Source organism: Paenibacillus bouchesdurhonensis, assembly GCF_900155685.1.
Lineage (GTDB): Bacteria > Bacillota > Bacilli > Paenibacillales > Paenibacillaceae > Fontibacillus > Fontibacillus bouchesdurhonensis.
Genome location: NZ_LT732547.1, coordinates 461,371 through 519,041 on the forward strand (window position 1 = coordinate 461,371; position 57,671 = coordinate 519,041).

44 protein-coding genes (2 of these 44 only partly in view) are annotated in these 57,671 nt (G+C 46.2%); 40 read left to right on the top strand and 4 right to left on the bottom strand.

All coding sequences use genetic code 11. The features are described from left to right. From CZ379_RS01905 to CZ379_RS01960, 12 genes are all read left to right on the top strand, one after another. Window positions 1-200, top strand: partial view of an MFS transporter gene (locus CZ379_RS01905; RefSeq protein WP_110930055.1) — the 3' end only. It extends 1,078 nt beyond the left edge of the window; 200 of the gene's 1,278 nt are visible here — the last part of the coding sequence; the start codon falls outside the window, past its left edge; the stop codon is at window positions 198-200. A gap of 46 nt (window positions 201-246) precedes the next feature. Further along, window positions 247-1,506 (top strand): diaminobutyrate--2-oxoglutarate transaminase, encoded by a 1,260-nt coding sequence (ectB, locus tag CZ379_RS01910; protein WP_110930056.1) that lies wholly within the window; start codon window positions 247-249, stop codon window positions 1,504-1,506. Window positions 1,507-1,664: 158 nt separating this feature from the next. Beyond that, window positions 1,665-3,488 carry a sensor histidine kinase gene (locus tag CZ379_RS01915; RefSeq protein WP_110930057.1) on the top strand — a complete coding sequence of 608 codons (1,824 nt, stop codon included), beginning with the start codon at window positions 1,665-1,667 and terminating at the stop codon, window positions 3,486-3,488. Continuing rightward, window positions 3,481-5,001 (top strand): response regulator transcription factor, encoded by a 1,521-nt coding sequence (locus CZ379_RS01920; RefSeq protein ID WP_110930058.1) that lies wholly within the window; start codon window positions 3,481-3,483, stop codon window positions 4,999-5,001. Before CZ379_RS01915 ends, CZ379_RS01920 begins: the two co-directional genes overlap by 8 nt. 259 nt (window positions 5,002-5,260) lie before the next feature. Continuing rightward, window positions 5,261-6,751 (top strand): ABC transporter substrate-binding protein, encoded by a 1,491-nt coding sequence (locus CZ379_RS01925; protein WP_110930059.1) that lies wholly within the window; start codon window positions 5,261-5,263, stop codon window positions 6,749-6,751. 121 nt (window positions 6,752-6,872) lie between these two features. After that, window positions 6,873-7,763, top strand: coding sequence for an ABC transporter permease (locus CZ379_RS01930; protein ID WP_407668595.1), 891 nt, complete (start codon window positions 6,873-6,875; stop codon window positions 7,761-7,763). 18 nt (window positions 7,764-7,781) lie between these two features. After that, window positions 7,782-8,699 (top strand): carbohydrate ABC transporter permease, encoded by a 918-nt coding sequence (locus CZ379_RS01935; protein WP_110930061.1) that lies wholly within the window; start codon window positions 7,782-7,784, stop codon window positions 8,697-8,699. 37 nt (window positions 8,700-8,736) lie between these two features. Continuing rightward, the gene (locus CZ379_RS01940; protein ID WP_110930462.1) at window positions 8,737-11,037 is read left to right on the top strand and encodes a glycoside hydrolase family 3 N-terminal domain-containing protein; all 2,301 of its coding nucleotides are present in this window, start codon (window positions 8,737-8,739) and stop codon (window positions 11,035-11,037) included. 2 nt (window positions 11,038-11,039) lie between these two features. After that, complete coding sequence (locus tag CZ379_RS01945; RefSeq protein ID WP_110930062.1) at window positions 11,040-14,345, top strand: alpha-mannosidase; 3,306 nt, start codon at window positions 11,040-11,042, stop codon at window positions 14,343-14,345. A gap of 126 nt (window positions 14,346-14,471) precedes the next feature. Further along, window positions 14,472-15,791, top strand: a complete 1,320-nt coding sequence (locus CZ379_RS01950) for a glycoside hydrolase family 125 protein (protein ID WP_110930063.1) — start codon at window positions 14,472-14,474, stop codon at window positions 15,789-15,791. 123 nt (window positions 15,792-15,914) lie between these two features. Continuing rightward, window positions 15,915-16,901, top strand: coding sequence for a glycoside hydrolase family 130 protein (locus CZ379_RS01955; RefSeq protein ID WP_110930064.1), 987 nt, complete (start codon window positions 15,915-15,917; stop codon window positions 16,899-16,901). A 51-nt stretch (window positions 16,902-16,952) separates the two neighbouring features. After that, the gene (locus CZ379_RS01960; RefSeq protein WP_110930065.1) at window positions 16,953-19,778 is read left to right on the top strand and encodes an alpha-mannosidase; all 2,826 of its coding nucleotides are present in this window, start codon (window positions 16,953-16,955) and stop codon (window positions 19,776-19,778) included. A 976-nt stretch (window positions 19,779-20,754) separates the two neighbouring features. Here the strand turns inward: CZ379_RS01960 and CZ379_RS01965 are convergent. From CZ379_RS01965 to CZ379_RS01975, 3 genes are all read right to left on the bottom strand, one after another. Next, window positions 20,755-21,615 carry a sugar phosphate isomerase/epimerase family protein gene (locus CZ379_RS01965; protein WP_110930066.1) on the bottom strand — a complete coding sequence of 287 codons (861 nt, stop codon included), beginning with the start codon at window positions 21,613-21,615 and terminating at the stop codon, window positions 20,755-20,757. A gap of 125 nt (window positions 21,616-21,740) precedes the next feature. After that, window positions 21,741-22,619, bottom strand: a complete 879-nt coding sequence (locus tag CZ379_RS01970) for a sugar phosphate isomerase/epimerase family protein (protein WP_110930067.1) — start codon at window positions 22,617-22,619, stop codon at window positions 21,741-21,743. Window positions 22,620-22,889: 270 nt separating this feature from the next. Continuing rightward, a complete protein-coding gene (locus CZ379_RS01975; RefSeq protein WP_110930068.1) occupies window positions 22,890-23,948 on the bottom strand; it encodes a Gfo/Idh/MocA family protein in 1,059 nt (352 codons plus the stop codon). A 145-nt stretch (window positions 23,949-24,093) separates the two neighbouring features. Between CZ379_RS01975 and CZ379_RS01980 the strand changes: the two genes are divergently transcribed. The 13 genes from CZ379_RS01980 (at window position 24,094) to CZ379_RS02050 (ending at window position 42,302) form a co-directional block, all read left to right on the top strand. Continuing rightward, window positions 24,094-24,954: an AraC family transcriptional regulator gene (locus CZ379_RS01980; RefSeq protein ID WP_110930069.1), complete on the top strand. Its 861-nt coding sequence runs from the start codon at window positions 24,094-24,096 to the stop codon at window positions 24,952-24,954. A 129-nt stretch (window positions 24,955-25,083) separates the two neighbouring features. Continuing rightward, window positions 25,084-27,030 carry a beta-N-acetylhexosaminidase gene (locus CZ379_RS01985; protein WP_110930070.1) on the top strand — a complete coding sequence of 649 codons (1,947 nt, stop codon included), beginning with the start codon at window positions 25,084-25,086 and terminating at the stop codon, window positions 27,028-27,030. A 709-nt stretch (window positions 27,031-27,739) separates the two neighbouring features. Continuing rightward, a complete protein-coding gene (locus tag CZ379_RS01990) occupies window positions 27,740-28,051 on the top strand; it encodes a thioredoxin family protein (protein ID WP_110930463.1) in 312 nt (103 codons plus the stop codon). A gap of 131 nt (window positions 28,052-28,182) precedes the next feature. Further along, window positions 28,183-29,364 carry a hypothetical protein gene (locus CZ379_RS25850; RefSeq protein ID WP_199925407.1) on the top strand — a complete coding sequence of 394 codons (1,182 nt, stop codon included), beginning with the start codon at window positions 28,183-28,185 and terminating at the stop codon, window positions 29,362-29,364. A 158-nt stretch (window positions 29,365-29,522) separates the two neighbouring features. Next, entirely contained in the window at window positions 29,523-31,619 is a 2,097-nt protein-coding gene (locus tag CZ379_RS02010) for a BglG family transcription antiterminator (protein WP_110930074.1), read from the top strand. Then, entirely contained in the window at window positions 31,616-31,909 is a 294-nt protein-coding gene (locus tag CZ379_RS02015; RefSeq protein ID WP_199925408.1) for a PTS sugar transporter subunit IIB, read from the top strand. Before CZ379_RS02010 ends, CZ379_RS02015 begins: the two co-directional genes overlap by 4 nt. Before the next feature lie 97 nt (window positions 31,910-32,006). After that, on the top strand, window positions 32,007-33,272 hold the full coding sequence (locus CZ379_RS02020) for a PTS ascorbate transporter subunit IIC (protein ID WP_110930076.1): 1,266 nt from the start codon (window positions 32,007-32,009) through the stop codon (window positions 33,270-33,272). Window positions 33,273-33,589: 317 nt separating this feature from the next. Further along, a complete protein-coding gene (locus tag CZ379_RS02025; RefSeq protein ID WP_110930077.1) occupies window positions 33,590-34,663 on the top strand; it encodes an ABC transporter substrate-binding protein in 1,074 nt (357 codons plus the stop codon). Window positions 34,664-34,698: 35 nt separating this feature from the next. Further along, window positions 34,699-36,354, top strand: a complete 1,656-nt coding sequence (locus CZ379_RS02030; RefSeq protein ID WP_110930078.1) for an ABC transporter permease — start codon at window positions 34,699-34,701, stop codon at window positions 36,352-36,354. A gap of 332 nt (window positions 36,355-36,686) precedes the next feature. Further along, a complete protein-coding gene (locus CZ379_RS02035; protein WP_110930079.1) occupies window positions 36,687-37,748 on the top strand; it encodes an ABC transporter ATP-binding protein in 1,062 nt (353 codons plus the stop codon). Between the two features lie 54 nt (window positions 37,749-37,802). Beyond that, complete coding sequence (locus tag CZ379_RS02040) at window positions 37,803-38,831, top strand: ABC transporter substrate-binding protein (RefSeq protein ID WP_110930080.1); 1,029 nt, start codon at window positions 37,803-37,805, stop codon at window positions 38,829-38,831. A 1,522-nt stretch (window positions 38,832-40,353) separates the two neighbouring features. Next, window positions 40,354-41,319, top strand: a complete 966-nt coding sequence (locus CZ379_RS02045; protein ID WP_110930081.1) for a restriction endonuclease — start codon at window positions 40,354-40,356, stop codon at window positions 41,317-41,319. Window positions 41,320-41,654: 335 nt separating this feature from the next. Next, window positions 41,655-42,302 (top strand): hypothetical protein, encoded by a 648-nt coding sequence (locus tag CZ379_RS02050; RefSeq protein WP_110930082.1) that lies wholly within the window; start codon window positions 41,655-41,657, stop codon window positions 42,300-42,302. Between the two features lie 171 nt (window positions 42,303-42,473). Here the strand turns inward: CZ379_RS02050 and CZ379_RS02055 are convergent, their stop codons facing one another. Then, the gene (locus CZ379_RS02055) at window positions 42,474-42,746 is read right to left on the bottom strand and encodes a hypothetical protein (protein WP_110930083.1); all 273 of its coding nucleotides are present in this window, start codon (window positions 42,744-42,746) and stop codon (window positions 42,474-42,476) included. Window positions 42,747-42,895: 149 nt separating this feature from the next. On the opposite strand from CZ379_RS02055, the gene CZ379_RS02060 reads away from it, so the two are divergent. From CZ379_RS02060 to CZ379_RS02125, 15 genes are all read left to right on the top strand, one after another. Continuing rightward, complete coding sequence (locus CZ379_RS02060) at window positions 42,896-43,114, top strand: helix-turn-helix domain-containing protein (RefSeq protein WP_199925455.1); 219 nt, start codon at window positions 42,896-42,898, stop codon at window positions 43,112-43,114. Between the two features lie 203 nt (window positions 43,115-43,317). Further along, window positions 43,318-45,468, top strand: a complete 2,151-nt coding sequence (locus CZ379_RS02065; RefSeq protein WP_110930085.1) for an ATP-dependent nuclease — start codon at window positions 43,318-43,320, stop codon at window positions 45,466-45,468. A 5-nt stretch (window positions 45,469-45,473) separates the two neighbouring features. Further along, window positions 45,474-47,216, top strand: a complete 1,743-nt coding sequence (locus tag CZ379_RS02070) for a UvrD-helicase domain-containing protein (protein WP_110930086.1) — start codon at window positions 45,474-45,476, stop codon at window positions 47,214-47,216. Window positions 47,217-47,400: 184 nt separating this feature from the next. After that, a complete protein-coding gene (locus tag CZ379_RS02075) occupies window positions 47,401-49,341 on the top strand; it encodes a hypothetical protein (protein ID WP_234404778.1) in 1,941 nt (646 codons plus the stop codon). A gap of 34 nt (window positions 49,342-49,375) precedes the next feature. Next, on the top strand, window positions 49,376-49,582 hold the full coding sequence (locus CZ379_RS02080) for a helix-turn-helix domain-containing protein (RefSeq protein WP_055106880.1): 207 nt from the start codon (window positions 49,376-49,378) through the stop codon (window positions 49,580-49,582). A 672-nt stretch (window positions 49,583-50,254) separates the two neighbouring features. Next, window positions 50,255-50,350: a competence inhibitor ComI gene (comI, locus tag CZ379_RS26510; RefSeq protein ID WP_019639195.1), complete on the top strand. Its 96-nt coding sequence runs from the start codon at window positions 50,255-50,257 to the stop codon at window positions 50,348-50,350. A 392-nt stretch (window positions 50,351-50,742) separates the two neighbouring features. Further along, window positions 50,743-50,907 (top strand): hypothetical protein, encoded by a 165-nt coding sequence (locus CZ379_RS26515; RefSeq protein ID WP_234404779.1) that lies wholly within the window; start codon window positions 50,743-50,745, stop codon window positions 50,905-50,907. A 315-nt stretch (window positions 50,908-51,222) separates the two neighbouring features. Beyond that, window positions 51,223-51,816 (top strand): DUF6933 domain-containing protein, encoded by a 594-nt coding sequence (locus CZ379_RS02090; RefSeq protein ID WP_110930087.1) that lies wholly within the window; start codon window positions 51,223-51,225, stop codon window positions 51,814-51,816. Between the two features lie 357 nt (window positions 51,817-52,173). Further along, complete coding sequence (locus CZ379_RS02095; RefSeq protein WP_110930088.1) at window positions 52,174-52,872, top strand: LytR/AlgR family response regulator transcription factor; 699 nt, start codon at window positions 52,174-52,176, stop codon at window positions 52,870-52,872. A gap of 29 nt (window positions 52,873-52,901) precedes the next feature. After that, a complete protein-coding gene (locus CZ379_RS02100) occupies window positions 52,902-53,426 on the top strand; it encodes a response regulator (RefSeq protein ID WP_110930089.1) in 525 nt (174 codons plus the stop codon). Then, window positions 53,423-53,614: a LytTR family transcriptional regulator DNA-binding domain-containing protein gene (locus CZ379_RS27110; protein WP_407668589.1), complete on the top strand. Its 192-nt coding sequence runs from the start codon at window positions 53,423-53,425 to the stop codon at window positions 53,612-53,614. Before CZ379_RS02100 ends, CZ379_RS27110 begins: the two co-directional genes overlap by 4 nt. Before the next feature lie 45 nt (window positions 53,615-53,659). Further along, window positions 53,660-54,721, top strand: a complete 1,062-nt coding sequence (locus CZ379_RS02110) for a S8 family serine peptidase (RefSeq protein ID WP_110930091.1) — start codon at window positions 53,660-53,662, stop codon at window positions 54,719-54,721. 147 nt (window positions 54,722-54,868) lie between these two features. Continuing rightward, entirely contained in the window at window positions 54,869-55,012 is a 144-nt protein-coding gene (locus CZ379_RS02115) for a pseudouridine synthase (protein WP_110930092.1), read from the top strand. A gap of 136 nt (window positions 55,013-55,148) precedes the next feature. Further along, window positions 55,149-55,811, top strand: coding sequence for an ABC transporter ATP-binding protein (locus CZ379_RS02120; RefSeq protein WP_110930093.1), 663 nt, complete (start codon window positions 55,149-55,151; stop codon window positions 55,809-55,811). 35 nt (window positions 55,812-55,846) lie between these two features. Further along, window positions 55,847-57,671: the 5' portion of an ABC transporter permease gene (locus CZ379_RS02125; RefSeq protein WP_110930094.1), read on the top strand. It continues 572 nt past the right edge of the window; 1,825 of the gene's 2,397 nt are visible here — the first part of the coding sequence; its start codon is at window positions 55,847-55,849; the stop codon falls past the right edge of the window.

Consider the following 57,671-nt stretch of genomic DNA (forward strand, 5'->3'; position numbering starts at 1 on the left):
CAACCATTGCAGTGCCTGTTGGCATGTGGGTATACGGTGCTGCACTGGAGGGGATGGATTGGTCTTATATCACCGTAGTTTCTGGAGCAGGTCTATTCGCTGTTGGTTTTATAGCCTACCGCAACCGCGAGCTTAGAGAGTTCTTCACCCAGGATGCCGAGCCGGAGCCGGTGAGAGCAGTGAAAGTGCATGAAGCCTGACATGGATGATGAGAAAACGATAATCGATGAGGAGGATGAATGAAAGATGAAGACGTTCGAAATGCTGGAGTCCAATGTTAGGTCGTATTGCAGAAGTTTCCCGGTCATATTCGATAAAGCGAAGGGCGAACAGTTATATGCCGACACCGGAGAAGCCTATATCGATTTTTTTGCAGGCGCCGGGGCGCTCAACTACGGGCATAACAATGAATTTATGAAGTCAAAAATCATGGAATATGTGTCTCAAGATCGGATTATGCACGGGCTCGATATGTATACAAAGGCGAAGGAGGATTTTATCGCTTCTTTCTCGGAGCATATTCTGAAGCCTCAGTCCTTGGACTATAAGCTGCAATTTTGCGGCCCAACGGGTACGAATGCGGTGGAAGCGGCATTGAAGCTGGCCCGGAAGGTCAAGGGCAGAACGAGCGTCTTTGCCTTTATGGGCGGATTTCATGGGATGTCCCTGGGAAGTCTGTCGATCACGAGCAGCAATTCGATGCGCGAAAGCGCGGGAATGCCGCTGAACAACGTGACTTTCATTCCTTATGGGCAGTCGTTCGAGGGAATGGATACGATCCGTTACATGGAGCATATTCTGTCCGATACACACTCTGGGGTCGGCAAGCCGGCAGCGATCATATTGGAGACCGTGCAAGCGGAGGGCGGAATTAATGTAGCCGAGATCGAGTGGCTGCAAAGCCTGCGCCAGTTGTGCGACGAGCACGATATTCTGCTGATCATCGATGATATCCAGGTAGGCTGCGGCAGAACGGGGCCGTTCTTCTCATTCGAGCGTGCGGGGATCGTGCCGGACATCGTCATTTTATCCAAATCGATCAGCGGCTACGGCCTGCCGATGTCCTTGCTTTTGATCAAGCCGGAACTGGACATCTGGAGTCCAGGCGAGCATAATGGAACGTTCCGGGGGAATCAGCTTGCCTTCGTTACCGCCAAGGCGGCATTGGAATTCAGGATGGCGGAGAGACTGGGCGAGCAGGTGCGGGAAAAGGAAGCCTTTATCAAGCAGTATCTACAAAATGAGATCGCACCTTTAGATGCTGACCTGAAGTTCCGGGGCATCGGCATGATTTGGGGCATTGATGTTTCTCATCTGGGCGAGGAAATCGCTAGAGAAATCACGGCCAATTGCTTTAAGAACGGCCTTATTCTAGAGCGGGCCGGTCGAAATGATACGGTGATCAAGATCATGCCTCCGCTAACGATCAGTGTAGAGAACTTGAAGCGAGGCTGCGATATTATTACTGAGAGCTTCAGCAAGGTCTGCCATACTTTTAGTCATTAATCGTTTAGGCCCTGAAATATAAGGGATGGACATATTCATTCGGGAAGTTGCCGCTTGTTACGGGCAATTTCCCTTTTTTTGTATTATTATTATAGCTTTCCAAATAAGAAAATTGATAAGAGGTATGTTATAATAAGCGATATTCTGAGGAGGTTAGCATGGGGATCGGCAATATATACCGTAAATATTTCAAGAATAATCTGTTTATGAAAATAATTTTTTTCTTTTCCATCGTTACGATTGTGACAATAATAACGTTCTCTTACCTGATGTTTCTATCCATGTCGGAAGCCGCCATACAGCGGCAGATGAATGTTCAGAAGCGAGCCGTTGAAAGCGTTAGCATCTATATCAGCCGCAAGTACGAATCCGTCCAGAACATGATTCGCGATGTTTACCGGGACAGCGAGCTCGCCAACAATACCTCTTTTTTTATGGAGCATCCCTATGAGGAGTATGTTCGTTTCAGATTGGATAAGTTCTATAACGATAGCGGGGCAACGACTGATGCCGTGCAATTTTTCCGCAATAAAATGGAGGATGATCCCGACATTCGCAGCTTGATGCTATATAGTGCGGATCAACAGCATTTATATGCCTACAATCAGCATAAGCAGTTCAAAATCATTTCCACCAACGCCGCTCGTTCATTCATACCTGATGCCATGTATTTGGAAGAAGAAGCCCAGGTCTCTATCCCGAACGTTTGGGTGCGGAAAACGATTAGTTTGCCGGACGACCCCATGTACTCGCTTCGCGTGCCGATAAACAACAAGCAATCGCTGCGCAATATCGGACAACTGCTCGTATTTTTTGACGGGGAGCGGATTTGGGATAGTCTAGCCAACTATCGGGAGGATCTTAAAGGAACGATTGTTGTGCTGTCCGCGGATGGCAATGTGCTGTTCGATTCGTCAAATACGTTTTATGGCCAGAAGTACCCTTATGCCGAGCAGCTTAACTCGATTTATGATACGGGTGTCATCGGCGGGGGCATGACTGTAACGAAGCTGACCCAGAGCCAGGGAGGCTTCACCGTTCTCAGTGCCGTTCCTAAAGAGGAAATCGCCGCCACCTATGAGGGCATCCGGAACTCAATCATTATGATCGCCTTGGTTTGTATAGTGGTGGCTATCGTCGTTCCCTCCTTGTTCATCGGCAATTTTGCCAAACGAACCTATAACATTATCCGTTTTATGAGAAAGGTGAAGAAGGGCGACCTGAAGGCGCGCATCGAAGATTCTCGGGAGGATGAGCTTGGCCAAATTTCCAAGAGCTTCAATGATATGCTTGACGAATTGAACCTGTATATCGACCGGGTACTTAAGGCGGAAATCAAACAGAAGCATACCGAGCTTGCTGCGCTGGAGGCCAGGGTGAATCCCCACTTCTTATACAACACGCTTGAGGTTATCCGCATGCGGGCCATATCGCAAGGAGCTGGCGATGTGGCGGAGATGATCTACAGCTTGTCGGTTCTTTTCAAAAGCTATGTTCAGCAAAAGACCAACTACACGCTGAAGGATGAGCTGGAGGCCTGCCAATTGTATCTTGAGCTGTTTCGCATCCGCTATAGGGATAAATTCGCTTATACGATCCATTGCGACAAGTCCTTCGAGAGAATCCCGATTTTTAAGATGTCCTTGCAGCCGATCATTGAAAATTACATTTTGCACGGCATGAGACTTGATCGAAATGACAATCATATAGAAATATTCGTCGAGTCCAGCGGTGACGATTGCATCGTTCGGGTCAAGGATAACGGAAAGGGCATACAACCGGAACGGTTGGAGCAAATCATCTTGGGGCTATCCCGTCCGCAGGAGAACGCGGAGTCCTTCGGGCTGCGCAGCATACATGAAAGATTGGAGCTGCTCTTTGGAGAGAGCTACGGCTTGGAAATAGAAAGCGAGGAAGGACGGGGCACGACACTGACCGTACGTTTTCCCCGGCAGGGAGAGGGGGTAATCTATCATGTTTAAAGTATTTATCGTGGACGACGAACCGTTCATTATCGAAGGTCTTTACGATATTCTGGACTGGGCCAAGCTGGGGATGGAAATTGTAGGTCATGCCGAGAACGGCGCACTCGCGCTTGAAGCGATGAAGGGAACGCCGGCCGATATTTTGATCACGGATATTTCGATGCCGGTGATGAACGGGCTGGAGCTGATTCGCCAGGTTCGGGCCTTTCATCCCGAGCTCAAGGTTATCGTCCTTAGCGGCTATAATGAATTCGATTATTTGAAGGAAGGCATGGCTTTGGGCATAGAGAATTATCTGCTTAAGCCCATTAATTTGGAGGAATTCCAGGGAACGTTACAAACAGTTGTACAGAAATTGAACGCGACACGATCAGAGCTGGTTTTTAATGAGCACAGCATGCGGATTTTGAAGGATAATGTGATGTATCGCTGGCTCCGCAATCAAATTAGCCCGAAGGAATTCCGAGAGCGGGCAGATCTTCTGGGCACCCGATTGGATAAGCCCTTTGTGCAGGTCGCCGTTATCCGCGTCGAGCATTCGTTCGCGGAGGTGTTCGACTCCATTACGAATCAATTGATTCAGGCGTCCGATGTCGTTCCTTTTCGCGATATGGACGGCGATATTGTATTGGTCTTTAACATCGATGACGCAGCATCAGGCAAGGAGTATGCGGAATGGGTCAGCGATAATTTACGCCTGCTTCTATCTTCCCACAACAAGCTCTATGTCTCGCTTGGCAGCGTAGAGAGGATCGAGGAGGGCTCCCAAAGCTACGACAATGCCAAGCGGGCTCAGGAATATTTTATGGTCAGGCAGGCTGACCGGATTTTACGCTACGAGGATTTGGTCAGCCGGCAGCAGGAGACCCGTCTAAAGGACGGGCCGATCGACTGGGATGAATACGAGAAAGAGGTGATGGCGAAGGATACGGAGGCGCTGTATGTCCGAATTGAGAGGGATTTCACCTATCTGCAGCAATTGAAGGGCATTACGCCGGATATGCTCCAGGAGATGGCGATGGAATGGCTGATCCGCTTCAAAATGCTGCTTCAGAAAATCACCCATACCGAAGAGCCGGAGCTGTATAAGGGCGGCCTCAGCCAAATTCGGAGGACGTCGACGGTAGCCGGGCTGATCGAAATGATCAAGGAAGCAGCGGCGATGACAGTGGGCTTGCTGGATCGCGATGTGAAAAGTCCGGTCGTGCAGCAGGTGCTCAATTATATTCATGACTCGTACAATCAGGATTTGTCGCTTAAGGTGCTCGGCTCGATGTACAATATTCATCCGGTGTACCTGGGACAACTATTCCATAAAGAAGTCGACGAGACATTTACGGAATACATTAACCGGTACCGGATCGAGAAAGCGAAGGAGCTGCTCCGGACGACGAACCTGAAGGTGCAGGAAATCGCACGGAATGTCGGTTACTGGGAGACGGGGTATTTTTATAAACAATTCAAAAAATATGTTGGCATATCGCCGACCGAATTCAAAGGGCTTATCTAGCGCAAGAGTCGCTGGAAAGCTCTTTTCTTTATTTTCGACCATGATTTATTTAATTTAGCTTCTATTTGAAAATGCTTTCATAAATTACAGTAAAGATAGTCCTTACAAGAAAGACAAGGCGAAAAGCCAGCCTGCGAACGGCAATCCGGTCATCCTCTAACGGGAGCCGAAGCTTGAATAATTCGGAAATCCGGAGGAACGATAGCGTTGTCATGCTTTATCATTCGACAGGCTACAACAAAGGGGAGGTTCACAAGTAATGGCTAAACAAAGAAAAAGATTTTCCCTGGTGCTTGCGTCTCTGATGGCGCTTACAATGGTGCTCAGTGCATGCGGAGGCGGCAAGGCTAATGACAGTGGGGCGGCTGCTGGCTCGGGGGGCGGCTCGGATAAGCCGGTTGAGCTAATCTGGTACACCATCGGCACACCGCAGAAAGATGTCGACAGAGTTATGGAGGAAGTCAATAAATACACAACAGAAAAAATCAATGCAACGGTCAAAATGAAAATGATCGACTTCGGCGACTATACGCAAAAAATGCAAGTCATGGCCGCATCCGGCGAGCCGATGGATATTTTATTCACTAGCTCATGGGCCTTCGATTACGTACAAAATGCGCGCAAAGGCGCATTTATGGAAATCGACGAGCTGCTGGAGACGCATGGAAAAGGCATCAAGGAAGTACTGAACCCTGCTTTCCTAGAAGGCTCCAAGGTCGACGGGCATAACTATGGGGTTCCTGCCAACAAGGAGTTGCCGGCTCAGGAGGTTTATCGTTTCAATCAAGAATTGCTTGATAAATACAATTTAGACATTTCGAGCGTTCGCTCACTTGAAAGCCTTGAGCCTCTGCTGAAGGTCATTAAGGAGAATGAAACGGGCATAACGCCATATGCCATCGTGAGTGACCATGTGCCGCTGATGCCGTTCGACTATGTGATTGAAAAAATGCCGATGGCGGTTTACATGGGTACGGAGGACTATAAAGTCGTGAACATCCTGGAAACCGAAGAAGTGAAGGAAACATTGAAGACGATGCGCAAGTTTTATCAGGCCGGCTACATTTCTCCAGAGGCAGCAACCACGACTTCAGTAGACGATTTGTATAAATCCGGAAAATGGTTCGCGGATCGTGCTGCTACACAACCGCTGGCTAACAACCTCTGGTCTGCAAGCTACGGTTACCCTGTAACCTCAACGCCGGCTGGCGATGCTTATGTATATAACTGGTCTGTCATGGGTTCGATGCAGGCGATTTCCGCGAACTCGAAATACCCTGAGAAAGCCATGGAATTCTTGAACCTGCTCAACACAGACCCTGTGCTTCGCAATATGATCGATTCCGGGATCGAAGGCGTTCACTATGAGAAAGTCGGCGACAACGTCATGAAAAACCTGGAGGAATCCAAGAACTATGACATGCCTACCTTCTCCTTGGGGAATATCCTGATTACCTACTTGAATGAGAACGATCCTGCCGACAAATGGGAGCAATTCAAGGAGTTCAACGCTTCGGGTGAAAACGCGCCGCTGCTGGGCTTCAACTTCGATGCGACGAATGTAGCCAGTGAAATTGCCGCCGTTCAGAACGTCAAGGACGAGTTTTGGGCATCTCTCATGACAGGTACGGTAGATCCGGAAGAGTATTTGCCGAAAGCAAACGAGAAATTCAAAGCCGCAGGTCTGGACAAGATTATGGCGGAGGCTCAGAAACAGATTGACGAGTGGAGAGCTGCGAACAACAAATAGGAACGAATCGAAGATCGGGCGGGTGAATGGCCCTCCTGGTCTTCTTTTTCAATAACCAACAGGAGGGGTAAGCGTGAGAAAAATCGGCAGCTTTTTTAAAGACATCGCGAAAAACAAAGTTATGCTGCTCATGGTTTTGCCGGGTGCATTATGGTTTCTCTTCTTCTCCTATCTGCCGATGCTGGGTACCGTCATTGCCTTTAAGCAGTACCGTTTCCATAGAGACGGCTTCTGGGCGAGTATCGTGAACAGTAAATGGGTCGGATGGGACAATTTCAAGTTTCTGTTCAGCACGAACGACGCTTACGTCATTACGCGCAACACGCTGCTGTATAATCTAGCATTTATTTTTATCGGTTTAATAATGTCCGTATTATTGGCCATTGTACTTTCCGAAATCGTAAACAAACGCTTAGCGAAAATATATCAAACCGGCATGTTTCTCCCGTATTTCTTGTCTTGGGTCATCGTCGGCTATTTTGCGTTCAGCTTCCTGAGCTCCGAGCGCGGGCTGCTGAATCAAGTATTCAAAGGTCTAGGCATGGATCCAATCCAATGGTATGCCGATCCGAAATATTGGCCGTTCATCATTATTTTGGTCTATCTGTGGAAGGCGGTCGGCTACAACAGCGTAGTCTATTTGGCGGCAATTATGGGGATCGACAGGTCGCTATATGAAGCAGCGATGATCGACGGTGCGAACAAATGGCAGCAAATTCGCCGCATCACGGTGCCGATGCTTGCTCCGATCATTACGATTATGACGCTGCTTGCGATCGGAAAAATATTCTATGCAGACTTCGGTCTCTTCTACCAGGTGCCGAGAAACTCCGGAAGCCTGTATGCTGTGACGAACGTCATCGATACGTATGTATACCGCGGTCTGAAGACGACTGGCGAAATCGGCATGAGTACCGCAGCAGGCCTGTATCAGTCAATTGTAGGCTTTACGCTCGTCATGACGTCAAACTACATCGTGCGCAAGTTCGATAAGGACAACGCATTGTTCTAGAAGGGAGTGAGAAGCAAAATGGCTCAAAGTGCTTTAAAAACTAGGGATTTTCACCATTTATCCAAGCCTTGGAATATCATATTCAATCTGGTTGCCGGGATTTTCTCCTTTATGTGCGTATTTCCATTTCTATTCGTAGTCATCATTTCCTTCACGGATGAAGGAGTACTGGCGCGTGACGGCTACCGTCTACTGCCTGCCAAGTGGAGTCTTGAAGCCTACAAATACGTGTTTCAAACGGGGGATACGCTGCTCCGTTCGTATGGAGTAACGATATTCGTAACCGTCGTAGGGACGATGATCAGTCTATTGTTTATCGCATTTTATGCTTATGCCATCTCGCGCAAAAGCTTTAAATATCGCAACTTTTTCTCTTTCTTCGCCTTCTTTACCATGCTGTTCAACGGCGGGCTCGTTCCGACGTACATCGTTACAACGCAGCTGCTCGGCTTGAAAGATACGATTTGGGCGCTGATTCTGCCGCTGGCCGTGAATGCATTCTATATTATGATTTTGCGAACCTTCTATAGTACGAGTGTTCCGGATGCGATTTTGGAATCGGGTAAAATCGACGGTGCGGGCGAATTCCGTATTTTCCTGAAGCTTGTATTGCCGCTGTCTCTGCCCGGCTTGGCTACGATCGGGCTGTTCAGCACGCTAGGCTACTGGAATGACTGGTTCAATGCCCTGCTCTATATCGACAATCCTAATCTGGTTCCGCTGCAATCGATGCTGATGCGGATCGAGACGAGCATGCAATTCATTATGCAAAATTCTCAGAATAGCTCACTTAGCCTGGAGGCGCTGCGTTCGATGCCGCAGGATACATCCCGTATGGCGATGGTTGTGCTCGCGACGGGGCCGATTATTTTTGCTTATCCTTTCTTCCAGCGCTATTTTATTCAAGGTCTGACCATTGGCGCTGTTAAAGAATAAGATCATCGAGGTAGAGGAGAGAGTGGAGACGATGACCATGATCTATAAAGATATCAACAAACCAACGGAAGAACGTGTAGAGCATTTGCTCGGGCTTATGACTTTGGAAGAAAAGGCGGGACAGCTGATTCAAAATTTCGGCTGGCAAGCCTATGAGAATATAGATGGAAAAATCAGTCTTGCTGAATCCTTCAAGGAACAGGTGAAAAGCGGAGGTGTTGGCTCTCTTTACGGCACGCTTCGAGCCGACCCATGGACAGGGGTTACGCTGGAGACGGGGCTGTCTCCCCGGGAGGGGGCCGAGGCAGTAAATGAAATTCAGCGCTACGCCATCGAGAATTCCCGGCTCGGCATTCCGATTCTGATTGGGGAGGAATGCTCGCACGGCCATATGGCGATCGGCGCGACAGTGTTCCCCGTGCCGCTGTCCCTCGGCAGCACTTGGAATGTGGAGCTGTATCGCGAGATGTGCCGGGCTGTCGCATTGGAGACGAGAAGCCAAGGCGGCGCGGTCACTTACTCACCTGTGCTGGATGTCGTTCGCGATCCGCGCTGGGGCCGGACGGAGGAGTGCTTCGGGGAAGATCCGCATCTCATTAGCGAAATGGCGGTCGCTTCGGTAAAAGGACTGCAGGGAGATTCGCTAGATCGGGAAGATGCCGTTGCGGCTACCCTCAAGCATTTTGTCGGATATGGCAGCTCCGAAGGCGGCAGAAATGCCGGGCCTGTACACATGGGCATGCGAGAGCTGCTGGAAGTAGATATGCTTCCGTTCAAGAAGGCGGTCGAAGCAGGCGCGTTGTCGATTATGCCGGCTTACAACGAAATTGACGGGGTTCCTTGCACGACGAATCGGGAGCTTCTGGATGATGTGCTTCGCTCGGAGTGGGGCTTCGACGGCATGATCATTACCGATTGCGGGGCGATCGATATGCTCGCGGCGGGGCATGATGTAGCTGAAGATGGAATGGATGCCGCGATTCAGGCCATTACCGCAGGCATTGATATGGAAATGTCCGGCGAAATGTTCGGCAAGTACCTGGTTGAAGCGGTACGCCAAGGAAAGTTGGATGTAGAAGTGGTCGATACGGCCGTGCGTCGGGTGCTGACGCTGAAATTCAAGCTGGGCTTGTTCGAGCGTCCGTATGCCGACCCGGAGCGGGCGGCGGAGGTGATCGGCTGCGATCAGCATAAAGAGCTGGCTCGCCAAATCGCTGGCGAAGGCATCGTCCTGCTGAAGAACGAGGGAGGCATTCTGCCGCTGTCGAAAACGGCAGGCAAGGTCGCGGTCATCGGGCCGAATGCGGACGTAGGGTACAACCAGCTCGGGGATTATACGTCCCCTCAGCCGAAGGATAAGGTAGTCACCGTGCTGGACGGCATTCGCAGCAAGCTTGCCGACCAGCCGGAACGGGTGCTGTATGCGCCGGGATGCCGCATTAAGGGAGATTCCAGGGAAGGCTTCGAATATGCACTATCCTGCGCAGAGCAGGCCGATACGATCGTTATGGTCGTTGGAGGCTCCAGTGCCCGCGATTTCGGCGAGGGCACGATCGATCTGCGGACGGGGGCATCCAAGGTGACGGAAAATTCCTGGAGCGACATGGACTGCGGCGAAGGGATCGACCGCATTTCTCTGCAATTGTCGGGCGTACAGCTGGAGCTTGTTCAAGAGATTCACAAGCTGGGCAAGCCGGTCATCGTCGTCTACATTAATGGACGGCCGATTGCCGAGCCATGGATCGAGGATCATGCTCATGCCGTCGTGGAGGCTTGGTATCCGGGGCAAGAGGGCGGTCATGCGGTCGCGGACGTGTTGTTCGGCGATGTGAACCCTTCAGGGCGTCTGACGATATCGATTCCGAAGCATGTCGGCCAGCTTCCGGTCTACTATAACGGCAAGCGCTCGCGGGGCAAGCGTTATTTGGAGGAGGACTCCCAGCCGCGCTATCCGTTCGGTTACGGTCTGAGCTACACCGAGTTTGCTTATTCCGATCTGCGAATCGAGCCGGAGGTCATTTCGGCGGATGAGGAGGCTGTCGTCAGCCTAACCGTGACGAATGCCGGTCAGCTTGCAGGAGCAGAGGTCGTGCAGATGTACATTTCCGATGTAGCGAGCAAAATAACAAGACCGGCCAAGGAACTGAAGGGCTTTGAGAAGCTCCGGCTCGCGCCGGGGGAAAGCCGGGAAGTAAGCTTTAAGGTCGGCCGGGAACAGTTGGAGTACATCGGGCTCGATCATAAACCGGTCGTGGAGCCGGGGCAATTCAAAATCTATGTCGGCAAGCACGTGAACGACGGACAGAGCGTTGAGCTCAGGGTACGGGAGGAGGAATAGCGATGGAACGGATCAGGAGATTCATTCGTGAGTTGTCGGAATGTCAGTGGCTCGAGTACCGTGAACTGACGAATTGGGATATTTCTTATGCGACGTATCATTTGCCTGGTCAGTATGAGCATTTCGGAACGTATACCGAAGGACGGAATTTGCAGCGGTTCCCGAGTACGCAGGGGACGACCTATTTTTTCAGACAAAAGCTTGAAATTCCTGCGGCTTGGCTCAATGGGCTTAACGGAGGAAACAGCCAAAACAGCCAAAACGAGCATAATGAGCATAACGCCCAAATCGGTCTTATATTTGATGCCCGCGGCGAAGGGCTGCTTCGAATCAATGGAGCCTCCTATCAGGGACTTGATAGTAACCATACATTTGTTACATTGCGGCCGGAGCGGGATGGCAGCGTCCTTGAGCTTGAAATTGAGCTTTTCGATCCGATTCCCGAGCCGGTAGATCCACTGAATCAGCAGGCGGTTATCCAGCCGCCGATTACATCGATACGCAGTAGTCTGGTGCTGGTGAATCGTGCTGTGCAAAGCCTGATGTACACGGTTACGATCGTCCGCGACTCCGCGCTGCTGCTGCCGGAACAGGATTTCCGGCGTACTCGGCTGATCGAGGCGCTGTATCATGCGATGGATCAGTTTGTGTCCTTGGGCAAGAAGGAAGTCTGTAACGGTAAAGCCGTTGAACATATAGAGAAAGGCCTAAAGGAAAGAATCCGGGAAATTGGCGGAAATGCGGAAGGCACGCTGCATATGGTAGGGCAATCGCATATCGATATCGCCTGGCTGTGGCCGATACGAGAGACGGTTCGCAAGGCGAGCCGCACCTTCTCTACGGTCGATGCCCTGATGGATGAGTATCCGCAGTATCGTTATGCGCAAAGCCAGCCGCAATTGTTCGCTTATTTGAAGGATAACGACCCAGAGCTGTATGAACGCGTCAAAGAAAGAATCCGGGAAGGGCGCTGGGAGCTTGTTGGCGGTATGTGGGTCGAACCGGATTTGAATATTCCGAGCGGCGAATCGCTGATGCGGCAAATGCTGTACGGTCAGCGGTTTTACCAAGAGGAATTCGGCATGACGTCAAATATCGAATGGCTGCCGGATACGTTTGGATACTGCGCTTCGCTGCCGCAAATTTTGCAGCATGGCGGTATTCGCTACTTCATGACTACGAAGCTGGGCTGGAACGACACGAATGTGTTTCCGTATGATCTGTTTCACTGGGTCGGCATAGATGGAACGGCGATGCTCTCCTATTTGAATCATGGCGTAAACGAGAACACGCTGCCGAAGGATGTGCATGATCACTGGCAGTCCTACCGGGAAAAGGCCGAGCATAACGAGCAAATGCTGCTCTATGGCCATGGGGACGGCGGAGGCGGCGTCACCCGTGAAATGCTGGAGTATATTGACCGCGCAGAGCTAATGGTCGGGCAGCCTGCCAGCCGGTACAGTACGGCGAAGGAGTTCTTCGCCGGGATCACGGAGGCGGAGCCGAAGCTGCCGGAATGGCACGGCGATTTGTACCTGGAGCTGCACCGCGGAACATATACGACCCATGGCCGCAACAAGCTGAACAATCGAAAGGCGGAAATATTGTATCGCGAGGCTGAGCTGTGGAACGCGTTGGCGGTGCAGGATATGAAGCCGGAGCTGCAGCAAGAGGTCGATCAGCGTCTCCATGACGGCTGGAAGCTGATTCTGCTGAACCAGTTCCATGACATTATCCCTGGCTCGGCGATTACCGAGAGCTATGTTACTTCCATGAAGGAGTATGCCGAAGTATTCGACCATGGCCAGTTTGCGCTGAAGCATGGCGTTAACGCACTGGCGGAAATGATTACGACAATACCAGGCACAGATACAGGGAATGATGGAGCCCAAGGTATTAGCCAAGACGACGCGGGTAAGCCCTATATTATTTTTAACAGTCTGGGGTGGAGCCGCAGTGAAGTTGTCGCCATTGAAATCGAAGAGAGTAATGCGCAAAAGAATGCTTCCCCTGCTGGTGTTGCTGCTTATGATGCGGAAGGACAGCGCCTCACGCTTGACGTTTACACCAATGAACAGGGCAAGCGGACAGCATCGGTACTGGTAAAAAATATTCCGGCCTTCGGTTATACGACAATTTGGATCAAGAAGGACGGTGCAACGGCTGACGCGTCAGCAGATCATGGACATAATACGTCAGTTGATCATGTGCTGCACAGCAGTGAGAACTCTACTATGCCTGCTGACAAAGCCGAAGCCAAGCAGGAGCTTGGCGACATCTGGGAGACGGAATATTACCTTGTCCGCTTCAATCCAAGAGGCGAAATCATCAGCCTGTTCGACAAGCGGGCGAGTCGCGAGATTGTGAAGCAAGGGGAAGCCGCCAATAGGTTTCATTTCTTCCATGATCGTCCGACACTATGGGACGCATGGGATATCGATGACCGTTACGAACAGCAGCCGGCGGGAGAGGCTGAGCTGCTGGAGAAGCGCATTTTGCGGACGGGGGCGACCAAGGACGTGCTTCGCTTCCGGTGGAGCATCAGCCAGTCGATCATTACGCAGGATGTGATTTTCTATCACGATAGTCCGCGCATCGACTTCAAGACACATGTCGACTGGAATGAGGCGCATAAGCTCCTCAAGGTCGGCTTCCCGATCGATGTCGTGACGGACAAGGCGACCTATGAAATACCTTTCGGGGCCTTAGAACGTACGACTCACCGCAATACGAGCTGGGAGCAGGCGCAATATGAGGTGTGCGGTCATCGCTTTGTCGATGTGTCCGAGCGGGGGTATGGCGTAAGCCTGCTCAATGATAGCAAATACGGCTACGATGTTCAGGGCAGCACTATCCGGCTATCCTTGCTGCGCGCGCCGAAATGGCCCGATATAACGGCGGATCTTGGCGAGCATGAGTTTATATACTCGCTTTACCCTCACCAAGGGGACTGGCAGTCTGCGCATACGGTAAGGCAAGCGTCTGAGCTGAACCATGCTTCCGTCATTGCCGCCGCTGAGCGCAGACAAGGCCAGCTTCCTGCGGAGCATTCTTTCATCGCCTTCACGGGAGAGCACGTGATCATCGATACCGTCAAGCCGGCAGAGGATGGAAGCGGGACGATCCTGCGTTTCTATGAATCCTCCGGGGGCCGGGAGGACGTGGAGCTTCGCTGGGCACAGCCTGTGCAGGACGCTTGGCTGTCTAATGCACTGGAAGTGGAAGAGGAACGGCTAAATCATGACAACGGGGTCATTGCTCTGTCTTTTGCACCGTATGAAATTAAGACCATTAAGATTAAGCATTAATTCTTTAGCACCAGCAACAATATCAGAGCAAGCAGTCACAATTAAGCATTCATTGCTTCATTCAGTCAATAGTTCTAATCACACTCATGAGCCTATACTACTCGACATATTAAGGAGAGAAACGACATGGAACAATTCAGATTGCCGAAAATTCCAATGCCGAAGCTGGAGCTGCCAAGGGCTGTGGAGGAGGTATTGCAGGAGGCCGAGGAGAAGCTGGCGCACCGTCCTAAGCTGTTGAAGCTGTTCAAGAATACTTTTCCCAACACGCTGGAGACAACCACCAAGCTGATGGATGACGGTACAACCTTCGTCATTACCGGCGATATTCCGGCGCTATGGCTGCGCGACTCCGTGGAGCAGGTCATTCATTACGTTCCTCTAGCTAAGAATGACGCGGATTTGCAGCGTATTATCGGCGGGCTGATCAAGCGCCATATTCAATATATCCATATCGACCCGTATGCCAATGCGTTTAATGAGACTGCCAATGACTGGCACTGGAACACAACGGACGAGACAGAAATGTCGCCATGGGTATGGGAGCGGAAGTTCGAAATCGATTCATTATGCTTCGTGGTTCGCCTTGCATATATGTATTGGAAAGAGACGGAGCTTACCGATATTTTTGATGCGGGATTTAAAGCGGCTATGCGTAAAATCGTCGATGTTTTCAAAGTAGAGCAGCGTCATTTCGAGCAATCGTCCTATCGTTTTACCCGCAATAATGGGATACCGGAGGACTCCCTTCGCAACAACGGGATGGGGATGCCAGTCAATTATACCGGCATGATCTGGTCAGGCTTTCGTTCGAGCGACGATGCCTGCGATTTCCACTACAACATTCCAGGCAATATGTTTGCGGTCGTGGCTTTGCGTCAGATGCAGGAGTTTGCGGAATGGGTATTCCGGGATATGGACTTCCTAGCGGAGCTGAAGGAGCTTGAGTTTGAAGTGGACTACGGAATCAAGCTGTACGGCATTTACCGCCATCCGGAATTCGGGCCGATTTATGCTTACGAAACCGACGGCTACGGCAACTACTGTCTGATGGATGATGCGGGAACACCGGGATTGATGTCGATTCCGTATCTCGGCTATGTAACGGCAGACGATGAAATTTATCAAAATACTCGCCGTTTCGCGCTCAGCAAAGAGAACCCGTTCTACTTCGAAGGCAAGGCGGCGCGAGGAATTGGCAGCCCGCATACGCCGAAGGATTACATCTGGCATATGGCTCTGTCCATGCAAGGCATTACCGCTCAGACGAAGGAAGAGAAGCTGGAAATGATCGCGCTGCTGGAATCGACAGACGCCGATACAGGCTTTATGCATGAAGGCTTCCATGCGGACGATCCTAAGGTCTTTACGCGGAGCTGGTTCGCTTGGTCGAACAGCTTGTTCTCCCAGCTTGTGTACCGTGCGATGAAGGAAGGCATTTTGTAAGCCCAGCCCCCTTGTGGTTTTGTAAGATTTTCGGCTATTAGCAAGCCCTTTGGTTATGGATTGAACCCCAATTTCAATGAACGATAACCCAAGTGTAATTTTCATACAAAGGAGACATGAACCATGAGCAAAATTATTGGAGAGTCCTTAAAAAACATCCCTTGGCAGGATAAGCCTGCTGGTTTGAATGCGCCGGTCTGGCGTTATTCCGCAAATCCGATTATCGAGAGAAATGCGATACCGAATTCCAACAGTGTATTCAACTCCGCCGTTGTTCCATTCGAGGGCAAGTTTGCCGGCGTGTTCCGCTGCGATTCCCGATCCGTGAGCATGGATATTTTCGCGGGATTTAGCGATGATGGCGTGAACTGGACGATCAATCACGAGCCGATTGTTTTTGAGGGCGACCCTGAAATCACCAAACGGGAATATCGTTACGACCCACGGGTGATTAAGATTGGGGAACGCTATTACATTACCTGGTGCAACGGCTACCATGGCCCAACCATCGGAATCGGCTATACGACCGACTTCAAAACGTTCCACCAGCTAGAAAATGCCTTTTTGCCATATAACCGCAACGGAGTGCTGTTCCCGCGCAAAATCGGTGATTATTATGCTATGGTCAGCCGTCCGAGCGATACGGGGCACACGCCTTTTGGGGATATTTTTTACAGTGTAAGCCCGGATCTCACGTTTTGGGGAAAGCACCGCTATGTGATGGGTACCGTCAGCGGCGATGAATCCGCCTGGCAGTCCAAAAAAATCGGGCCCGGCCCGGTTCCAATCGAAACCGATAAGGGCTGGCTGTTGATTTATCACGGTGTAATCAATACTTGTAATGGATTTGTTTACCGTATGGGCTGCGCTCTGCTTGATTTGGATGAGCCGTGGAAGGTGATCGCTAGATCGCGCAACTACATTCTCGGCCCGGAAACGCTGTACGAATGTGTAGGCGACGTGCCGAATGTAACCTTCCCTTGCGCTGCTTTGACGGATGCAGATACCGGCCGCATTGCGATCTATTACGGCTGTGCCGACACGGTAACGGGACTGGCCTTCACGACGGTGGATGAGCTGCTGAGCTATATGGAGGAGTATCCATTATAAACTGAATTTGGTTGTTGATATAAATCGTTAAAGAAGGCAGGTAATCGAGACATGGAAAAAACAAAAACAGCGCACATCATTTCCCATACCCACTGGGATCGGGAATGGTATTTGCCTTATGAGAAGCATCATGTAAGGCTGGTGCAGCTTATCGATGCTTTGCTGGACAAGCTGGACGGAGATAGCGAATTCCGCAGCTTTTATCTCGATGGACAGACGATTATCCTGGAGGACTACCTTCAGGTTCGCCCGGAAAATCAGGAGCGGCTGCAGCGGCATATTACCGACGGACGCTTGCTAATCGGCCCCTGGTATATATTGCAGGATGCCTTTCTGACGAGCGGGGAAGCCAATGTGCGGAACATGCAAATCGGGCATCAGGATGCCAAGCGTTACGGAGAGGTCGCCAAAATTGGCTACTTCCCGGATACGTTCGGGCTGGTGGGACAGACTCCGCAGCTTATGCAGCAGTCCGGGATTACGAACGTGTTCTTCGGACGCGGCGTGAAGCCGACCGGGTTCAACAATACGGTATCGGATGCGGGTTATGAGTCCTCCTTCTCGGAGCTGATCTGGGAGGGACCGGACGGCTCCAAGGTGCTCGGCATTCTATTTGCGAACTGGTACTCGAACGGGAATGAAGTTCCGGTGGACGAAGCAGAAGCAAGAGCGTTCTGGGATCGCAAGCTGGCGGATGCGGAGAAATACGCCTCGACGAGCGAACTGCTGTTCATGAACGGCTGCGATCACCAGCCAGTGCAGCTGGATTTGCCGGAGGCGATCGAAACAGCGCGGAGGCTGTACCCGGATACGGAATTCGTTCATTCGAATTTTCCGGACTACTTGCAGGCGGTGGAGCAGGCAATGGATAACGACAGTCTGTCGACCGTAAAAGGCGAGCTTCGCAGCCAGCGTACGGACGGCTGGGGCACGCTCGTCAATACGGCGTCGGCTCGCGTCTATTTGAAGCAGATGAACCAGAAAGGGCAGGCGCTGCTGGAAAAGGTTGCGGAACCGTTGGCATCGTTTGCTCAGGTGCTCGGCCAGGACTATCCGCATCACTTGTTTACCTATGCCTGGAAGACGCTGATGCAGAACCATCCGCATGATAGCATTTGCGGCTGCAGCGTAGATGAGGTTCACCGCGAAATGGTGACGCGCTTTGATAAGAGCCGCCATGTCGCGGAGTCGATCATCGACGATAGTAAGCAGGCGATCGCTTCAGCGGTGGATACATCTGTCTTCGCTTCCTTTGGCGAGGATGCGCTGCCGCTTGTAGCGATGAACACGACAGGCTGGAAGCGTTCCGGCACGATTAGTGTCGAGCTGGACGCAGCCCGTCTGTATTTACGGGAAGGCTTTACGCTTGAGGAGACGGCTCGCCGCATGAAAGAGGTCGACCTCTCCGGCCGCGTGCTTGTAGACGATCAAGGAAATACGCTCGATGTGACGGTAGAGGATCTCGGCTTGCTGTTCGGCTATGATCTGCCGGACGACAAGTTCCGTCAGCCGTATATGTGCCGCCGGGTGAAGCTGACGTTCCTGGCGGAGCAGGTGCCTGCGCTTGGGCTGCGTGCGTATGCCTGGGTACGCCGTACCGAGGCTGCAGCTTCTAGTGCAGGTGCAGCCGGCTCTGGTTCGGACGCTGCTGCTTCCTGTTTAGGCACTGCAGTTTCCGGTTCAGGCGCTGCAATTTCAAACGTCGGCTCCTCGCTGCTGCGCGGCGAACGTATGATGGAGAACGAATTGCTTCAGGTCGAGGTTGCTGCCGATGGTTCGTTCTCGCTGACAGACAAGGCGACTGGCCGCGTCTACCGCGATCTTGGCATATATGAGAACACGGGAGATATCGGGAACGAGTATATGTACAAGCAGCCGGAGGGTGAGGCAGCGCTGACGACGAAGGGGCTTCAGGCTAGTATTTCTATACTGGAGGATACCTCCTACCGCGCATCCTTAGAGATTTTGCATGATTGGGAGATTCCGGCTTCGGCGGATGCCAAGCTCGATGAGGAGCAGCGTGCACTCGTGTACTATCCGGAACGTAAAGCTCAGCGCAGCCGGGAGACTGTAAGTTTGAAGCTGCGGACGATCTTGGCTCTGGAGCGGGGCGGCAGAGGGGTTCATATCGAGACGACCATCGATAACAAGGCCAAAGATCATCGGGTACGGGCTTTGTTCCCGACGGATCTGTCGGCTTCCGTGCATCATGCGGATTCGATGTTCGAAGTCCCGGTACGGGACAATGAGCCAGCGCCGGAATGGGTCAATCCAAGCAACACGCAGCATCAGCAGGCGTTCGTGGATTTGAGCGACGAGGCGGCTGGAGCAGGCTTAACCGTGGCTAACCTCGGCTTGAATGAATACGAGGTGCTGCGCGACGGGCGCAATACGATTGCGATCACATTGCTGCGCAGCGTGGGCGAGCTTGGCGACTGGGGCTTGTTCCCGACGCCAGAAGCGCAGTGCCTTGGGGAGCATACGGCGCACATGATGCTGATCCCGCATTCCGGAGACGGCATGACGTCTGGTGCTTATGCGGAAGCCTACCAGTTCCAGATTCCGTGGACGGTATGCCAGACCGGGGTGCATGAGGGAGTTATTGCATCAGACTATACACCGTTTCAGTGGGAGAGCCCAGAGCTGGCCTTCTCTTCATTGAAAATGAATGAGGAGACGGGAGATCTGCTGCTGCGTTGGTATAATATGAGCAATCAGGCGGCAGAGCTCACGTTGACCTCGGACATGAATCAGAAGTATTTCTATAAAACGACGATTCTGGAAGAGCCGCAGGAGCCAATTTTCGGCAATGCCGCAGGCGGATTATCCCTGCTGGTGCAGCCAAGCGAGATTGTGACCTTGGGTCTTCGGCGATAAGTCGCGACCAGCTTCCTTCCAAAGACTGTCTCCAACGCCAATAGGCTCGGAGGCAGTCTTTTTGCTTTGGTGCGGAAATTGACTTTCGAAATGCAGTTAATAAAATGGGTCGACAACAAGCGAAGTGGATTGTTACCCTCATTTGTCTAGTGGTAGGGACACTATGCGGATAAGTACATGCGCGAAGGCTGGGATGGAATCAGGCTGCTACTATTATGTCGATATAAAACATCTGCTTGCGAATAACAAGAGATTAGCTGGAGGATTTCCGGCTTAGCCTAGAAACCGGTGCTTGACCAACGGGATAGCCTCGGACGAGTGGCCTGCCTGGAACAGTGCTAAGCTAACGGTTGTCATTGTGCTTAATCGACCTAAAAAACGGAGGTTTCTTATCTAACGGTTGTATGCGCTCTTATTTAGACGAAACAGCCCCCCTGCCTACGAAAAAACGGGAAATAGCCAGGCTGGCAACCGTTACATTTTGCAAACCTCATTTTTACCCAAATAGCGCCGTTCGCAACCATTAGACTTTTCTAGCGCCGTTGGCAACCATTAGATTTTTGTGGCATCGCTAACAACCATTAGACTTTTCTAGCGTTGCTTACAACTATTAGGCTTTTGTAGCATCGCTGGCAACCAATAGATTACTTTAGCGCCGCTCGCAACCATTAGTTTTTTCGCCCACTATTACGCACTTGTCTTTACAATCTCGCATCTACTCTTCTGATCAGGCACCGATTTCGGTATTGAGCTGGTATTCCCGTTAATCCCCGGGCTGGGCTTAGTTAAGCACGTTATTTCAGGAGCTTTCTAATAGTTAAGCAATGATCTAAGGAATAAAATAAAGCCCCTCTTTACAAGCAGTGGAAGCACATCGGTGATCGCTAGGCAATGTACAGATGTCTTCGCTCGCTGCTGGCTAAGAGGGGCTAATATTTTAATGAATGATGGAGATCCGGATTAGAGCGGACTGTCGTCAGACTTCGTTCCAGATCCGGTTTACGTTGTCGAAGGCGATTTTCGTGGCTGCTCGGCAATCCTCCATGCCCTCATATTCGATGGACATGTAGCCGTTGTATCCAGACGCCTTGATCAAACGCAGAATCTCATATAGATCGAGATCGCCATGTCCGGCGATGGCGCCGCGCAGATAGTCGCCGCCTGTGCTTTTAAACCAGCCTTCCCCCGGGTAGCGGTACGAAGGGCGGATGTAAAAATCCTTGATATGGATCATGGAGGCATACGGCAGGTTGTTTTTTACGGCAGCCACCGGATTTTCGTCAACACACACGAAGTTGCCGACGTCGAGCGTCGTCTTGAAGTTCGGGCGGTCTACCGCATGGATAAGCGCTTGTACCCGATCGCTGGCTTGGACATAGTAGCCGTGATTCTCCACGCTCGTCGTAATATCAAATTGCTTGGCATGATCGGCAATGCGCTGGCAGGCCGCAGCAATTTTGTCCAAGTCTTCATTGAAACGGGCAATGGAAGTGTCCGGGCGGGAAGCGACGTCATGGCGCATCAGCTTGGCACCCAGGCGATGAACGCGGTCTACCTCGCGAATGAGCCGGGCGATTTCCGCTTCGTACTGCTCCTCCGTCTCCGTGATAAAGTTGCCGCCGATGGCATAGTTGGAAATGTCGATGCCGAGGGCAGCAGCTTTCTCCCTGATTTGATCCTCCAACTCTGGATTCGCCTCAAAGTCAAAGCCGAGGTTCGGCACAATCTCGATATGGCTGGCGCCGATTTCCGCCACCCATTCGAGGACGCCGCCAATGGTCATGCTGCCGGCGTGCATCGCTTGATATAAGCTGTAAGAGCTGATTCCTAGTTTCATAAGGATGACTCCTTTTCGGTAGGTTTAGGTGTGGTGAGTTTCTGTTCCTAACTAGATAATAAAAACATGCGCCTGATGCAAGGCAGCTATCTGCCGCATGCTGATTTGTTTGTGTCAGGCTGGCTCTAGCCCCGGTAAGCGCGAATGAATTCTACGGCTTTACGGATATCCTCCGCCGGGTTGTCGCCGACCTCGCGCTCAATCGTCAAATAGCCCTTGTAGCCAATTTCCTGCAATGCCGCAAAATAAGCCGGGAAGTCGACCACGCCTTCGCCCAGCGGGAGCTCTTCAAAGGCAGCTCCAGAGGAGGCCATTTCGGCGATTTTCTCGTGATCCATAGCGCCGTATCCCAGGAAGCCGTATACATCCCTCGGATCAACCGGGCGCAGTCGCCGTCCGTCTTTGACATGGGTATGGACAAGGTAGTCCTTCAGAAGCTTAACGCCTTCCACGGGATCATCGCCCGTCACCATGACCATGTTCGCCGGGTCAAAATTGACGGAGACGCCGTTTGTGCTCAGCGTGTCCAGGAAGCTCTTTAAATGTGCGGCTGGCTCGGGGCCAGTCTCAATGGCGAAATAAGCGTTCATGCTCTTCGCGTATACGCCGAGCTCTTCACAAGCCTCCTGCATGGCATTGTAGATACGGCCATTCTTATCGTCCGGGACGATGCCGATATGTGTCGTTACAACGTTGCTGCCCAGCTCGACAGCTAAGTCGAGGATACGCTTAGACTTTTCGATTTTCTCGGGATTGGCTTCTGCATCCTGGAACCCATGTCCGGCCAGATCACCGCATAGGGCGGAGATTTCAAGCCCAAGCCCGTCGATATAGCTGCGCAGCTCCTTGCGCTTGGCTGGTGTAAGCACCGCAGGATCCATTTCGCCGGATACGGCGTAGATTTGTACCCCTTCCGCGCCGACTTCCTTCGCTTTTTTCAACCCTTCCGTTACGCCAACTCCAAAGCTGTCTACAATAACACCAATTTTGTTGTTTAGTTTCATCTTTCCTTCGCCTCCTTTAATACATTCAAGAGAAAAATTCGTCCTTCCAGCCCGTAACAAGCAACAAAGTCGACTTTTTAGCACCGATGCTTAACCTTCCGAAGTGCGTTTTTTCATAACGCTTTAGGTTGTGAGAACCCGAAGCCTACATGAGCACCTGAAATGTTTCCAAAGGAAACATACTTCGAAAGCATAAGCTCTTCAAGGGTGAACGCAAGATTCGATGTCGGACTGCTTCCTCGGACTACTTCGTGATCAAAAGTCGACGACCTAGAAGTGGATTTCCCGGCCTTCTGCGGCGGACTGATAAATCGCGTTCAAAATTTTGATCATCTCAACGCCGTCCTCTACCGGGCTGTTCGTCTCGATCAATCCAAGGCAGCTATCGACGAAATGATTGATCTCACGATCAAAGGCTCCCTGAAAATCAAAGCCCGGCGTGCTGATTTGCGGATCAATGTTAATAATGGTGTCATGGCGTTCCGTGACGATGGACAACACGGGCTCGATTTCGGCGCCGCCCTTGTCACCGTAGATATTGATTTGCGCCGAGTTATCTTTGGCGTGCAGCGAGAAGCTGACATCGACCATGAGGGAGGCGCCATTTTCAAAGCGGATAAGGGCATTGGCCATATCCTCGACCGTATTCAGCGATGCATCGTAATCGGCGGCTTGGTAGAACTCGTAATTTTGAATATTCGAACGATTGCCGAGCTTGTTGTACGTGTTGCCGCTAACGGACTTGACCTTGGGCTTGCCCATCAGGTACCAGCATAGATCAATGGCATGAACGCCGATGTCGATCAGCGGGCCCCCTCCCGAGCGCTCGCGATCCGCGAACCATCCGCCGGGGTTGCCGAGGCGGCGAATGAGACTGGCTTTGGCGTAATAAATGCCGCCAAGATCGCCTGCGTCGATAAACTTCTTCAGCACGGCAATGTTGGAAGCGTGACGCCGTACATAGCCGACCTGCAGCAATTTGCCGGTTTCGCGCACGGCCTGTTCGATTTGCAGCGCCTCATCTACGGTTTTGCAGAGTGGTTTTTCGCAGAGTACATTTTTGCCCGCCCGCAGTGCCGCGATGCTGATTTCCGCGTGGGAATTATTCCAGGTGCAGATGCTGACCGCTTGAACTTCAGGGTTGGCAAGCAGCTCCCGGTAATCGGTGTACACGTGCGGAATATTGTATTTTTCGGCAGTATTACGAACTCGTTCCTCATTTAAATCGCAGACGGCGATCAGTTTGACTTTCGGGTTGGCTTGATAAGCTTGCAAATGGGATTCCGAGATCGATCCGGTACCGATAAGACCAATTTTCAGTTCACTCATGCGTGCGCTTACATCCTTTCGTTAATCTGTGCGGATTTTATTTGATTTGGATAGGACGATTCAGCACAGATATGTTATATTTATTCATATTTGATTCAGTTCACAACTAATTTAGCACAGTTACTCTATGGGGAGAATGTATAGGATGACAAAATTCATGGACTATATGATCAGTTCTCGTCCGATTCGTGTTTTTAATCCGATGGTGGATGCAAGCAGGCAGAAGATCAGGTCGCTCAGCCTGGTGAATGCCGGTCATTTGCCGGGAAGAACACTGCAGCGCCGCGAGGCTAATTTCAACCATTGGGCCTTTGTGATGATTACAGGCGGAAGTGGTTATTATCAGGTAAATGGCGGGGAACTGCAGCAGGTTGAAGCAGGCAGCTGGTTCTGTCTTTTTCCCGATGCCGAATTTAATTATGGCCCTCATGCGGATGGCTATTGGGACGAATATTACTTCACCGTCGACGGCAGCAGAATCGCCGAATGGCTCGAGCATTGGTTGCCTAATCCATGTATGGTGAAAAAAGCTGCCTTCGATGACTCGTTCATCCACCGGATGGAGATGATGTTCATGCTGATTGACAGCGGGGTGCCGACCAATCTGGATCGGGCCGCGCTTATGCTGGAATCCTTCCTTTATGACCTCGTGTCCCAGCCGGATCGCCATGAAACGAACAGTCGGGAGAGATTCGTTCTGAAGGTGATTGAGGATTTATCGCAGTCCTTGCACACGCGTCAGGAGCCCGCGCAAATGGCGGCGCGGCATCATATATCCGTATCTACGCTCCGGCGTATCGTCCATGATTATACAGGCTATCCCCTGAATGAGTTTCTTCACCGTCTAAAAGTGGCGGAGGCTAGGAATATACTGCTCAATACGGAGCTTACGGTGAAGGAGATCGGCGAAGCCTTGGGATATAAAGATACGTTTTATTTTTCCCGGGTATTCAAAAGAATTACAGGCCTATCGCCCAGAAGCTACCGCAACAGGGGCGGGCAGTAGTTATATTGCAGGGGAACTAGCAGGCTCTATTGGGCATATGGCGCGGATTAGAAATTATTGCAGTGCGCAAACTGTTCAGTGACACTACTTGATTAAATACAATACAGTCAGTCAGATGGAGGTAACAGGATGAGATTATTTTTTCAAGGCTTATCAGAGGAGCTGCTGCAAGCTGTAGCTCAACTGGTAGATATATTGGGGATAGAGCTGCAAATGGACGGGAGCGGAGTTGGGTCTGCAGTTGGTGCTAACGCTGGTAGCAGCGTGGTTATCGAGGTTGTCCAAGCAGAAGGCCCGCTAAGCGTATCTAGAGAAGGTGGGAAGGGAAGAATTCAATATCAGAATAAAATTCACTTCTTCCGTGGTTTGGGATTGTTCGTTCAGCATGCCAAGGATAATGATAAGTTTGAAGTGACCGAGCAACCGCGTTTTGATTTCAATGGCACAATGCTGGATGTGTCTCGAAATGGGGTAATGACGGTGGACACGATCAAGCAGTTTATTCGCTATATGGCGGTTATGGGCTTGAACGGCCTGATGATGTACACGGAGGATACTTTTGAGATTGAAGAGCTGCCTTACTTTGGGTACATGAGAGGCCGCTATACGATGGAGGAGCTTCGGGAATGTGACGACTACGCCGATTTGTTCGGGATTGAGATGATCGCGTGCATTCAAACACTTGGTCATCTTTATCATGCGCTGAAATGGAACTATGCCGGACAGATCAAGGATCATAATGATATCCTGCTGCCGGGTGAGCCGAAGACCTATGAGTTCATCGAACAAATGATCGGAACTGCGGCACGGACGTTCCGTTCGAAGCGGATTCATATCGGAATGGATGAAGCATTCCAGGTCGGACTGGGTCGTTACTTGAGAGAGCATGGTTTTCAAGACCGTTTTGAGATTATGAATGAGCATGTCGGCAAGGTGTTGGAAATTACGAAAAAATACGATCTGCAGCCGATGATCTGGAGCGACATGTATTTCAACTTGCTGGCGAACGATAATCAGGGGCAATTATATAATGAAAGTGCAGACTTCTCGGACGATAATATGGACAAAATTCCAGACGGCGTTGGGTTTGTATATTGGGATTATGGTAAGGGCAATGAAGCGGGCTATGAGAAAATTTACGATATGCACCTGAAGTTTGGATCACTGCCGATTTTTGCGGGCGGTATTCATATGTGGAATTCAATCGCTCCAAACTATGGAAAGACATGGACGACAAGCCATCCGGCACTGCGTGCGGCCAAAAACAAAGGACTGAAGGAAGTGTTCTCGACCGCTTGGGGGGACAACGGAAATGAGACTAATCATTACGTGATTCTGGCCGGTCTTCAATTGTTTGCAGAGCATGGGTACGGGGATGAAGTCGATGACGAGCATTTGGCTAGACGTCTGAAAGCCTGTACAGGGTTGGATTTATTCGAGCCGCTCGTTGCGTTAAAATACATGGATGAGATTCCGGGTGTGGATGAAGGCAATCACTGGATGGCCAATCCATCCAAGTTCTTATTGTGGCAGGATTTGCTGGTTGGGCTGTTCGATGGTCATATCGGGCCTGACGCAGAGGCTATGCTACCTGGATATTATGCCGATCTCGAACAGAAATGGCGTGAATGCAAGGAACGAATGCCGACTCCGTTTGATGTGTTATTTGAATTATATGAAAATTTAGCGGCTGTGCTGTCGCTAAAATCGACGCTCGGCGTTCGGATCAAGCGAAGCTACGACAGTCAGCGTAAAGATGAGTTGATTCATATTGTGAACTCTGAGCTGCCGGAGCTGAACACGCGCTTGGAAAAGCTGCGACTTAGTCATCGTAAAATGTGGATGCTTACCTATAAGGCGTTTGGGTGGGAGGTACTCGATATTCGCTATGGCGGTTTGAAGGCTCGAATCCAATCGGCGGGAGATCGGCTGATAGATTATGTGGAAGGCCGTGTCGCTGCGCTGGAGGAGCTGGAGGCTGAGCGATTGATTTTTGATCAGAATGGAGTGCCGACAACACCGCTAAATGTAAATGCGCAGTATCAGTCAATTGTTACGGCAGCAGGATTGACGTAGATTATTTAGTTGAGTGAAAGGGCGGGTTGCCTCAAGGTCTCTAGGATAACTTTTTGGACAGCCTCGCTCCCGAGGCATAAGCTTGCGGTTGTCTTTGCGAGCAGATTTTCTACACTTTATGAAGCTTTATGTTGCTTCCAAGAAATTTGGAAGCAACAGTGATCGTAGAACCGTGGGAACATTTTACGTACTTGCTCCACAGCCATTTTTAATAGTTTAACTTATGTAAATGGATTTATAGTAGTTAGTTTCTGTGGGAAAGCAAAGAAAGTAGATTTAAATGGATTTCATGACGTTAGAAGTAGGGGAATGACCAATCCTGAGATGGATTCTCGACTTTAGGTGCAGCAATCCATCTAATCCTCGGAAACATTCCTTTAGAGCATAGTTAGCTACATGCATTCCATTTAGTGTAGGGCAGTTTAGTACATGCAGCTTATGTAGGGTGCACTTAAGAATGAAGATGCAGGTAAGGGAGTAATTTGATCCCGAAGAAACGGATAGCTTTCTGAAGGAAAAGGGAGCCCTTTATTTTACTTTGTAGTTGCGCCACAGTTGTTTATTAACGAACTAAATTTGAAATATGCTATAGTATTTGCGCCATTAATTAGAATGTGCATCCTTATAATGAGGATGGGAGACTAGTTGTTCTCTTAATTAAAACGGGCTTAACTTGGATGAGCTGGCTAAGATGGGAGTGGGCGTCGAAATGACGATCCGTGAAGCTGTGGAGAATGAATTTATGGACGCTTCGATTGCCAGAATCGGCAGGGAGGCTCTATATCTATATACACCATTATGCGGAACATGCAAGCTGGGCGAGACGATGCTTGGAATCGTTCTACAGTCGGCCAGCACGATACCTGTGTCGAAACTGAACATCAACTTCGCACCGCAGCTGCGGAACGATTGGCAAATTACGAGCGTACCGTGCCTGGTTCTGCTGGAGCATGGCAAACCAGTCGCGAAGGAGTATGCCCTTCGTTCGGTCGTGGATCTGCATCAGTGGCTTAAGGTGTAGTTTTGGACTATTTTGATCAATGGATGGATGATCTTCCCTTTTCGGGCATAGGCTAAACACACGGCGGAAATTTTACGCATAGGGTGTAGCATCACTATAATCTCGAAGGATAGGGAAGGGAGCAGAACGAAATGGCAGGAAGAGAACGTCACTATTTTGCGCGGGGCAATACGGCTGAAGGCTTGGTCAGTCTGGTGGATTCTATCTATTACAAATTGGATGCGGTATATGTGCTGAAGGGAGACCCGCAGGAGATCGGCGCAATTCTGGCTCGGCTCGCCAACGGATGGGGACGCAAAGACTGGAACCTGCATTTGATCCACCAGCCGCTGCAAAGCGATTTGCTGGAAGGGATTATCCTCGAGGATGCCCGGATTGGCCTGATCGCTGATCGAGCCTGGCCGGAGGAAGGAATTCCGGAAGACCTTGAGGTTCGCCGCATCGACTTCGGGAGCGACCCGAACGGAAAGCGCTTGGCAGAGCATCGGGAGCATATAGCCGGGCTGGAGCACAATATAGCCGAAGCTTATACGAAAGCGTACGAAACCTTTCAGCGCACTTTGCGCATTCACGACGATTGGGAGAAAATCTACATCGATACCCTGGATCGCGCCGTCATGAACCAACTGGCTGTCGATTGGTCGGATCGGTATCTTGTTGCCGCAGAGGGCTCGGGGCAGGCGGCAGACGCAGGCGCAGGCGTAGGTGCGGGTTCAGGCGAAGGAACAGGTGCAAGTGCAAGTTCAGGCGCAAGCGCAAGTGGTAAAGAGCCTGGCGCAGTGACACGCCGTTTTCTAGGCGCAGCGACTTGGCGTGGAGCGGTTGATTTTATACTCAATTTGACGGAGGACGTGCCGACGCGAATCTTCGTGAAGGGTCGCCCCGGGTCGGGGAAGTCGACGTTATTCAAAAAGATCGCCGCTACAGCAAGCGAGCGCGGGTTCGATACCGAGCTCTACCACTGTGGTTTCGATCCGAACAGTCTTGATATGCTTGTGTTCCGTTCGCTCGGCGTAGCGATCTTCGATAGTACGGCACCGCACGAGCATTTTCCGCTGCGCGAGGGGGACAGCATTCTGGATATTTATGAGCTGGCCATCGTTCCGTACACGGATGAGAAATATGCCGAGGAAATCGCCGGGGTGAAGGCCCGGTACTCAGCTTCAATGCAGCATGCGATCTCGTATTTGGCAGAGGTGAAGCAGAATCAGGATCGCTTAAGCGCGATTTACCGCAGCATATCCAACGAGGAGGCCATTTCCCGGAAGGAACGGTTGCTGGCGGATGAAATCGAAGCTAGAGCCGCGAAGTAAAATCGAAAGCCAAATCGACGGGAAAAAACGTATATGAAGACGGGCACTCGGCAGGGTGTGCGTCTTTTTTTCCATGAATGCTCTATATCTTGCTTTTTAAATGTGTAATAATCTTAATATGATAGCGCATACAAAATTATGACGATTCGGGTGACATTATGATATCAAGCAGACAACAGCGCATGGTCAAGCAATTGATGGAAAGCGATGTCTATATCCCCTTACAGCAGCTGGCCGAGGATTATGGGATTTCCCTGCGGACGGTGCGTAACGATTTGCTGCAGCTGGAGGACTGGCTCAGAAAGCGGGGCGTCCGCCTGGATCGTGACCGTTCTGCCGGCGTTCGTCTGCGGCTGGATACCGGCCAATCAGAGCAGCTTGCGGTGCAAATGGGCGAGCGGCCGGATTATATGGACGCCGAGCAACGGATCAGCCTGCTGCAAAAGCAGCTGCTTCAGGAGACGAAGCTGTCCGTGAAGGCGATCATGGAGGAGCTCGGGATCAGCAAAAATACGCTGCTGCAGGATTTGAACGAAATCAAGCAGCGGCTTCTGAACTGGGAGCTGACTCTCGTACGCGATCGCGGACAGCTGCACATTGAGGGATCGGAGAAGCGCAGGCGCAGGGCGTATTTGAGTCTGCTTCGCTCTGAGATTACGGATGACAAGCTGCTGCGGTATATCCTTGATCAGCGGGGAGATTCGTATTCGCCGATGACGCCGTGGAAGGACTGGTTCCAGACGGAGGATGCGGCGATGCTGTTCGATACGATCCAGCGGCTAGAAGAGAAGATGGGCGTGCAGTTCACGGACGCTGGCTACTCCACACTGATTCTGCACCTGCTGATGGCGATGGAGCGGCTGAAGGGCACACATGCGATTGAGATGGATCAAGGGTCGCTGTCCGAACTGCAGGGCCATGAAGTATATGAGCTCGTTAAAGTCGAAATTGTGCCGCAGATCGAGCAGCATTTCGGGGTGACACTGCCTGCCTCGGAGATCGGATACATCACGCAGCATATTCTGGGCGCGCAGAAACAGAGCTTGCCGGCGGAGGAGCTGATCATCGCTGATCTCGCCAAGCAGATTATTTTGCGCACCGAGCAGGAGCTGGGCCGTCCACTGCAAATGATCGACCAGATCGTGCAGGGCTTGGTCATCCATTTGAAGCCGGCGATTTACCGGGCGAAGTTTGGACTGCAGTCCAAGAACCCGCTCATGGAGCAGCTTGAGGCGCAGTACGGTTCGCTGCTTAATTTGCTGGAGCGGATCGTCAATGAGGTGATGGAGCCATGGTCGGTCGTATTCGATCGGGACGAGGTTGGCTACATCATGTTCCATATCGGCAGCGGGTTAATTCCGCCGAAGCCTCCTGTGCGCAAGCGCGTGGCGATCGTATGCGGCTCGGGACTCGGCACTTCGGCGATGCTGAAGCGGCGGGTGGCGGCGATTTTTCCGCAGGTTGACATCGTAGGCACTTATTCGTACAAAGAATCGACGGAGATCACTTTACCGACAGCAGATGCGGTTATTAGCACGATGGAGATCAGCCATGCTCTGCAGGTGCCCTGGATCAAAGTGTCGCCGCTGCTGGATCAGCAGGATCAGAAGCAGATCGCGAGCTTCCTCGGCGTTTCGCCTTCGGGGGAATCGGCCGCGGCTGCGGCGGCGGTGCAGGCGGTGAACGATATTTTTCAGGTGGTGGAGCGGAACGCGCATATCCATAACCGGAACCGACTGCTAGAGGAGCTGCTGCATTTATTCCAGGGCGGAAGCCAGCCGGGTGAGCAGCAGGAAGAGGATTATGGGCTGACCGCACTGCTGGCACCGGAATCGATTATGCTTGGAGCCGAGGCGATGCCGTGGGAGGATGCGGTGCGCTTGGGGAACCGGCTGCTTATGGATCGCGGCGTCTCGGACGCCAAGTATGCGGACAAGCTGATCGAGATTATTCGTTCCAATAAGCATCCGTTCATCATCCGTGCGGGTGTGGCTTTTCCCCACGTGTACATGCCGGAGTGCGTGAAGCGCACGGGCTTCAGTGTGATGACCTTTCACGAGGAGCTGGCGTTCGGGCCGTCCGGGCAGCCGGTCTGGCTGATGATCACGCTGGCGGCGGTGGATAAGGAGCGGCATGTTGCCGCGCTGGGAACGCTGCTGGATGCGCTGAACGATGAAGCGTTCATGGCGGAATTGCGGCATGCGCAGGATGCCCGGGCGATATGGCAAAGGCTGCGGGAGAAGGAGGGCTTATGAAAAAGATCATTGTAGCTTGCAACAGCGGGCTCGGCACCAGCCTGATGATCCGGTTGAACGTGGAGGCGCTCCTGAAGGAGTGGGGACTGAAGGCGTGGGTCGAGCATACGGATATTTCGTCGGTCGACACCTTCGATGCCGATCTGATCATCGGCTCCAATTATGTTATGGAATCGCTGCAGCTTGCCAAGGACGTCGAGGTGGTCGGGCTGGACGATATTACGGATCGCCAGTACTTGAAATCGAGGCTGCTGGACAGCGAGACGTTCAAGCAGTGGCTGGCCATGTAGGCATTATAATTTATAGGAAAAAAGCTTCGTGATTAAAAGATGTTTTTTTGACTTCCTATATAGACAAAGACAAATATGACAAAAGCGGGGGTTGCCCATGAACGCAACGCAAATGATCAGCAAAGGGCTGCTCGGGGAACCTGCCCTGCTGCTTGGGTTAATCGCGTTCGTCGGATTGCTGCTGCAGAAGCAGCCGTTCCAAAGGCTGATCCACGGCACGATCAAAACGATGCTCGGATACACATTATTGCAAATCGGGGCAAACGCAGCCGGGTCTTCTCTTTCCAACTTATCGGCGGTCATCCAGAAGGGCTTCCAAATTATCGGCATCATTCCCCATAATGAAACGATTACCGCGCTGGCGCAAATCAATTACGGCGAGGAAATAGCGCTCATTATGCTGGCTGGTATGATCGTCCACCTGATGATCGCTCGTTTTACACGGATCAAATATATTTTCCTAACCGGGCACCATATGCTGTTTATGGCTTCGCTGCTGGCGGGGGTGCTGGTGTCGATGTCGATGCCATTATGGCAAGTTATGGTGGGCGGAGGAATCGTGCTGGCTTTGAGCATGTCCTTTGCTCCGCTGATCACGCAGCCGTATGTTCGGCGAGTTACGGGGAACGATGACTTTGCCTTGGGGCACTTCAACAGCGTCGGCTATGTGCTGAGCGGGTTCGTCGCTTCCTGGTTCAAAAAAGGGCCAGAGCCGCCGGAGTCGAAGGGGCTGCAAAAGCTGCGCTCTTTTTTCCAGGATCATATGGTCGTCATTACGGTGTTTACCTTCGTGCTGTTTCTGTTCTCGGGACTGTTCATCTCTCCCGGAGGGATCGAGGAAATGTTCTCGGGCAGGCATATTTTGGTCGTATCCTTGATCCAGGCGACCTGGTTTGCGGGGGGCTGCTACGTCATTTTGGCGGGGGTTCGCATGCTGCTGTCCGAAATCGTACCCGCCTTCAAAGGGATTGCCGACCGGATCGTGCCGGGAGCGATTCCTGCACTCGATTGTCCGGTGCTGTTCAGGTTCTCGCCGTTCGCGGCGATGATTGGATTCCTGCTCAGCTTCACCGGAGGACTGGCGGCGATGGTCGCGCTGCTGCAGGTGCAGTATACCGTGATAATTCCGGGGGTGATCCCGCATTTCTTCTCCGGTGGGGCTGCGGGCGTCATTGCATATAAAATCGGCGGGCGCAAGGCGCTGGTCGTATCGTCGTTAATCCACGGGTTTGCGATTACGATGCTGCCGACTGTGCTGATTCCGTTGTTGTCGAATCTGGGCTATTTGCGCGCGACTTTTGCCGACAGCGATTTCTCGGTCATCGGGGTGCTCGTGCATGAGCTGTTCAGCTGGTTCAGGTGACGACAGCAGGCAGGTTTGGCAGTACAGTGGTAACCTTATTGCGGTACAGCAGTAGCAGTTAACTGTAGCAACATCAACGGTGCAGCAATAGCCGTAACAGCATCAGCAGTAGCAATGCAATGGCATAGGCGCATACTCAGATTCAGACAGATCATGGGCGGTCAGCAGGAAGTCTGACTCCATCTCCTAGCGAGGTGGGGGCAGGCTTTTTTGCTGTCTATTTTTTTGCCGGAAGAAGTGGCAGAGACTTGGACTCACAGTATTGTAAGCGCAACCAATATAATTAAGCCATAAACAACAAAGGGGGATTTACAATTATGGGGATGAAAAAATGGATGAGCTCCGTTACCGCATTAACGATGGCTGCGCTGCTGTTCACGGGCTGCGGATCTACGGGCGGCAACAGTGCCGCACCTGCGAATAACGGAGGCGGGGATGCTGCTCCGGCGAAGCCGCAAGGCAAGCTGACGGTGTATGTCGGATTCCAGGAAGACCACGCGGTAGCCGCGATCAAAAAGTTCACGGAAGATACAGGCATCGAGGCCAGCATGATCCGGATGTCTGGAGGCGAAATTCTCGCGAAGGTTCGGGCGGAGCAAGGCAATCCGCAAGCCGACGTGTGGTACGGCGGGCCAGCGGACACATTCGTCCAAGCGACGGCGGAAGGACTGCTGCAGCCGTATATATCGCCAATCGCTGAGAAGGTCGACGCGAAGTATAAAGATCCGGACGGCAACTGGACGGGCATCTATGTGGGGGCGCTCGGCTTTGCTTCCAATAAGGAGTTTTTGGCGAAAAAAGGCTTGGAAGCTCCAAAGACATGGGAAGATCTGCTTAACCCGGCGTTTAAAGGCGAAATCGTTATGGCAGACCCAGCTTCCTCCGGTACAGCCTACACAGCGATGTACACGGTACTAAAGGTTATGGGCAGCGAAGAGAAGGGCTTCGAGTATCTCAGCGAGCTGCATCCGCAAATCCAGCAATATACGACCAGCGGCTCCGCTCCAGGACGAATGGTTGGTATGGGTGAAGCTGGCGTAGGTGTTCTGTTCGCGCATGACGTGATCAAGTATCAGGAGGAAGGCTTCGACAGTCTGGAGTTGACGATTCCTGAAGACGGGACAGGCTACGAGACAGGCGCGATCGGGATTGTCAAAAATACGAAAAACGAAGAGCTTGCGCAGAAGTTTGTAGACTGGGCACTGTCTCCGGCAGGCCAAGAGGTCGGCAAAACCGTAGGCAGCTACCAGAACCTGACGAATCCAGATGCGGTAGGTCCGGAGAAAGCCGTCAAGCTGTCGGATATTAACACGATCGACTACGACGTCGTTGAAGCCGGTAAAGAGCGTCAACGCTTGATCGACAAATGGAGTGTCGAGGTAAAGAAATAACTATCAGTTTGATATTCAGAGAGGAGAGAGCTTGAATGAGCGCCATGTTCAAGAGATTCAAGCGCGAGCCGCTCCTGCCGATTCTCATCGTGTTGGTCATGCTCTGCTTACTCGTATTTATCGTCTATCCCTTATTCCAAATCGCAAAGTCCAGCTTCGTCGGGTCTACCGGCGAAGTTGGCTTACAAGGATATCAGCGGGTGCTGTCCGGGGGAGGATTATTCCAGGCCCTGGTCAATTCCCTGGTGCTGGCCGTCCTGACGGCGACGTTGTCCACGGCGATTGCGTATGTTTTTGCCTATACGTTCGCTTATGTAAAAGTACCGTTCAAAAAGCTGTTTAACGGCATTGCTATTCTGCCGGTCATTTCACCGCCGTTCGTCATTGCCCTATCCGCCATGCTGCTTCTCGGGAAGCAGGGGCTGATTACGAAAAATTTGCTGGGACTCGAAAATGCGAATATTTACGGGCTGCACGGCCTGGTTCTCGTTCAGACGCTGTCTTTTTTCCCGATTGCATTCCTGACACTGTCAGGGCTGCTGCGTTCCATTAGCCCTTCTCTGGAAGAGGCCAGCCAGAACATGGGGGCCAGCCGGCTCAAGACATTCCTTAGCGTCACGCTGCCGCTGTCCGTACCGGGCATCGCCAATGCGTTCCTGCTCGTGTTCGTCCAATCGCTTGCCGACTTCGGGAACCCGATGACGATCGGGGGGAACTACTCCACCGTTGCCAGAGAGATTTATTTGCAGGCCGTCGGAAGCTATAACTTGCAGGCGGGTGCCGCATTGGCCATGGTATTGCTGACGGTAACGATTATCGTCTACATTTTGCAAAATTTCTGGGTAGGCAAGAAAAGCTATGTCACTGTAACGGGCAAGCCGACCGGACAGCGGAGAATGATTGAGTCCGGGGCTATTAAATATGGACTATTCACATTTTGTATGATCATGTCGATAGCTGTTATCGCGTTCTATGCACTTGTACCGATCGGTTCGTTCATCAAGCTGTGGGGCATCAACAACAGCCTGACTTTGGATCATTACAAATATGTATTCTCGATAGGACAGAAGGCGGTTAAGGATACGCTGATGCTAGCCATTGTCGCAACGCCGATTGCTGGCTTGCTGGGTATGATCATTGCCTTCCTGATTGTCCGCAAACGTTTCTTTGGTAAAAAAGCGCTGGAAGTCATCAGCATGCTGTCGATTGCGGTACCGGGTACGGTCATCGGGATCGGGTATATTCTCGCTTTCAACAAAGCGCCGCTAGCGCTAACAGGTACAGGGATCATTATCGTTGCCGCGTTTGTCGTGCGCTCCATGCCAGTGGGCATTCGCTCCGGTGTTGCAGCCCTGCAGCAAATCGATCCGAGCATCGAGGAGGCGGCGACAAATCTGGGAGCCAGTGGAGGCAAAGTGTTCACGAGCGTCGTGCTGCCGCTGATCAAGTCTGCCTTCTTCAGCGGTCTCGTGAACAGCTTCGTCAAGAGCATGACCGCGATGAGCGCCGTTATTTTCCTCATCTCGGCCAAGTACAACCTCATTACCGCGTCGATTCTGGCGCAGGTCGAGGCCGGCCGGATCGGCGTCGCCAGCGCCTATTGTACGATCCTGATCCTGATCATGATCGTGGCGCTAGTATTGTTAAACTTGCTTGTGAAATGGGTGGGCGGCAAAGAGCAGTCCGCTTGATGTGCGGATGGTTAGGAGCAGCGGTTGGCCGGGCTGGCGAGGGCGAGTGTGTAGTTGGCCGAGTGGGTGTAAAGCCGCTGCCATAGTGCAGTCACTGGTGTTTTAGTGAAGTTGCTGTTGCTTGGTAAAGCTGCTGAAGCTTAGTGAAGCCGTTGTGCTTAGAGTAGCCGAAGCGCTTAATGTGCCATTGATTTGATGGGCAGTTTCTAGTGCTAATACAGCCAATAGTTACTGCCCACTCGCCTAACGCTGCTCTCTGACTGTTCTGCATTTTTCTCGAGACTAACGCTCCCATTGCCGATTGGAACCATCCTTAAGGAGGTATGTTAAATATGGCTAAATCAGTCACACTTAAAAATATATCCAAAGCCTTCATGAACGATAAAGGCGAGAAATCCTACGCCGTGACCGGGGTCAACCTGGAGATCGGGCAGGGAGAGTTCGTCACTCTCCTCGGTCCATCCGGCTGCGGCAAAACGACCACGCTCCGCATGATCGCCGGATTTGAGGACATTACCGATGGGCATATTTACTTCGGGGACGAAGCGGTCGATCAGATTCCGCCGAACAAGAGGGATTGCACGATGGTGTTCCAATCCTACGCCTTGTTCCCGCATCTGAACGTATTCGACAACATTGCCTACGGCCTCAAGATCAAAAAAATGACCAAGCCGGAAATTAGCTCGAAAGTTGAGTCCGTCTTGGATATAATGAATCTACAAGATTATCGGGATCGGATGCCGAACCAGCTGTCGGGCGGTCAGCAGCAGCGGGTCGCGTTGGCCCGGGCGCTCGTCATGGAGCCGGGGGTGCTGCTGTTCGACGAGCCGCTGTCCAACCTCGATGCAAAGCTGCGCCTGGTGATGCGAGATGAAATCCGCCGCATTCAGCAGCAGATCGGCATCACCGCCGTATATGTAACGCATGACCAGAGCGAAGCGATGAGCATGAGCGATAAGGTCATCGTCATGAATAAAGGAATGATCGAGCAGGTCGGTACCCCGATGGAGATTTACCAGCGTCCGAAGACGAGGTTCGTCGCCGATTTCATCGGAACTGCCAACTTTTTGGAAGGCACGGTCAAAGGTTCGGAAGACGGCCGTTTGCTCGTAGAGACAACTTCCGGTGTACTGCGGGTTCGCCGTGACGGATACAAAACAGGTGACCGTGTGATCGTAGTGATTCGCCCCGAAGCTGTCTCTTTGGCGAAAGGCACCCAGCATCAGGGTGTCGTGAAGAAAAGCGTGTTCATGGGGCAAACACAGGAATACGAAGTATTGTTCGACGGCCAGCTGTTCCAGATTACCGAGCATAACCCGATTCAGGAGAAGGTCTATTCGGTCGGCACTTCTGTATCGCTGCAGTTTGCGGAGGATGCCCTTCATGTAATTTAACTTCAGCCTGCATCTAGAATCGTTGACATCATGCCATAGAAAGTAGGGGATTGCATGAAAAAAATAGCCAAAGGCGGTATGCTGCTCTCCCTGCTGATGTCATTATTTCTGTCCGCCTGCGGCAAGGAGAGCCCGGGAACGCTGACGGTGTATGCCGGGCTGTATGAAGACCATGCGATTAAGGCGATGGAGACCTTTCAGAAGCAAACCGGGATCAAGGTGAATTACGTGCGCATGTCGAACGGGGAGATTTTGTCGAGAATCCGGGCGGAGCGGAATGCACCGAATGCCAGCATTTGGTTCGGCGGGCCGGCAGACACGTTTATTCAAGCTAAGACGGAAGGCCTGCTGGAACCGTATGTTTCTAAAAATGCCGAATCCATTCCTTCGGAATATCGAGATCCTGAGGGATATTGGACGGGGATTTATGTAGGCTCGATCGCATTTGTTTCCAACAAAACCTGGCTGCAGGAGGTTGGACTGCAAGCGCCGCAATCTTGGCATGATCTGCTGAAGCCGGAATACCGGGGCATGATCTCGATGGCGGATCCCCGTTCCTCGGGGACGGCCTATACCACATTGGCTACACTGGTGCAGCTGTTTGGCGAAGACAAGGCATTTGACTACTTGCGCCAGCTGAATCAGCAGGATGTCATCTACACCACCTCCGGCAGTGTTCCCGGGCGGACGGTGGGCATGGGAGAAGTGGGAACGGCCATCATGTTCTCTCATGATGCGCTGAAGTTCTACAAAGAGGGCTTCCGTAATCTCATCATTGGTTTCCCGACCGAAGGCACGGGCTACGAGATCGGTGCCGTCGGCATCATCAAGGGCGGCCCGCATCAGGAGGAAGCCCGCCAATTCGTCGATTGGGCGCTGACCAAGCAAGCCCAGGAGCTCGGCAAGCAGGTCGGCAACTACCAGCAGCTCACCAACCGCGACGCCGTCGCCCCCGAGGAAGCCATTCCGCTGGAGAAGCTGAACGCCATCCCCTACGACCTCGACTGGGCCGGCCAAAACCGCGAGCGCCTGATTAACAAATGGACGACCGAGGTGCTGGGAGTGGGGAAGGGGAAGGATTGAGGGAAGTAAGGGATATTGTGAGGGAATGAGAGGCTTAAGAGAGGGCCTAACTACAATGTTGTAGTTAGGCTCTTTTTGTCGTTTCCTCTATTTTACAAATGGGCTATAATCTTGGGTAATGAGGGAGGGTGTTGGGGAGGGTATGCGAGGTTCGTGAATAAGGAGTCATAAGAAATAGGCGCAAAGAGCTTTAAGATCTGAATTTCCTAACAGACTGAAGAATGAATATAAAAAACCAAAAACTTATGGATACACTTGGTAGTTATCTTTTCAATAATATTAATATTTTCATTACCCTTGGTTGTTCATAGTTATTGGTAGAATTTTGGAACCTAATCCCCTTAATTACATATGGAAAGTTTCTAATTCGCTTAGAATATGAAATAAATGGTCAACAAAATATAATTGAAGATACAATTATATGTGATTTGATGGTTTTGGTTGGAATTAAGGTTTAGCAAACATCTAAGTGGAAACAAAGATTAGCCAGTGGAAACGATAATATAGCATTACTGAAAGTCGACATACAACGGAGATATATTTTTCAGAGTACTATATGGGGGGGAAGAATATGAAACATATAATTATATATTTCCCAATGCTGTGTTATTGAGAAGAGGGGCAATATTTCATAGTGGAATTATCAGGGCAGATTAATTACTAAAGGAATATAACATTAAATTAATAAATTAGGTTTTTACCCCACCAATTAATAATAGTTTTAAGTGTAATAGCTTTGATTTGAGAACTTGGAGAAGGCGCCAACATCTAATAACACCGTATTCATGCATCTAGCATTCGCCCTCGGTTCGGCTTGGAGGTTAGAAGAGGATCGAAGAGGCAATCCATTGTTCGAGGAAGTGGGAGCAGCACAGACACATCCGAGCCCATCGCGTCGGTCAATTTGTGACCTAAAGTCGGTGGACGTCGTGAATGCAATAACGCTAGACGAAATACTTGAAAGGAGTGAAAATCATCGACATTAATGTAGGTCAATCCAAACACGAAGATCCCGAATATTAATAGTACCGTACGATAATCGGTTATGTAATCGTCACTTTTAGTTGAAGGTTACTTTTTTTCACTCCAGTATGACGGTCAAACAGTAGAGTTAGTGGAGACAGATCAAGTAGAAGTGACTCAGTGCTACTAATTTCAAAATTCTTTTGAAATGAATTAATTACCATGCTGAGTTGGACGTGCATAAGTAATAGGGATTATTAGTTTTATTAGCGATGACGGCGAATTAATAATAGTTTCGGTTTATGACGTAAATTTCGGTATTAGTAACGAGGACTATGATATTAGTAACATCAAAATGAATGATTGGGTAAAGATTGAGATTCGTCTAACACCGTATCTACGCTGCAGGCTATGTCCATGGTTTAGGTAGAAGTGGATTCAAACTCACATCCCTACGAGGCAAAATCCGTCGGATCTTAAGCCTATCGAGTTCGTGGATGCCAAACGTTTGCCCGAAATCAGTTCGAAATTATATAAAATATGTGGGGTGTAATCAAGAATGGGGCTAAAAGAGGAGACTTTTACAAATAACTTAAAGGGTTTTATATTTGAATATGAACTACTAAATATGATGAAACAGCATAAAGATTTTAATAATGTCAAACATGAAAATGCAACATTGGATGCTGGAATTGATATTATTGCAGACTATCATGGAGAAACATTATTGATTGAATGCAAAGCAAATTCCACCTTTTCATCAAGTAGATTAGAACATGTATTAAATAAGCTATCTCTACATAAATCATCTAAAGGTAAAATGGTCTTAGCATTTCCAGGAGAATTGTCATCAAAACAAAAAAAAAAATTAAGTAATTACACATGGCTAAATGTATGGGATATACATAAACTTGCCGATATTTTTTATGAACAAATAAGAAATATACAGTCGGAAGAATTAAGAGAATTTTTCAATTCAATTAATTTATCTAATAAATCAATAGAAGACGAACTATTAATGCAATTAAATAGTTGTGTAAAGGGAATTAAACATTGGGGAATCTACCAGAAGACCTGCGCTACTATCTTTGAACATCTTTTTTGTCCTAGTTTAGGAAAACCAATTATCGAACTTTCTGATCATGTAAAGGCTAATAGAAGAGATATTATTATGGCAAATTATTGTGACGAAGGATACTGGAAGTATTTAAGAGGAAGATACAGAGCTGATTATATTATAATTGACTCAAAGAACTACTCGTCCAAAGTGGACAAGAACTGTGTACTACAAATGGCTAATTACTTAAAAGATTATGGTCCAGGAATGTTTGGAATAATAGCGTTAAGAACAGAGCCTAAAGAATCTGCAATTCATACTCAAAGAGAAGTATGGATGGCACATAATAAATTAATAATCTTTGTAAATGATATAGATCTAGAGCAGATGTTAATGTTAAAGAAAAATGGAAATAATCCAGAGGAAGTTATTAAACAAAAAATTGAAGACTTCAGGTTGGGTCTGTAATTTGTAGAACTGAATTAACATTCGGCTAACAACTTATTCCGCAACGGGCATTCGTCCTTGATCGTTTAGAATGATTATCAAGGTGATTATTCAGGCGATATTCTCAACCGGCTAAGTCTGACGCAAAGTTTTCCCTGTGGTCACTTAAGCTACTTGAATGTCAGGAATACCAAACGTTATCTGAAAAGGATAACAAGTTCCGAATAAGACACAGACTCCAAATAACATTATTATACCCTTGGTCTGCAGATGGATTTCGGGGGAGTATGAGCAGCCTTTTATTCGACTTCGACGTACAGCGAAAGTTATTGTGAAAGACTATAGGGAGTGAGAAAATGACGCATAGACTTTTGAAACTTTATAAAACCGATCTGAGTTTATTTCATATTCTTATTAAGAAAATAAAATGGACTAACTATTATAAATCAATAATTACTTTAATATTATGTATACTTTTTATGATTGCAGTGAAAAATCAAATACAGTCTTCATGGGGGAATGCTTCATTTGTTACTCTGTTTTTTTGGTATGTTGTTTTTTTGAGAGATTCGAAACGGGAGAGGGATCGAATAATTCAGTTTGATAATGGAGGGAAAAATTATTATCAAGTCCGAATCGATGGTCTGAAAAAGTTCTTGAGAAATGAAGGTATTGATACAGACCCCCAAAAAATAGATTTATTAATAAAAATGGTTGAAAAACAATCTGAGGAGCAGAAAGTTCCCTTCTTTATAGGACGAGGAATTATATTAACTATTATTATTCCGATTATATCCGCTACATATACAAATATATTAAACAAATATGTAGATAATTTAGAAACTGTTATTTTTATATTTGTGATACTTATAGCAATAATAATAATTTTATTCTGCTACGCCTCAATTTATAAATTTATATATGATGAATTTATTAATGGTGATTATCAAAGATATAAAATAATAGCTAATGATTTACGTGAATTGTATTTCAAAGAAGTGTAGTCCATCAGATGATAACATCGCAGAGGGCCATTCGGCCCTCCGTGAGAAGTATTTGCAGGATAAGTGTCATACCCGCATCACCTAACCGCATCGCGCCAGTAGGAATCCAAAAGGTAAATCTGATTATACAATTTATTCTGTTAAACCTAAAAGAAGAGGGCCTCTAGGCCCTTAATTCATTTGAATATGTAACTCATTAAATAGAAATAATGCATCTTTAAACCCCTGTAGGTATATTTTTCTTTCCAAAACTGTTTGTAATGAAGTTAGAGCATCTTCATAAAGAAATAGAGTGTGTTGAAGATTGTCGGGAAGCGTTTCTCGAATTAGTTCTAGATACTGCTCACATTCAAAAGAAAATTGTTCAATGTCTGAATTTGAGTATAGCGTCTTTATACGATTGCGAATTAATGGATCAGCTAAAACTTCTAATGATTCAACCAATGACTTCACTCCCTTGGTTTACTCTATAAGGTTATTATATATCTCTATAGAGTTAATTGCAAAGATAATTATTAACTCTATAAGGAGAAATGATGACTATTAATTGAAAAAAACTATATTGAAAGATAGTATATGAAGCATAGGAGGGAATTTGTTTGATAAAGTGTAATCTTAGAGTTCTAATGGCTGAGCACCGAATAGATGATATAACAGAGTTAATGAGCAGATCAGGATTAAGTAGAAATTCGATTAACAAATTGTATAAAGAAATAAATATTGAGACCACAAAATTAGAAACATTATTTAAGCTGTGCGATACATTTGAGTGTCAACTATCTGATTTAATTGAATATACACCCGATAATTAAAGACTATTAACGATCGTATAACAATGCATCTATATTGTGGGGCATTTGTCCCTCGTGTATCAGATGTTTAGAAAAAAATATTCAGACAAACACGACCCGACCTAAGATAAAGCTATCTAAGGTCGGGTCGCGTCGTAGATGCAGAACATTAGGCGAAATTAAAAAAGCACACTGAAATAAAGAAAATGTAAGGGGACATAAATATGTATTTAAAATACCTTCAAATAGTTAATTACAAAAATTTAAAAGCAGTAAGATTTAATTTTTCACAAGGAGCGAATACAATTATTGGGGAGAATGATTCAGGGAAATCTAATGCGGTCACAGCATTACGATTATTATTAGATGATTCGTATTACTACAATAGTAAACGTTTGAGAGAAAGCGATTTTGCCTATGATCTTGGGGAATGGCGAGGACACTGGATCATAATTTCTGCTGTTTTCGTAGATATAACATCAATTGATAAGCAGACAGAGGTTTGCGCTGAGATTGTACCTGAAGTTGAAAACGAGATTTTCCTTAATTCATATATTAATAGTGGTACTGGCGATATCGGAACAGTTACACTTTTTATCCGTCCGCAAAAATCTGTACGGAAGAAGTTATATGAAGCACATACAAAGGAAGAATTTGAAGACTTACTAAAGGAAGTTAAACTATCGGATTACGAATTTTATTATACATCTCGATCTCAGGCAGATTTCACTGACCATACAGTTTACAAGACCATTGTAGGTGATTTTGAAACAGGTTCTTATTGTAATCCGGATGATGATGATACGGCTATTCTAGGAAGTAAGTTAAATATCACTGATGTTCAGGATCATATTTCTGTTATGTTTGTGGATGCTTTAAGGGACGTCGCAAATGAAATGCGAAAACCAAGGAATCCTATCAGGAGAATTGTAGAGGCTATTGAGGCTCAGATCGATCCGGCTGACATTGAAAGAATAAAAAAAAATATTAGTGAGTTAAACCTTTCAATTTCAGAAGTGAGGGAAATTGGGCAAATTGGAACACAAATTAATTCTAAACTTGTGGATATGATTGGAATGGTATATTCTCCTGAAATTGCATTGGAATCACAACTAAATGATGAAATAAATGCTTTATCGCGCTATTTATCCATAAAGCCTTCTAATCAAAACGATATGGAATTGTTGGGACTTGGTCATCTAAATATGATTTATATGGCTTTAAAATTGGTTGAATTTAATTTCAACCGTACACGTGAGCTTATTAACATTATGATTATTGAGGAGCCAGAGGCACATATTCATACTCATATTCAAAAGACCCTCTTTGATAACTTGAAACTGACTAAGGATTACACTCAAGTGATTATGACCACACATTCAACCCATCTATCGGAAGCGTCAGAAATCAGTAAAATTAATTTAATAAAAACAAATGGAGTCGTATCCAGTGTAATGCAGCCTATTGAAAAATTAGACCAATTTGGAAAAAGTAAGTTACTGTTAAAAAACTTGAAATTGTCTGAATGTATCGAAAGATATCTAGATGCTAAACGTTCAGTACTATTATTCTCAAAAGGGGTTCTCCTTGTAGAAGGTGACGGTGAAGAAATTCTAATACCAAATATGGCCAGAAAGGGCCTGGGTGTTACTCTAGATGAACTTGGAATTGGATTAATTAATGTAGGAAGTACCGCATTTGAGTACATTGCATCTTTATTTGATAATGAAAGAATTCAACGATATTGCTCCATTATTACAGATAGAGATATTCAGGCGGTTGCTGAAAGCAGTTCATATTACAGTGAAGATGCCCCGAAAAAGGGAGAGGCTAGAAAGGAAAAACTTCATGATCTGTTTTCTGAAAACCCATGGGTATCGACTTTCTATGCAACTCATACGTTTGAGGTTGAATTTGCGAAGTGTATGAGTAATCGATATTTTATAAAAGACATAATCGAATCCCACTACAAACAAGAAGCGACTATTAATCGTCATAAACAAGCGTTAAAAGCAGGTGGTGAAGACCGCGCCAATACTGTTTTAACATTAGCAAATTCTATTGGAAAGGGATGGTATGCCACCCTGCTCTCCAATTTGCTAGATGGATCAGTAGAGATTCCAGAGTATATATTGGATGCAATTACATATGCGTGTCAGGAGGTTGTTACAGCAGAGATAAAATTGAAAATGATAAGGTATTCTCTGGCCTTTTATCCTGAAAGCTATTCGGCTGCGCAAGACATTCTTTATGCTATAACGCATGTTCAAAACGCAGAGGAGAAGGAGAAAATCATAGAAAGGTACTGCATGGCGTTCTCTAATGATACACCAGCAATATTTATTCGTAAAATAGATGAAGCTTTCGGGCGGTGATAGATATGGATTATGAGCATTTGAGGTTTTTGAACGATCTGAACCCCAAACAGAGGGGAATTTGTATAAGTGATAAAAATTTGATACTAACAGCATGTCCAGGTAGTGGTAAAACCAAAACACTTACATACCGACTAGCGTTCCTATCAACTATTCATTCAGAATCTAGTAAATTAAATATTGCAATCACATATACTAACCGTGCATCGGAAGAAATAAAGAGCAGACTACTAAGCTTCAACATTGACCTGAAAAATATATGGACAGGCACCATACATCAGTTCTGCTTAGAATTTATTATTAGACCATATTCAATGTACTCAAAGCGAATTAGTCGGGGGTATCGTATTATTGATGAGTTTGTGCAAAAAGGATATGCAAATGAAATATGTAACCAATTACATATACGTCTAGGTTTTAATGAGGATCCGTTTTCATATCCTGAAGTAGTTAAGGAATATTACAAAAGACTGGAGGAGAACAAAGAAATTGATTTCAACATGATATTACAATTATCGTATGATCTGTTGAGGCATAATGAGTTTATTCGAAAAAATATATCTAGTATGTTACGGAGCGTGCATGTTGATGAGTATCAAGATACTAATGAGCTACAATATCACATATTGGGAAGCATCTTTCGTCAAAATAATGCAATACGTTATTTTTTCATTGGTGATATTAATCAAGCTATTTATGGTGGTATTGGGGGAATAGCCAAAAGTAAGGAGGAATTAGATAGTGTATTTGGAACAAATTTTGAGGTAGATCAACTGGATGGGTGCTATCGCTCAACCCAAAGAATTATTAACTTCTATTCAAAGTTTCAAATTAACTCTTCTATTATTTTATCAGAATCAGAACATAGAGATAAGATGGGGGTAGTAACTTACGATAACCTCACGAATAAAAATGATATTTCCAATAAAATTGCGGGTATTATTCATGAACAATTAGAGCGGGGAATTCCTGAAAACGAAATATGTGTTGTCGCACCGCAATGGTGGTTACTTTATCCCATCAGTAAATCCTTACGTGGTTTATTGCCAAATGTTAGTTTTGATGCACCGGATGTTACACCTATCAAATATGATCCTATGAATGTCTTTTATCTAATTTCACAACTAAAGTTCTCTGAGTCTGGGAGAAACAGCAGCTTACGAAAAAGAATCGCCAACGAAATTATCTCAATATTATTGAATGATTACAAATTACATCTTCCCGAGTATGTAGACTGCTACTTTGTTTTGAAATGTATTAATAGCGCTAAGATATGTGATGAAGACGGAATAGAAACATTCATTAATACTGTAGAATCCTTTCTATCGCTTTGTAAAATTGATATGGAACAAGAAATGTATTTAAAAAAGGCGTATACTGATTTTTTGAATAAGGTTAACCAAAGGATTGTTGATTATAAGTTATCAGTTGATATGGAATCGTTTAATAAGTGTTTTCGTGAGAAAAAAGGAGTAGTAATAAATTCGTATCATGGAGTGAAAGGAGAAGAGTACACTACAGTTATTGCGTTTGGTCTGTTAACAGGGTACGTACCTTATTGGGATCTTGTATATGGTGATTATAATAAAAGAGTTATTGAAACTTCAAAGCTTTTATACGTTGTGTGCTCACGAGCAAAGCAGAACTTATATTTGATCTCTGAGCAGGGGAGGACAACCAAAAAAGGAACCTTGCTCACGCCGACTGAAGAATTAGCTGGATGGTGTGCAGAATTTGCTATGGATTAATCATAATGAAAGTGATCGAAAGTAGAACTAATAATAGTGAAAGTTCAGTAATGAAGTGAATCTCATAATATATGACCCAGCCCAGGTAAGAAAAGCTGCATTGTTTTATTAATATCTAAAGGTTATATGATATTGGAGCAAAACAAATAATAAGTGCAATAAATTAAAGGAGAGGAGAAGAAGAATGGAACGGGTTAGATTTTATTCAACTACCGATTTATCCTGTGGCTGGAATTTAAAAAAAAGTGAATATATAATTACTGATTATGATTTGAGAAATAGAGAAGCGAAAGATATAAACGACATTATTGAACTTTATAATATAAAAAAGTTTTTTGATAGCGAAACTTATTTACAAGAATGGACACCGGACATTGTGGTGAAATTTAACAAAATCATTAAGGAGACTTTCGGAATTGTACCGAGATTTATAAAGTCAATTGATGATGATAACTTTATTAGTATTTACAACGAAATAGACTTCGACTATGAGGAGGACTTTTGGGAGCTAATTAATAATTTTAAGGCCTATGAGAACATCTCGGAACAAAAGTTTATAGAACTTATGAGCTCGTCAAAAGTGTCGTTATACGATTTATTGAAACATAAACATGTAACTGCCCATTTTGGTGGGATAATTAAAGATTATATGGTTGATAAAAGTTGTTCTTCCGCCGAATTGCTTTTAGATTATTATGAATTAAATCATACAGATCCTTTATACCTACCTAAGGAATTAAGCAATAGAGATAAGGAGGCTATTATCTCTGATTATATAGACTGTGATGAACCAAATTTAAATTATCTACGTCTCATTACGAACATTCAAAGCAATAAAGATAAACTCGAACTCTCACCAAAGATTTTATTGAAATCAAAGAGGAAAGCTGAAGAAATAGAGAATTACTTATTTGAAGAAAATACTGGCTTGAAAATAGAAACGGCCGTCGTGTTTTCTAAGTCTCAAGAAGAAGCAGTTACTTTACGCATTGAGAATCAATCAACAACTGCTACCTACAGCTCTAATTGGATTAAGGAAAATGTTGAATATGCCACATTACTAAATAATTTCATATATCTATTTGAATATGTTGATTCACAGATGAGATGCAATTTAGTTAACAAAAATAGTGAAATGGGGGTATTTGAGCAACATTTAGTAACTAGATCTCAGAATGCATATAGTAAAGGGTTTGCGTTTGAAAAAAAGGATATTTTATCCTTGCTACAATTGACTGGTTATTATAATCAACTCTTTGATGCTGGTATCAGGTTAGAGGAAGCTATTGAATGGTTCTTTTGGGAGTATCTGTCGACTGAATTTGGTGCTAATAATTTCAGAGTTACTTTGCCCTCGTCAAGCTCGACTTTTCTTGAAAAATGTACTAATATCATGCCGGCATTAGAAGCGGTTCTCAAGCAATTCATTCTTTATGTTGAAGAAGGTCATATTGACTTTGAACTTCTGGATATTCGTTCTGAACATCTAATTTACAGAAACATCCCATCACTTGTGAATAAAAAATATGTTTACGGTGTTGGAGAAGAGTTTAATACCGCAACTTTCTTACTATTTTCAGACCAAAGTGGCCTTAGGTATTTTCATAAGACCAAAACATCATATAATAATTTTTTAAAATTAATGAATAACGTGGAACTAAAATTGAATGATGTTCCAGAGCGTAATCTCCCAAAAATTAATTGGCTAATAGAACATAAATATATAGAGATTAGCGAAGACGAAATTATTGTTTTTCATAATAAAGACCTAATACTTTTACTATATGATTTGTATATGAACGATGTAGCTGTTTACTGGAAGTATCCGACTAATATGAGGTTAATTCTAGACAATTTACAAAGTAAGAATGTAGTTGAATTTGGGAACTCTCTTTTTTCAAGGCCCGAGCAAGCATACTTTAATTATATTCTAAACAAATCACAATTTAATAATGGACTAGATTTAAGAAATAAGTATAGCCATACGCAACCAACGTTTGGGGAAGATGTGATGATACATAATCAGAATTATTATATATTTTTAAGAATGTTTATTTTAGCGGTGATAAAGATAAACGACGATTTTTGTACAGCTGCTGAATTAAGAAATTTGAGAGTTAATTGAAGAAAACTTCAACTAATCTGAGAGGGAACTAGCAATGATAAGTTATAAACCATTACAAAAATTACTGATAGATCGTGATATAAAGAAACAGGAGTTATTAAAAATGACAGGTATCTCATCAGCAACGATGGCTAAATTGAATACGAACGAATATGTTTCTTTAGAAGTCATTGATAAAATTTGTGCAGCGTTGGATTGTCAGCCTGGTGATTTATTGGAGCATATTCCTGAACATAAATAAATAATGGAATAGAGCGTGAAATGATTTTGCAATAAGAGTTAGTTTTTAAAAATATATTCAGACAAATACGCCCCGACCTAAGATAAGAGCATCTAAGGACGGGGCGTGTCGTAGATTCTAGGAACGTTATATTAAGATCTTGATGAAACTCAAACTAAGAATGGATCGAATAACTACTAGCAACTCACCAACCGCGATGCCGTTGCGCCCGAGGAAGCCATCCCGCTCCGAGAAGCTGAACGTCATCCCCCATAACCTCGACAGGGTCGGCCGAAACCACGAGCGCCTGATCAACAAGTTGACGACCGAGATACTGGGTCTGGGCAAGGGGAAGAATTGAGGGAGCCTTTGGGTAAGTGAGGATATGGTGAGGGAATTGAAGTCTTAATAAGGAGTCTAACTACAATGTAGTGGTTAGGCTCTTTTTGTCGTTTCCTCTACTTTACAAATGGGCTATAATCTTGGGTAATGATGGATGTGTTGGGGGAGAGATGTACATAGCGAGGAAAGGGATGTAAGATAAAGATTATAAAAACAAATTGAGAACACTTGTACGCAGATGTAAATAAAGGTAAAATATAACTACAATTGAATCTTGGGTGGGCATGGTTTCCCTTCGAGCAGATGCTTTCGAAGTAAGTTTCCTTCGGAAACTTTGGAGGAGGTGAAGCCATGGAAGTAAAAGATGCATTAACGATCATGTTCCTCTTTGGAACGTTCATTCTTGCTCTTTTAACATACATCAATAATAACAACAAGAGAAAGTAAAAACCCACCCAAAGGTTAAGGCCAAAGGTGGGTTTTGTTCCTATACGACTTAGAAGGGAATAAACCATCCAAGCCAATTGTACTGACCAAGTGTTCGAGCACTTGGTCTTTATTACATATATAATAACACAAAGAAAAAAATGTATCAAAACGTTAAATAAAAATTGGAAGTGACAATAAAAAAAGATAAGTTGAAGGTAAAACGAAGATGGTATACCCATCATTCTACGCTGCGGGCTTTGCCCTTGGTTCGCAAGGCGATATGGGCAGAGAAGCGTATCAGCTCACAATCCGTCGAGTCGTGGCCGCCCTGTTGGACTTAGAGTTCTTGAATCCAAGAAATGTTATCGGAAACGCCTGCAAAATAATAGCAATGAGAGGATATTTCGAAGATGATTCAGATAAAAAATATAAAGCAAGAACAAGCTGAAGATTTTTGGAGATTAAGACTTGAAGCATTAAGAACACATCCGGAAGCATTCTATACTTCATATGAAGATTCTGTTCAAACTCCATTAGACGAGGTAGTTAAGAGAATAAGGAATGTTTGCATCTAGGGGATTGCTTATGAGACGTTTTAAGAAATCAGTGACTAAAGGAATATCCTTATCTGGTAACTGATGAATTAAATTAGCTAGATCTTTCTTGGATACGGCCATTTTCAACAGCCCCTTTTATTACGAATGTAGCCAATGAAATTCAAGAATATACATTCATAATAACACATACTTGAAGTTGTCGGTTATTTCAAAGAAGCGAGTAACTGCATATAACACAGCATTGGGGAGAAGTACATTTTTTGTTAATTAGATGAAAGGCTTTGGGGAGGCAGTGAAATTGTTTCAGCGAACAACCCTGCGAGGTTAAGCCCGTTGGAACCGGCGCGTAAGCGCTTTAAGCTTCTAGTGATACACAAACGTTATCTGAAACCAGTGCGAATGAAAGGACTAACTCATATGCTTTTTATAAAAGCCACAAAAGATACCTTAAAAGACTTGCATATCAATCCAGAACCTGTATTAGAAACTGATTTGTTTTATAGTTGGCACGTTAATATTTTCACTCTATATCGAAAGAAGCATTATGTATTTATGAACGATTTATCTCGATTAAGTCTAACTATCTCTGGAATAAGGAGCAATCAAGCCAATCGGCTGCAAGAGATTTTTATAAAAAACCTAATGAGATATCTTACTTTAGAAGATATTCCAGAAGAGCAGATTGAATTTTATATAAAGAATTGTAAAGAGATGGTTATCACAAAAACGGATAACAGAAGTGTAAGAAGTACATTGAACGAGATCATGATGATTATGAAATCTCTAGAATATAAGAAAGACGGATTTGAAGACCAAGATTATCGACATAAGTGGAATAACAGGATTATTTATAAACCCATCGATTATCAGGAACCCATTGATGTATTTATTAAGGAGCTAACAGACCGGTATAAAAACAAAGGTTAAAGCGACAATGTATTAAGAAGGGAATTTGCTATGACAGCTCAAATTTCTGATGAAATTATATATCGAGATCATTCTTTTTCACTAATTGGAACTGGGAAGGGATTGCCGTTGATCCCTCCCTAGAATGGAGCTGCGCACTTTATTCAATCGCGGATAAACTTTGAAGAAATTGTTAATTATTTTCCAACTAAGAGGAAAAGATGTATTTTATGGAGAATAATCTATGTTACCTTGTGAAAAAAATCTCATAATTCGATAGTTTTACGCTAAGGGGGGATTGAATGAGCAATTAATTATCAAATTATAGTAATCTTTGTTGCTACTTGTTATTTAAATAAAATCAAAAGGGTGATACCAATGATTAGAATAGCAATCTGTAGTAACAACGAGAATATTTTAAATCAAACAGAAGAGAAGTTGAATGATTATTTCAAAAAATGTGATTTATCGTTTGAGATACAGCGTTTTGTGGATCCTATTTCTCTTTTAGATGAGATGGATAAGGATTTCCAGATTTTCTTTTTAGATTCTGAGATGCCTTTGGTAAAAAACAGGAGAGTAATACATTCAATAAGGAAGATTGATAAGTATGCTTATTTGATATTTTTGGCATCTGGTCATTTCAAATACGATCCAGGTAGACCTGGGTATTTTTTTAGCAAAACCAATAAATCAAACTTGTTCGAGAAAGAAATGGAAAGGGCATTAAGGCATGTACAGAGGATTAAAAATAAATACATGGTTATTAAAAATCACGACGGATATTTTAAAATTTATCTATCGGCAATTTATTATCTAGAAACTTATAACAGAAATATATTAATTCACACTGAGAATGGGGACTTTTTATGTTTTAAGAAGATGCAGGAGTTGGAAGAGGAGCTAGGTAGTATTTCATTTATTAGGTGCCATAAAAGCTATATCGTTAATATGGATTACATTAGGAAAATTGGAGTTTTTGAAATTGAATTAGAAAACAAGGACCGGGTTTTTATTAGTAGATGGAGAAGGAAAGAAGTCATAGAGCGATTGAGTCAATACATTGAAAATGTTTAGAAAAGTTCAGTCTCAGAGGAGAGGAGTTCATGATAAAAATAGCTATATGTATGAAGGATCTAACATTTTCGAATGATATTTGTCGCCAAATACAACATTGCTGCAGCAGTATTGACAATCAAATTGGCATAAAACAATTCAATGACATATGGAGTTTATTGGAGGCAGTGAATGATCAAGATTTTGATCTTATTTTTCTCGAAATCAAGATGTTAAGTGATGAAGGGGGGCTAGTTTCTGATAAATTAAAAGAAATTACGAATGATATGACACTTATTTTTGTTACCGATAGCGTGGAATTATCAAGTGACAAGGTGGAGGATAAATTTACGAATAGTGTTATTTTGAAAAATTCAATTAATTATGAAAAAATTCAATCGTTAGTGAACGAAACGAATAGGCTTAGCTTTTTCAAAAAGAAAAAAAGTTTGCTAGTTAAAAATGAGCAAGGGATTTTTAAAATTAGATTAAATGAGATTGTTTTTATTGAGAGTAGCAAAAAAAAACTATTATTCATACACAAAATGAACAAATCACTAGTTACAAAACGATGAAAGAATATGAAAACAGACTTAGGGAGTATCGATTTTACCGGTGTCATATCAGTTATATTGTAAACACGGATTATGTCGCAAATATCCAAGAGAATGTACTAAGGATGAATAATAGGAAAATTATACCTATAAGCCGTTACCGAAGAAAGGAACTAGTACAAATTATGCACAAAACAAAAACAATATAGTAATAAAATGGCTTTATGGTATAATTCCCATAAGGTGGGTTTAATTTGAAAATCGCCGTAATTGATTCGGGTGTTAACCTTAGGGATGAATTAATAGTTAATCGACATATTGAATCAATCAAACTTGAGCAGGGCATCACTCATAAATGTAATGATGATTTTAGTGGTCATGGGACAGATATAGTAAAAATTATTTGTGAACAGACTAGACTAGCTAGCAATCCTCATATCATCTCCGTACAGGTACTAAATGATAAAAATAAAGGATCGGTAGATGCCTTATGTGAGGCCATAAAATACTGTGGCGAAATCGGGGTAGATGTAATCAATCTTAGCTTAGGTCTCCGAAATAGAAATAACGAAACCATACAAAAATTAAAATCATGTTGTGATTTAGCCATCGAAAAAGGCATCACTATAATTTCTGCTAATCATAATGATGGCAACCGGGAAAGCCCAACATACCCGTTTGCCTTTAACGAGATTATCGGCGTTAATAGTTCGTCTGAATCTGGACCCAAGATTACCGTCGATCTAGAACACAACAATATCCTTTTTACAGATAATATCGTTAGTGTTCCTTACCAGGAACGAGCGGTGCTTCGGCAGGGAACTAGCTTTTTGACACCGATCATTACGAGCTTATATTGCGAATTTCAGAAGGAAAGAAATCATCATTTTGATAGACATCGCGATTTTTTGCTATTTATGAGGCAGTTTGAGCGCAATCAATCTAACTTGTTTTTCTACAGAAACAATGAACAAAGCTATCATCAGTTCAATCATAAAAACATCGGCTACTTTTATATGAAAAAAACCATTAATGATATTCACGCAGTTAAACAGCTTCAACAATACGCTACTGTTCGTTCATTTCATCTTGCTGAGGAAGCTGAAATCAGCTTCGTTTCCAAATTTGATTTTTTATTTTTTGGTGATATTAGCATAGGTGAAGTAGTACAGTACAAAACCGTAATTTCAAAATTACTGAAATCTGCCGTCCTGCAAGGGGTTCATATTGTGATGATGATCCCCTTCATGAGTATTTACCAGCGGTTCCAAATGTCTGAAGATTACAAGGTTTCCATGCAAAGCGTTTATCTTTAACCAAAACATACGAAGTTTTATGCAAATGACCAGTTAGTCAATGTAAAAGTACATTTAGTCAAAAGTCATTTAATCTAGAAAAAATTGGATTATAGTTAAAGTATAAAGCTTACTTAAATAGTAAGTGCAAGAAAGGAGGAGAAAACGATGAGCAAAGAACTGGAGAAAGAACTTCAAATGGATGAGTTTGAAGAAATTGAGGGCTATGCCTACTGTAGCACTCATAAGGACAAATGCTTGAACGACTGCATCAATCCACTTCCTAATGCTATGTTCGCAGACATCAATTAACAAAACTCTGCAATCATTTCAGACGTAAAATTGATTTTGAAAAGGTTTTAAACTACAGATTTGAAACCAAGTAGTTTAAAACCTTTTATTTTTGCATTTTATTAAGTTTAAGTAATTCGAGAAAGGGTGTCATATCGTGGTCGTCCTGAAAGCTATGAATTTAAAAAAACATTATGGAGCAGCCTCTAATTTAATTAAAGCTTTGGATGGCGTCAATTTAGCGGTGAACCGCGGAGAATTTGTCGCTATTGAGGGAACGTCGGGAAGCGGCAAGTCAACTCTGTTAAATTTGATGGGTGGACTCGACGTACCTACTGAAGGGACAGTAGTCATCAATGGATGCGAACTATCTAAACTTAGTGATGATCAGCTCACGGTGTTTAGGAGAACGAACATCGGTTTTATTTTTCAAGATTACAATTTGATCCCTACTTTAAATGTCTACGAAAACGTGATACTTCCGGTAGAACTGGATCATGGCAAGATAGATGAGGATTATGTAGCAAGTATTTTAGAGATGCTCGATTTACACGATAAACAAACGAAATTAATAAATCAATTGTCTGGAGGGCAGCAGCAAAGGGTTGCGATTGCAAGGGCACTGGCAACCAAACCGGCCATTATTTTGGCCGACGAGCCAACGGGAAACCTGGATAGCAAAACAAGCTCCACCGTATTGGAACTTTTACGGCTAAGCAACCAAAGGTACAAGCAAACGCTCATCATGATTACTCACAATCCCGATATAGCCAGAATGGCCGATCGTATCGTCCGCATCGAGGACGGAAAAGTAGTTTAGCAGCTCCTCAAAATAAGGTGGTGGAACGTGGGACTATGTTAAAACAAAATATGATGATGATCAAGAAGTTATCCAAAGCGAACTTAAAGGCAGACAAAGTTAAAAACCATTTTGCAGGCAGTATTATTGCTTTGGCTGCGGTTTTATTAACCGTTGTATTGACCTTTGGCTATAACTCCTTCACTAGCTTGCAGCAGGATTCCGACTTCCAAGCGATATTCAATGATGTTAGCGAGGCAGAAACAATTCAATTAAAGCAAGTAAACGAGGTTAACGAGGTCGGATTGTATCTGGAGGTTGGCAGAGAGAAGCAAGAAGAGCGTTTATTATCCATTTTGTATACAGATCAAACGATGATGGACTTATCCTATGCTCGTATCGATGAAGGCAAATTCCCAACGAAGCCCAATGAAATTGTAATAGAAAGGGACTACTTTTCAACGACTTCTCAAAAACCGGGTATTGGTGACCGTATCGTAGTAGAATTTAGAAACTACGCCAGCAAAGAAATGCAAATGAATGAATTTGTCATTTCAGGCCTGTTACATACAACTGCGTCCGGAGAGGCCAATCGGATCAGCTATAACGCCCTAGTATCAAAAGCGTTCGTTGATGCCGACCCGCATCTTTCCAAGGAAAAATACTCCGCAGCTATTAGAATTCTTAATGCAGGTAGTTACGCTAACGAAGAACTGAAATCCAAAATTAAAGATATCGGAAAGCAAATCGGTCTTCCTGAGCAAAACATCCAGATTAATCATATGAATGTAGATACCAACAATCTATCAGGCGATACCATTCTGACGATTTTTTGTATCATCATTATCATCGCATTGGCATGTTGGGTCGTTATCTACAACATCTTTTATATATCAATTATCAAACAAATCAAACAATACGGACAACTACGAGCACTAGGAGCAACGCGAAAGCAAATCAAGAAGTTGGTGAAATATGAAGGAAAATACTTATCCCGCAAATTTATTCCGGCTGGCGTTCTCCTGGGATGTTTGATAAGTTGGGCCATGAGTCCTTCCGTCTGGAACCTCTTTCCCAGTATATTTCTCGCCTTAGCAGCGGGTTTATTTACTGAATTAACGGTTCGCTTTTCATTAAATTCGCCGGCCAACTTTGCAGCTAAAATCTCTCCTATTGAAGCCATTCGATACGTTGGAGCAGAGACCTATACTTTTAAGAAGAAAGAGAAGAAAAGCTCGAAACGGCTAACCCCCTTTACGTTAGCAAGGATGAGTTTAACAAGAAGCCGAAAAAAAACAACATTAACGCTGCTGTCATTAGTTATAAGCGGGGCCCTTTTCATTTCCTTTGCGACACTGTTAAATTCGGTTGATTCCATTGCCAAAACGCGGCAGTATTTTCCGAATAACGGCAAGTTTATCATTCAAATCAATAACGAGCTCTATTCTGAAACGGTGAATTTAAGCGATCTGCAAAGCGAAGATCAACTCTCTGGAGCCTTAAAAGACAACATCCTTTCCATTAGCGGAGTTGAAAATGTTGTAGACCGTCAATATATTGAAGCTGCTGTCAATGGGGCGAACGAAAGCGCAGATCCTGTGGTAGTAGGCATCGAGAATATTTCAGCGAGTAATATCGAGTCATTAAGAAAGCGCCTGGTACAAGGGGAAATACTCGAACCCAATTCCTCTAATAACTCTTATATCCTCATGAATAGCTCCAGCGGTGATTTTGAATTTTACGACATTAGATATCAGGTTGGCGATCGTATTTCACTTATCATTGGCGATGATCAGAACAAGATTGAACATGAGTTCGAGATTATAGGCGACCTAGCGGATAAAAATTTGGGCGTTCTGTTCTACTTGCCATCAGGAGTCA

Bases quoted from the DNA above. Each gene is read 5' to 3' on its own strand.
- ectB (WP_110930056.1), top strand. From the start codon at position 247: ATGAAGACGTTCGAAATGCTGGAGTCCAATGTTAGGTCGTATTGCAGA.
- CZ379_RS01915 (WP_110930057.1), top strand. From the start codon at position 1,665: ATGGGGATCGGCAATATATACCGTAAATATTTCAAGAATAATCTGTTT.
- CZ379_RS01920 (WP_110930058.1), top strand. From the start codon at position 3,481: ATGTTTAAAGTATTTATCGTGGACGACGAACCGTTCATTATCGAAGGT.
- CZ379_RS01925 (WP_110930059.1), top strand. From the start codon at position 5,261: ATGGCTAAACAAAGAAAAAGATTTTCCCTGGTGCTTGCGTCTCTGATG.
- CZ379_RS01930 (WP_407668595.1), top strand. From the start codon at position 6,873: ATGCTGCTCATGGTTTTGCCGGGTGCATTATGGTTTCTCTTCTTCTCC.
- CZ379_RS01935 (WP_110930061.1), top strand. From the start codon at position 7,782: ATGGCTCAAAGTGCTTTAAAAACTAGGGATTTTCACCATTTATCCAAG.
- CZ379_RS01940 (WP_110930462.1), top strand. From the start codon at position 8,737: ATGATCTATAAAGATATCAACAAACCAACGGAAGAACGTGTAGAGCAT.
- CZ379_RS01945 (WP_110930062.1), top strand. From the start codon at position 11,040: ATGGAACGGATCAGGAGATTCATTCGTGAGTTGTCGGAATGTCAGTGG.
- CZ379_RS01950 (WP_110930063.1), top strand. From the start codon at position 14,472: ATGGAACAATTCAGATTGCCGAAAATTCCAATGCCGAAGCTGGAGCTG.
- CZ379_RS01955 (WP_110930064.1), top strand. From the start codon at position 15,915: ATGAGCAAAATTATTGGAGAGTCCTTAAAAAACATCCCTTGGCAGGAT.
- CZ379_RS01960 (WP_110930065.1), top strand. From the start codon at position 16,953: ATGGAAAAAACAAAAACAGCGCACATCATTTCCCATACCCACTGGGAT.
- CZ379_RS01965 (WP_110930066.1), bottom strand. From the start codon at position 21,615: ATGAAACTAGGAATCAGCTCTTACAGCTTATATCAAGCGATGCACGCC.
- CZ379_RS01970 (WP_110930067.1), bottom strand. From the start codon at position 22,619: ATGAAACTAAACAACAAAATTGGTGTTATTGTAGACAGCTTTGGAGTT.
- CZ379_RS01975 (WP_110930068.1), bottom strand. From the start codon at position 23,948: ATGAGTGAACTGAAAATTGGTCTTATCGGTACCGGATCGATCTCGGAA.
- CZ379_RS01980 (WP_110930069.1), top strand. From the start codon at position 24,094: ATGACAAAATTCATGGACTATATGATCAGTTCTCGTCCGATTCGTGTT.
- CZ379_RS01985 (WP_110930070.1), top strand. From the start codon at position 25,084: ATGAGATTATTTTTTCAAGGCTTATCAGAGGAGCTGCTGCAAGCTGTA.
- CZ379_RS01990 (WP_110930463.1), top strand. From the start codon at position 27,740: ATGACGATCCGTGAAGCTGTGGAGAATGAATTTATGGACGCTTCGATT.
- CZ379_RS25850 (WP_199925407.1), top strand. From the start codon at position 28,183: ATGGCAGGAAGAGAACGTCACTATTTTGCGCGGGGCAATACGGCTGAA.
- CZ379_RS02010 (WP_110930074.1), top strand. From the start codon at position 29,523: ATGATATCAAGCAGACAACAGCGCATGGTCAAGCAATTGATGGAAAGC.
- CZ379_RS02015 (WP_199925408.1), top strand. From the start codon at position 31,616: ATGAAAAAGATCATTGTAGCTTGCAACAGCGGGCTCGGCACCAGCCTG.
- CZ379_RS02020 (WP_110930076.1), top strand. From the start codon at position 32,007: ATGAACGCAACGCAAATGATCAGCAAAGGGCTGCTCGGGGAACCTGCC.
- CZ379_RS02025 (WP_110930077.1), top strand. From the start codon at position 33,590: ATGGGGATGAAAAAATGGATGAGCTCCGTTACCGCATTAACGATGGCT.
- CZ379_RS02030 (WP_110930078.1), top strand. From the start codon at position 34,699: ATGAGCGCCATGTTCAAGAGATTCAAGCGCGAGCCGCTCCTGCCGATT.
- CZ379_RS02035 (WP_110930079.1), top strand. From the start codon at position 36,687: ATGGCTAAATCAGTCACACTTAAAAATATATCCAAAGCCTTCATGAAC.
- CZ379_RS02040 (WP_110930080.1), top strand. From the start codon at position 37,803: ATGAAAAAAATAGCCAAAGGCGGTATGCTGCTCTCCCTGCTGATGTCA.
- CZ379_RS02045 (WP_110930081.1), top strand. From the start codon at position 40,354: ATGGGGCTAAAAGAGGAGACTTTTACAAATAACTTAAAGGGTTTTATA.
- CZ379_RS02050 (WP_110930082.1), top strand. From the start codon at position 41,655: ATGACGCATAGACTTTTGAAACTTTATAAAACCGATCTGAGTTTATTT.
- CZ379_RS02065 (WP_110930085.1), top strand. From the start codon at position 43,318: ATGTATTTAAAATACCTTCAAATAGTTAATTACAAAAATTTAAAAGCA.
- CZ379_RS02070 (WP_110930086.1), top strand. From the start codon at position 45,474: ATGGATTATGAGCATTTGAGGTTTTTGAACGATCTGAACCCCAAACAG.
- CZ379_RS02075 (WP_234404778.1), top strand. From the start codon at position 47,401: ATGGAACGGGTTAGATTTTATTCAACTACCGATTTATCCTGTGGCTGG.
- CZ379_RS02080 (WP_055106880.1), top strand. From the start codon at position 49,376: ATGATAAGTTATAAACCATTACAAAAATTACTGATAGATCGTGATATA.
- comI (WP_019639195.1), top strand. From the start codon at position 50,255: ATGGAAGTAAAAGATGCATTAACGATCATGTTCCTCTTTGGAACGTTC.
- CZ379_RS26515 (WP_234404779.1), top strand. From the start codon at position 50,743: ATGATTCAGATAAAAAATATAAAGCAAGAACAAGCTGAAGATTTTTGG.
- CZ379_RS02095 (WP_110930088.1), top strand. From the start codon at position 52,174: ATGATTAGAATAGCAATCTGTAGTAACAACGAGAATATTTTAAATCAA.
- CZ379_RS02100 (WP_110930089.1), top strand. From the start codon at position 52,902: ATGATAAAAATAGCTATATGTATGAAGGATCTAACATTTTCGAATGAT.
- CZ379_RS27110 (WP_407668589.1), top strand. From the start codon at position 53,423: ATGAAAGAATATGAAAACAGACTTAGGGAGTATCGATTTTACCGGTGT.
- CZ379_RS02115 (WP_110930092.1), top strand. From the start codon at position 54,869: ATGAGCAAAGAACTGGAGAAAGAACTTCAAATGGATGAGTTTGAAGAA.